Origin of the sequence: Sphingobacterium sp. UBA7855 (genome assembly GCA_002500745.1) — a bacterium.
Lineage (GTDB): Bacteria > Bacteroidota > Bacteroidia > Sphingobacteriales > Sphingobacteriaceae > Sphingobacterium.
Window position 1 is genome coordinate 57,672 of the sequence record DLST01000011.1, and the last position, 57,671, is coordinate 115,342.

Sequence of the window (57,671 nt, forward strand, 5' to 3'; positions counted from 1 at the left end):
TGTTTCCACTAAGCGAATTGAATAGGGCTGGGTTGAAGAAAGCTGGACTAAAGATCAGTGAGAAAGATATTTACAATCCTGGCCGGGTCGGTCTGGTAGATGCCCTTGTTCAAGTCAGCGGATGTACAGGATCATTTGTTTCCAATCGTGGACTGATCATGACCAATCACCACTGTGCCTTTTCGGCTGTTCAGCTTGCCAGTACAGCAATAAACAATTACCTGAAAAATGGTTTCGTCGCGCAAAACCAAGAACAAGAGATTGAAGCTAAAGGATTAAAAATCAGAATCACCGATTCTTACGAAGACGTTTCAGCCAAAGTATTAAATGCTGTGGCCAATATCAGCGATCCTGTAGAGCGCATCAATACCATCAAACGTAAGCAGCAGGAACTAGTTAAACAAGCTGAAAAAGAGGATCCAACCATTAAAGCCGAAGTGTCAGAAATGTTTATCGGAAAAAGTTATGTGTTGTTTCGCTATAAAACGATCGAGGATGTTCGTCTAGTTTATATTCCCCGTCAAAATATCGGTGAATTTGGTGGAGAAACAGACAACTGGGTATGGCCTCGCCACACGGGAGATTATTCTTTTCTAAGGGCATACGTAGACAAAAACGGAAAATCTGCTCCTTATTCAAAAGATAACGTTCCTTACCAGCCAAAAAAACACCTTAAGGTCAATCCAAATGGCGTACGGGAAAATGATTTTACCTTTATACTCGGCTATCCCGGAAAAACATTCCGCCACCGCCCAGCACAATATATCCGATATCAACAAGAATATCTTTTACCTTACGTATCCAATTTATACGACTTCCAAAATAGACAAATGGAAGAAGCTGGAAAAGACAATACTGATATTGCATTATCCTTGGCCACTCGTATAAAACGCAATGCCAATGTATTAAAGAACTATCGTGGCAAACTCAAGGGTCTAAAAGGTATCGACCTGCTTTCGACAAAAAAACAGGAAGACGAAGCATTGGGCGCATTTATTTTAAGTAAGCCCGAACTTAAAGATAAATATGGAAATCTTCTTGCTGAAATTGACGCGTATTACCAATTGAGTGATCAAGATGCGCTAAAGGAGCTTTGGATCAACAACATTTACAACAGCACGAGCCTATTGAAAGTCGCTCGCGATATCAATATGTTGAAAGCCTTCTTAGCCAACGAGAGATCACCTCAATCGGCCAAACAATTGTTCGATCTAAATAGCGAAAAATTAAAAACGGCTCTCAAAGAAACTTACGAAAGTTATAATAAACAAGCCGATAAGCAGATTTTCGCTAAAATGTTGGAAGATGCCGTTGCCTTCAAAGGCAAAAACCAACTTGCCTCGATTCAGAAATTGCAATTTAACAAGGAAAAAGCGCAACAGTATGCTAATGAAATCATTCAGAATAGCAAACTTGGCGATCAACAATATATACTCAATACCGTCTTGGCCAATGCCGACGCGCTGCAAAAATTTAACGACGAATTATTGGATTTCCAGAATAAGCTAAACAACGATATCGTCGAGTATGCGGCTGAGCAAAAAAGACGCGAAGGGGTGCTCAACAAATTAATGGGCGATTATGTCGCTGTTAAGGAAATTTTTCAGGCCAAAAACTTTATTCCGGATGCAAACTCTACCTTACGCTTGACTTATGGTCACATCAAAGGTTATTCTCCTGCTGACGCAACCTATATGAAGCCGTTCACAACAATCGAAGGAATCATTCAAAAAGGAAACCTCGGCTTGCCTGAGTTTGACTATCCACAAGAAATCAAAACAGCTTATCGCAACAAAAATTTTGGACCTTACCTGCAAAAAGATCTCGGATCTGTCCCTGTGAATATTTTATATGATATGGATACGACCGGAGGAAATTCAGGATCTCCAATTATGAATGCCAAAGGCGAATTGATCGGCGTAAATTTTGATCGTGCCTATGACGCAACAATCAATGATTTCGCCTGGAACGAAAGCTATAGTAGATCTATCGGCGTAGACATACGGTATGTCCTTTGGGTTGCCGATAAAATTGATAATGCCCAGTTCATTCTGAAAGAAATGGGTATTTAATATGCACTGAAACAAGTATCAAAAAATCCGCTTCATCGTATAATGTAGCGGATTTTTTGTTGGTCCCGACACCATGACATCAACATCTGCGGAAATAATTAACTTTCACATCGGGATGACTATCAGCTACTCCGCTGCTTGCAGTAATGGTAAAAAAACTTTTTTTAAACGCAGTAAACCGTTATTTAAAACATCCCTTGAGCAGGCAATATTTAGCCGAATAAAGTTGTCGCTTCCCTTTCCGTACATTGTTCCAACATTGACCTGAACGTGCACTTCTTCCAATAACAACTGCCCCAATTTTCCACTTGAAACACCTAAAGCACTACAATCTACCCATACAAGATAGGTTCCTTCCAAAGGAAGTATATGCAAAGCCGAAAGATGCTCAGTCATAAAATCTTTTAAATGCAAATAATTGGCGTGAATATAATCTAACGCCTGATCCAACCATTCCCCACCCGCTTCGTATGCGGCTATCAAACCTGTTATGGCGAAAGGGCTTACACTACTAATCTCATTTGCAAGAAAAGCCAGCTGTACCTTCTTCTTGAGCTCAGGATCTGCTGCAACGACCGTGGCAACCTGTAAGCCTGCCAAGTTAAAGCTTTTGCTCGGCGCAATGCAGGTAATTGAATTTGCCAAGAAGGAAGCGCTGATGCTTCCAAATGGAATATGCGTATAGCCATCAAATACCAAATCACAATGAATTTCGTCTGAAATAACTAAAACATGATGCCGCAAGCAGATAGCTCCTAAACGTTCTAATTCCGCTCGAGTCCAAACCCGTCCTGCCGGATTATGGGGGCTGCATAAGATAAATACCTTAACGCTCGGGTCGCTTGCCTTCAATTCAAAATCCTCAAAGTCGATGCTATACTGCCCATCATGATACTTTAAGTCATTGGATACAACCTCCGCCCCATTACGTTCAATAGAAGAAAAAAAACAATGATAGACAGGTTCCTGAACCAGAATCTTGTCACCAGGAGTGGTAAATGCTTTAACCAAAGCCGAAAGTGCCGGTACAACACCAATAACAGGGAGCAGCCATTCCCGCTGAAGCGCGAATTTATGTCGTTGAAAAGACCACTTTATAATCGCGCTGTAAAAGGCAAAAGGAACGGAAGCATAACCATATATTGCATGCCGGACCCGTTCTGAAAGTGCATCTACGATAGGCTGTGCTGCAGGAAAATCCATATCAGCCACCCAAAGCGGAATCAAATCTTCATAGTTCTGCTGATTCCATTTGACTGAATCTGTACCCCTGCGAACAATTGTTTTGTCAAAATTATAGATCATACAGCAATTTAATGAAAATTAGAAGGCATTCGAAAGAAAAGGTGTATAAAGTAGACTTAGATTTAAAACACGAAATAAAATGAATAGTATAACAGGATTAGATTGGCATAAAAAAACACTAAAAATCTTGCATACTCGACCCTTATAAACCATTATCTTTATATCAAAATAGAAATAACTACAATGGCAAAAGACAGCTTTTCATTTAGTGCAAGATTAAAGAGTTTTCGCTATGCCTTCAACGGACTAAAAACAGCTTGGCAGGAGGAACACAATTTTAGGGTGCATAGCGTAGCGGCTGTTATCGTCATAATTTTCTCCATTATACTTAACATCACTGTAAACGAATGGATTGCCGTGCTATTTTCCATTGGCTTCGTGTTTGTCTGTGAGCTATTCAATACCGCTATGGAAAATATAGCCGACTTTACCTGTAACGAGGAAAACCCAACCATAAAAAAGATTAAAGATGTAGCCGCAGCCGCTGTGATGATAAGCAGCATCACAGCATTACTAGTCGGCCTGCTAATATTTATCCCAAAGTTAATCTCATTTATCCCCAGATACGTTTCTTAGTGGGAATTTTTCATCAAATGCTAACTTGTTTATATCAACAAAAGACATTTTTCCAGCTTTTTCCTCCATTGCACCATAACCCTCTAGGGCATACTCCTTGGAGAGTTTAAACGCTACTTGTCGGACAGATTCCTGTCCCTCAGACAAAAAGGTATAATCAGCCAGTATCAGATCGCCTTTTAACTCCCCCTCAATATGTCCCGTGTTTCGGTCTTTTTCCTTCCAGGCATAACTTAAATCACCATGTACTTTTTCTCCATCGATAACGATTAACAATGAAATTGTATCGCCATTTTTAAGGTATTGATAAGTACTGTTTCCGGTAGAAGGTATTGAACCTTCCATTGGTCGAGCATTATACACAGTCGTATCCCGCTTCGTTGAAGACTCCTGGTTTTTCTTTTCTTGGCGACAAGCAGTACTACACAGCAATAGTATAAATCCAAAATTTATTATTCTCATATTGTATTTTTTATTACACTATAAAAAGCAATTCAAAATAAATTTTGTTTTAAATAACTAACATTTAGAATTTTAAAATTCACAAAACAAAAAAATGTAAACATTGTTTATATATTAAATAAATTGCTATCAATATTACCGATAAGGCATTAAAAATAAACAATTTAGTAACAATAAAATTATCGAAGGCTTATTGTAAAGCTAATTTTTATTAGTAAATTGTACGTGATAAAATTCAGGAATTCTTAACCAATATTAGTATGAAAGATGTAAGCTTTAAGAAATTTGATAGTGGATGTAATTCACTCACAAAATTGTCGATTGAAACAGACTTAGCTATTATTGTTAATGAGCAAGTTGGAATTTCTCCAGAATCGAAAATTGAAAAACTCAGACGCTGTAAGGAAGAGTTACTCAAAAGCCTATGGTTTGTTCAACGTCAATATTAAGATATTATTTCTTCCAAATCTACTTTAACACACAATGCCCTCAAAGTTAATTTTCAAGGGCATTGTGTGTTTCTTGACCAGTTTGTCAGCAATAACTAAAGCGATTTTAAATGCTTATAATTCGACTTAATGGTATCCCATACTTCTTCAAAATTACCCGATAACATCAACTTAGCCATACTTTCTGTCATGCCTTTCATTTGGCTAAATGATATCTTCGGCGGCATGGCAAGCGCATTTGGATTGGTATAAATATCCAGCAGAACGGGTTCATCGGTGATGTTGAGTGCTTCATTGAGTACCCTATCCACATCTTCCGGCTGGGTTACCGTAAATGCGCGAATCCCCATTGCCTGCGCAATCAGCGCAAAGTCAGGGTTCACCATATTGGTTTCCTGATCTTTCAAACCCGCCACCTGCATTTCCAACTTGACCATGCCCAGTGAGCGATTGTTGAAAACAACGATTTTAATGGGTAAGTTATATTGCTTTATTGTTGCGAGATCCCCCAGTAACATAGACAATCCTCCATCACCACAAAATGCAATTATTTGGCGTTCGGGATGTGTTAATGCTGCTCCAATAGCCATCGGCATAGCATTTGCCATAGAACCATGATTGAAGGAGCCCAACATAATACGGTCCCTGCGCTGGTTAATATAACGCGCTCCCCAAACACAGCACATTCCTGTATCCAGCAAAAATACAGCATCATCACTGGCCTTCTGATCAATTGCATGGGCAACAAATTCAGGTTGAATAGCGCATTCACTACCCCGATCGTCTACGTAAGTCATTAAATCTTCTTTCACCTTCGCGTAAGACTCCAACTGCTTATCTAAAAATTCCGTGTCGGCCCGGGCCTCTATAAAGGGCAATACAGCTCTTAACGTATGCTCGATATCTCCCACCAACCCATAATCTACTATAGATCGCCGTCCTAGCTTTTCACCTTCAATGTCAATCTGAATAATGGTTTTATTCGTAGGTATAAAATCCTTATAAGGAAAGTCGGTTCCAAGAAGTAGAATAAGATCGGATTGATGCATACTTTGAAAAGCCGAAGCCATACCTAGCAGTCCGGTCATACCAATTTCATTGGGGTTATCGCGCTGAATATCCAACTTTGATTTAAAAGAATAGCCCACTGGCGCGTGGATTTTTTGGGATAATTCAACAATCTGCTTTTGCGCTTTTTTTGCACCGACACCACAAAATAAAGTCACTTTTTCGGCCTGATTGATATACTGTGCCAAACGACCGATTTCCATGTCCGAAGGTCTCACCTGAGGCTCAGTAAAAAATACTTTCGACGATGTATTCATATCGACCGCCTCCATTTCAGAGACGTCCCCAGGGAGTCCGATAACAGCAACATCACGTTTTGATATAGCTTGTTGAAGTGCATTCTGAACCATGCGTTGCACCTGCTCAGGTCGGGTGATCATTTGATTGTAGCAAGAACAATCATCAAACAATTTGATCGGATTGGTTTCTTGAAAATAATCTGTTCCAAACTCGTATGTAGCACACGTTGACGCAATCACAAGCATCGGTACACGCGTTTTGTGGGCTTCATACACACCATTGATCAGATGCACATGCCCAGGTCCACTACTACCCGCGCAACAGGCAATCCCATGTAAATCTGCTTCTGCTGTTGCGGCAAATGCTCCAGCTTCCTCATGTCTTACATGTATCCATTGCATCGTTCCATCGGCGTGGACCGCTTCGTTAAAAAAATTTAAACTATCGCCTGTTACGGCATAAATACGCTTTATTCCCGCATTTTTTAAAAGGTCAACAATCTGATGTGCTACATTTTTCATACGCATAATATAATTTTAGAATGTAATCAAGCGATTTGTGCTGTTTAGCCAGTCGCTACATGTTAACAACAATATTATAGGGGTAATGGTTTTTCAATTTCCATGGGCAAAACCATATTGGCTATTTGCTGCTTAGTCTGATTTATTGGGACAGTTCATTCGCAAAATTCTTTGCGTCATTGAGATCGTTATTCCAGTCTGCATAGCGTTTCGCTATATTGAGTTTTGCAATTTTTGCATTCAGTTTTGTTAGATTAAGTTGATCATTTGATTCCTCTAAAATCTTGATTAGCCTATTTACTTTTGTGTAGTCGTGTATGCCCAGCAGCGTATGCTCATAGCGGATCGAACTTCTCCCCTCTGGATAAACAATGGAGGTATCTCCTGCTGGGCCATCCCCTGATTATTACGACAGTAGAAGATGCAAACCAGGATAATTGTAGAATAGAAAAAATTTCAATTATTAATAATTAGCTTTGTTCAAAAATTTCAGAAAGCCCCTTATAAAGTTCCGGATGATGTTGTTTAAATTTGTCTGGATTCTCAAAGAAATATTCCGATGCAACAGCAAAAAACTCTGCCGGATTCGTCATTCCATACACATCAATATCGGATTTATTGGCTTTTATATTGTCAATTTCTTTTCGTATTAAGTTCATAAAAGGTATTACCGAAGCTTTATCCATTAATTGCGCCGGAATGCCATCTACTGTGCCATCGGTTTTATCGAGGAGATGAACAAATTCATGAATGGCGGTATTCTCTCCGTCATTTGGATTTCTAAATCCATATTCCAAAGCCGACTTGGACAAAATCATCTGTCCGTTCATGGCGCCTTCTCCGACCATACCCATAATATGGCGATCCGCATGTCCTTCAAATTCATAAGCTGTATTGAACTGCGAAGGATAAACCATAATATTCGTTAGGTTTGGATAGGTCCATTTTTTAAAGGAAAATATAGGTATAATCGCACTTGCAGCAATCATCATATAATCTTTCAGTTCAATCTCTACCCCCACACCTTCCACTTTGACCGTATCCAAAAAATCTAGACAGCGCGATTCAAATTCCGCTCGGTCAGCAGTGGACAATTTGCGGTAGTAAGCAACTTCCCTTTCGAGAATTTCCTTACCTTCGTCACTTAATACACGTGTGATGGCTTTGCTATTTTTGGCTGTACGATTTAGCAGATAATATACGACATAAATCGTCACCGGTATAAGCAATACGATAAACAGTTTTTCTAACATATTATTTGATCTGTATCCATTTGGGATCCCGAGCTTGCAAATTACGCAAAAAGCCTTTAAAATGCGATGTTCCAAATAAGATTAAAATCTTCTGTTGTGGAGCATCAGCCACTAAAGACGCTAGATTCTCTTCCCTTTTTTTCATGATAAATTCTTTATCAAATTTGTTTTTTAATGCTGCCTTCATGGACTTACAGGAATAAGGCTCATTCAGTGGCGTTTTAAAATCACATGCATCCAGATTGATGGTACCATACAAGTATTCAAACTCGTCAAGTAATTTATTTTTTGGAATATCGGCATTCACGGCTGTCTTATAATCTACGCGGAAAAACGAATAATCGGGCTGACTAATAATTCGCTGCCCGAGTTTACGGTACATGGACGCCCGGAGTACTCTTGACGTATCTTCAGGTGTTTCAATGCATTGCTGCAATCCAAGCCGATTGCCTGTCAACTTTCTGAACTTACGGTCATAAAGATCGCGTTGCGCAGCGCTATCTACCTGATAGGCTATACTTTCGTAAAAAACGACATATCCTGATTTTTGAAGAGAATCGACGGTATTTTGGATATGATCATAGTATACCCGTGTGCCCAAATGCCGCATTGGAATATAAATCACCGTCCTGTTGCTATTCCGAAGCTCAAATTTACGCGCTGCATCGCGCAATACGCCAGTCCCCTGCACCATCAAAGACGTATCGCAGTTGACCAGGGTAAACAACACAAAAAAAAGGGAGATAATCTGTCTAAATCGCATACTATTTTATGATAATATATGATCCATAGCAAAGACAGTACCACGCCACAAATTTTCTTCACGAGGCAAATTGTGTCCGGGCGATTGCTTTTAAGAGACAGCTATAATTATAACATAAATTGATACGACTAAATTACCTCCCTTGTACACTAAAATTTAGCTGGACGTCAATCCTATCGTCGTACCGTTTGGAATAACCGCATTCTTTTTAACGACCACGATCCCATCACAAATGGTATAAGTTGCGTGGTTAGCATTTAAAAGATGCGGGCCGCCATTAATACGCACATCATTGCCAATACGGCAGTTTTTATCCAGAATCGCATTTTCGATATAACACCGCTCACCGACACCTACTACGGGAACATTTTTCCGCTTGGCCTCCTCCATATCAACAAGATCCTCATAATAATCGGATCCCATCATATAGGTGCCTCGCACCACAGATCCTGTGCCGATACGCGAACGAACTCCAACAACCGAGCGGTCAATCTTATCAGCCTGAATAATACATCCGTCGGAAATAACCGAATTGATTAATGTTGTTCCCGATATTTTTGACGGCGGCAACATTCTCGGACGTGTGAAAACCGTATTTTTGTCAAATAAATTAAAGGCTGGGATATTATCGGTCAGACCAATATTCGCTTCATAGAAAGACCCTATTGTTCCAATATCAGTCCAATAGCCCTCAAATTGGTAACTGAGCACCCTGTGTGTCTCGATCGCATCCGGAATAATTTCTTTACCAAAATCCATCCCTTCATTTTCCTCGAGCATACGCTTGAGCACGCTCTTAGAAAAAACATAGATCCCCATGGACGCCAGGTACTCTCTACCTTCACGCTTTAAATGATCACTAACTTCGGAATTCCAATCCACCAATTGCTCCGTCTTCGGCTTTTCGATAAAAGACGTAATGTGATTTTTTTCATCTGATTTCAGGATGCCAAATCCCGTCGCGTCTTTTCCATTTACAGGAATAGTTGCAATCGTCAGATCACCCTCATTTTCAACGTGGAAGTCTACCAGGGCATCAAAATCCATTTGGTACAACTGATCGCCGGATAAGATCAATATATAATCATAATCAATGCTCGCCAACTTGCGGAATGAGCGACGTACCGCATCGGCTGTCCCTTCAAACCATTTGTCACCATCATTGGTCTGCTCTGCAGCCAAAATATCGACAAACCCCTTACTAAAAATACTAAAGTTATAGGTGTTCTTAATATGCGAGTTGAGCGATGAAGAATTGAACTGGGTCAATACAAAAATCTTATTGAAACCCGAATTAAGACAATTCGAGATGGGAATGTCCACCAAACGATATTTCCCTGCAATGGGAACTGCTGGTTTAGACCGCTGATCGGTCAATGGATACAGACGTGAGCCCCTTCCCCCGCCCAAGACGATAGCTACTACATTGTGACGTGACATATCAAATTACATTATTTGGTTATATAGACTTATATATTTTGCAGCAGATTTATCCCAAGAAAAATCCAAGCGCATCATTTTACGTTGATTCAATTCAAACTGCTTTTTGTTCGCGTAAAAAGTGGTAGCACGAATAATAGCTTCCGTAATTAAAGGTATTGTCAGACCTTCAAAACCAACACCATAACCATCATTATCAAGATCAATTACAGTATCTCTTAGTCCGCCCACGCGATGTACCACAGGCAATGTGCCATATTTCATAGCATAGAGCTGGTTAAGCCCGCAAGGTTCCACCCGGGAAGGCATTAAAAGAAAGTCCGCACTCGCGTACAGCCAATGTGCAAGGTTTTCATCATAACCAAAGAACACGTCCAGATTTTCCACGCCAGCATCAACGAGCGATTTCACACGCGACTGGATCGCAGGATCTCCGGCACCTAGTATAAATATACCTAATCTACCTGGATATTCCGCTGTTAATTGCAAAATTATATCCGGTAGTAAATCAGCACCCTTTTCAGTGGCAAAGCGACCGATAAAAACCAGCAATGGTAACTTAGGATCGATCTTATATTGCGTTGCCAAGGCCTCTTTATTTTTCAATTTACCCGCAAAAGCTTGTTTAGGATCGTAATTCGCGATTAGCGTATAGTCTGTCACAGGATCCCATATCTCCCAGTCGATGCCATTGACAATTCCGACCGATTTATCCCGCTCATCATAAAATAACTGTTGCAAACCATTAGCTTCTAGATAAAGCTCTTCCAGATACCCTTCAGACACTGTCGTATACGCATCGCAACATTTGATCAGGGCAGCAAGTGGATTAATTAAACCATCCCAATCTAACAGGCCCCATTTCCAGCTATCATAAGTAGGTAATAGCACTGCCTTGCTCCACGGAGTCCAACCTTGGTACTGCCCATTATGTACAGTAGCCACTGTTTTTACATCGGCGAGATCAAGGTAGTCATGGCTATATTTCATCAAAAAAGGTATTAAGCCGACATGATGATCGTGACAATGCACAATATCAGGCCGTATAGCTTTTGCCTTAAACCAGCTTAATACAGCATGCTGAAAAGCCATAAATTGCTCACCCTCATCCGCATAGCAATACACTTCCTGACGATCGAGTTTGCCTGGAATCTTGATTAAATAGAGCTCAAAACCAAGTACATCTTCTGCCTCCTTGTAAACAGTAAAATTCAACATTTCGGATCCTTGGTCGAAAAAACCCTCGTGAACAACCGTAAAAGCGTGGTCCCGAACAAACGGGCGGTCATACCAAGGCATAACAACTGCTGCTTCCCAACCAAGTTTGGCCTGATACTTGGGCAATGCTCCTACGACATCCGCAAGCCCGCCAACTTTGGCCACGGGATAACATTCTACACTTAAGTGAAAAACTTTCATTAAAATAAGTCTATATTTTATTTTTGCTAAAGGCAAAAAGCTGCCTTCCTATTAGCTGTAACAACGCATTATAATGAACCTGAAAATCGATCCCAAGTTCTCATCTAAATCTACACTTATTCCTTTACACAATTATCTTTGCGCGCTGTACTCAACAGCGCTAGCATCCCTTTACTACGCTGAGTTTACCCGCTTTAGTTCTTTCTTCCTTCGAAAAACATAACCACCTAATGGAGGCAAATGAACTTGAGCAGATTGTATGTGATTCATCCAGTGCAGGTGTTCGGTATGAATATTTTGCTGATGAATTCCTGAACCGAAATAGGTCAAGTCGTCAGAGTTGAAAACCACTTCCCATTCCCCAGCATAAGGTAGACCGATGCGAAAATGTTCGCGAACAACGGGCGTAAGGTTCAAAACAACGACGGTATCATCCCATGCATCAAATCCCTTGCGCCAATAGACCACAGCTGAATTTTCACGGTCGCCTGCATCTATCCAATCGAAGCCTGATGCTTCAAAAGCTTTTTGATAAAGACTTGGTTGAGTTTGATAGAAAGAGTTCAGCGCCGAAACAAATTGTTTCATGCCCTGATGCGGAGCGTACTCCAAAAGATGCCAATCGAGCGATTTATTAACGTTCCACTCTGCCGTCTGTCCAAATTCGCCACCCATAAACAATAACTTTGTTCCTGAAAAAGTATACATGAAGAGATATAATGTGCGGAGATTGGCAAATTTCTGCCATTCATCGCCGGGCATTTTATAAATCAGCGAATGCTTACCATACACCACCTCATCATGCGATAACGGAAGCATAAAATTTTCGTGAAAAGCATAGTTAGTTGCGAAAGTCAGGCGGTCATGATGGTATTGACGATTAATCGGATCTTCTTTAAAATAATCCAACGTATCGTGCATCCAACCCATCATCCATTTCATACCAAAACCTAGGCCATCCGCGTAAGTAGGCTTGCTCACCCCTGGCCAAGAAGTAGATTCTTCGGCGATTGTCTGCACATGTGGAAAATGACTATAAACCGCCTCATTTAGCTCTTTTAAAAACTGTACAGCTTCTAAATTTTCATTGCCACCATATTCATTGGGAATCCATTCTCCCGCATTTCGGCTATAATCCAGATACAACATAGACGCAACGGCATCTACCCGAAGACCATCAATATGAAAACGATCCAGCCAGTAAAATGCGTTACTGATCAAAAAAGACCTTACCTCATTGCGGCCATAATTGAAAATATAGGATTTCCAGTCAGGATGAAAGCCTTTCCGTGGATCTTCGTGTTCATATAAACTACTGCCATCAAACCGATAAAGACCGTGAGCATCGCCCGGAAAATGAGAAGGTACCCAATCCAACAACACCCCTATACCTGCTGCATGAAGCTCTTCAATCAAATACATCAAGTCTTGCGCCGAGCCATAACGCGAGCTTGCAGCGAAATATCCTGTGATCTGATATCCCCAGGAAGGATAATAGGGATGTTCCATCAATGGCATAAATTCCACGTGTGTAAAATTCATCTCCTTGACATAAGAAACAAGCTGCACAGCTATTTCCCTGTAATTTAGCAAAGTCTCAGGACTTTCCGGATCGCGAACCCATGAACCTAAATGCACTTCGTACACCGACCATGGTTGATCCAATCTATTTTTTATCACGCGCTCCTGCATCCATTGCTTGTCTTGCCACTCGTACCAAGTCGAATGTACCAGCGAGGCAGTTCTGGGTGCAACTTCCCATCTAAATGCAAATGGATCGCCTTTTTCGAGCTGTTCGCCCGAATAGGTCTGAATAACGTACTTATATGCCGCACCATTTGCTAGGCCAGGAATAAATCCCTCCCAGATTCCGCTGCCATCCCAGCGCACATAAAGCGCATCACGCTCTTTATTCCAAGAATTAAAGTCGCCAGAGACAGCAACAGACTTTGCATTTGGAGCCCAAACTGCAAAATAAACGCCCTTTTCACCGTTCACTTCCAGTTCATGTGAACCGAACTTTTCGTATAATTTAAAGTGCTTACCCGACTGGAATAAGGCGATATCAAATTCAGAAAATAGACTATGCGGAATTACTTCATTGGCCATGTTTAACCTTCTATCAATATATTATCAAATTCACGTGCGACATTAATCCAATATCGCCCCTTTTCATCTTGTTGTACTTTTGTTTCTATTCCATCCATCTTAACTTTCTTAATACGGAATGGCAAGCCAATTAATTGTAATTTATATTCTTCGTACCGCTCGGTAAACAAACCATCTCTACTTTGCTTGATCGATAAAGAATCGTTGAGCCCAGATACTGTGAAGCATTTTTCGAGATAAATATCCTGCTCATAGGCAAACGTGTCACCGTGATCCGAATACACATACGAACGCGTTACACCTTCGGCGTAGTAAACATTCAGCTGTAGTTCTTCAATTTTCTTTTCACCAGTATATTGCATCACTGGATATTCCGGAATCACAGATCCCCCACGAATGAAGATCGGCATTTCGTCGATCGGCGTAGCGACTGTATGTTCTTTACCCCCTGCATAAATTTCGTTGTTGAAATAATAATACCAGCAACCTTCCGGCAGATAAACAATTTTGCTCTTTTGTCCCGGTTGCAAGACCGGGGAGACCAATATCTTATCTCCAAAACAGAATTCTTCTTCACGCTCCCAGTTCGTTGGTATATGTTGTTCAACCATAGAAATTGGACGCAGTATCGGATAACCATATTTGGTTTGCTCCCAAAAACAGGTATAGATATACGGCAACAGCTGGTAACGAAGCTCGATAAACTTCCGGTTAATCTGCTCCCATTCCTCCCCAAAACTCCACGGTTCGCGATTCCGCGTATCGCCGGCGGAATGTACACGCATAAACGGTGAGAAAACACCAAATTGCATCCATCGCGTAAACAATTCTCCGTCTGGTTCGCCTGTAAATCCACCAATATCCGTCCCACAAAAGGACATTCCAGAAGTTGACAATCGCTGCAACTGTAGCGTCCCTAATTTGAGGTGTTCCCAACTAGCCAGGTTATCACCTGTCCAAACCGAGGAATAGCGTTGCGTTCCGGCATAAGCTGCCCGGGTAATGGTAAATGGGCGCTTATTTTTATACAACTTCTTTAAACCATCATACGTTGCGCGCACCATCTGCATACCATAAATATTATGTGCTTTACGATGCGACCCCCGATGTCCGTCGTATTGATGGCGTACATCATCTGGGAATGTCCCCCGACCAAAAACAGCCGGCTCATTCATATCGTTCCAGAAGCCCGCGACACCATCTTCCACGAGCCCCTGATACAAAGTACCCCACCATTGCCGAACTTCCGGATTGGTAAAATCAGGAAATTGACAGCGTCCCGGCCAAACAAATCCTTCCATAAAATAATCATCTCCTCGGCGACAGAAATACCGGTTCTCCTTTCCTTCTCTGAAAACCCAATAGTTCTCATCCACCTTAATTCCTGGATCGATCATCACTACGGTTTTAAAGCCATCATTTGCCAAATCACTAATCATACTTTTTGGATTTGGAAAATACTGCTTATTCCATGTAAAACAGCGATACCCTTCCATATAGTCGATATCAAGATAAATGGCATCACACGGAATCTGCCGCTTTCTAAATTCCTTAGCAACCTTACGTACATTGGCTTCCGGGTAATAACTCCAGCGACACTGATGATAACCGATTGCCCATAATGGTGGCAGATAATGTGTGCCAGTCAATGTATGATAACGACGGATAACATCGATAATATGCGGACCATGGATATAATAGTACTGAAGCTCCCCACCTTCCGACCAAAAGCTCGTTTTCCCCGGGTCTTCGGCAGCGAAATCAAAATATGTTTTAAACGTATTGTCAAAAAATATTCCGTAAGCTTCCCCATCTTTTAAACCAATATAAAACGGAATAGTTTTATAAAGTGGGTCCTGATTGTAAGCAAAAGCATAAGTATCTGAATTCCAGTTTTTAAGTCTTTTGCCCCGCAGATTCAATTTGGTGGCCTTATCACCCAGACCATAAAAAGCTTCATTTGCAAAGGCTACTTTAGTACTATACACATAATACCCGCCAAAATCTGGATTTTCCTCCCAATGCATTGGTGCCAAATCGGCATTAAACAGTTTCTCGGAACGATCTGAAAAAGAAATTAAAAAGTCATTTTTATTGATCTTACAGGAAATGGTATTCGTGTGTACTAGATAATGATCTATCTCTTCCTTACATTGATGTACGCTTACACGGTGGTCTTTCTTGGCTAATGCATAAGAAAAATCTTCCAAAAATGTTCCCTCGGGTGCGAGCCTTACCCGCACGATCTCGTCGGTTACAATCTTAATTTCTACCTTCGCTTTGCTGTCAGAGAAATAATAAGATTTATCATTCTGACTATGGTCAACTATAGCCTCTAGGTATTTTTTCTCAATTTTAGGTAGATCCAATACTGGATTATTTACATGATGCATACTCTCCAAAGTACCATCATTTTCCTCCTCATTTAGTGTGGTTTGATTTAGGTTGTCGTCTTCAAGCATAGTTGTAATATGTTAAAAATTTTCTGAAGGCTTAATTCCTCTTTAAGATAGAAAATTAATCCTATGTCGACAACAAAACACAAGAAAAATCCCGCTAATTTCTTGTAAGCAGGATTTTTTATACGAATTGTAGTTAAGTGACTACAACCTATTTTACAACATGTGCACGCAGCATCCAAGCCATTTTTTCATGCTTTTCCAGTAAACCAACCAAAAAATCCTCCGTACCATTGTCTGCGGTCTGTTCAACTGCCGCAAGATCGGCACGAATCGACATCGCAATCGCTTCATGATCAGCTAACAATTCCTTGTAATAAGAAAGGCTATCTGTCTTTTCGGAAGTAGACTCCGTTAAACGGGTCAACTTTAAATATTTGTCAAAGGTTCCAACGGCATAATGCCCCAGTGTACGCACACGCTCTGCAACCTCATCGATTACTTCCGCAAGCTCATCGTATTGCGATTCCAAAAATAGGTGAGCAGCATGAAAATCCGCACCCTCCACATTCCAATGCGCATTACGTGTCTTCATATAGACAACATGTTCATCTGCTAAAAGTACATTTAGCAACTTGGCGACTTTTTTCAAGTCGGCATCTTTAATTCCAATTGAAGTTTTCATTCTGTATATTCTTTTGTTAACTATATGTTTTAATTGCTTGATTAAATTTACCGAAAAATGCGATAAAAACAAAAAATACAGAAGCCAGATTCGAACAAATCATCGCGCCTCCTATCGACATAAAAAAACGATCAAGCGTTTATTTAAGACATAATGTTGTATTTTTGCCGAAATATTTATTTTGAGGAAAAGCCCCAGACCAAATGGAAAAAAATACTTATTTTCACACATTCAAACAGGATATTTCAACAATAGAACTTCCGGCACGATTTACCTTTCCGTTTTGTTATGAGCCACACCCTCTTGCCGAGATGGCGGCACAGGAACTTCAACATTACATTGAAAAGCAGAACGAATGGACGCACAATTTTGGATTGGATAGCACTGGAGAAGGACTACCCATTGGAAAAATGTTTGGCGTTTTGGTTGTTAAAGCCCAAGATGAACAACTTGGATATCTCGCCGCTGTTTCCGGCAAGTTGGCTGGAAGCAATAAAAACCAGCATTTTGTACCACCAATTTTCGATATGCTAGAAGATAACAGCTTTTTTCTAAACGAAGAAGTACATCTCAATGCACTGAACCGAAAAATTGAAAACCTCGAAACAAGTGCCGAGCTGGAAGATGCCAAGCGTAACCTTGACCTGTTAAAAAGTGAATGGGGGAAGTCACTTAATGCGCTTAAATCGAAATTAAGAGTGCAAAAGAAGAACCGAAAAGAAACACGCACCCTATTAAAACCTAGTTTATCGGATGCAGATTATGCATTACTCATGGAAGATATGCAGCGCCAGAGTTTAAAAGACAAACAACAGCTTCAACGCTTTCAGTATGAAATGCATATCGCCATGAAACAAGAGAGCGATCACCTGCAAGAACTGCTATCGACAATTGCCTCCCTTAAAGAAGAGCGAAAAATACGCTCGGGCAACCTCCAAAAACAACTTTTTGAACAATACAATTTTCTTAATGCAAAAGGGCAACGCAAAAATGTCGTGGATGTGTTCCAAGAATTTGACAACACAACGCCCCCAGCTGGGTCAGGGGAATGTGCCGCACCTAAGCTTTTGCAATATGCCTATGAAAACAAGATGACACCGGTCGCATTAGCCGAATTTTGGTGGGGCTGTTCCCCTGCCTCCGAAATACGCAGACACAAAAACTACTACCCTGCCTGCCGCAAAAAATGTGAACCAATTTTAGGATATATGCTCGAAGGCATGGTCGTAGACCCTAATCCCATGCAGCAGGAAACTACCTTGGCGATAGAACTTCCTCAAATTTACGAAGATGAAGATATCATCATTATCAATAAACCAGCTGAATTTCTGTCTGTACCTGGCATATATGTAAAGGATTCAGTCTACAATCGCGTTCTCCAACGCTATCCTGAAGCAGGTCCGATTATTATCCACCGCTTGGATATGTCCACATCCGGCTTGCTGATAGTTGCCAAAAACAAAGCTTCCCATAAATTCATTCAAGATCAATTTATACAGCACACCATCAAGAAAACATATATCGCTCTGCTCGATGGCACTATTGAAGCGAATTCGGGCTTAATCGATCTACCACTGCGCGTTGACTTAGCAGATAGGCCCCGACAAATGGTCTGCTATACCTACGGCAAACCGGCACAGACAAAATGGGAAAAAATGGCCGTCGAAAATAATAAGACAAGAGTTAGATTCTATCCGCTGACAGGCCGAACCCACCAACTTCGCATGCATGCTGTGCACCCAAAGGGATTAAACACGCCTATCGTCGGAGACGATCTGTATGGCAGAAAAGCCAATAGACTACATTTGCACGCCGCTTCTATTACTTTTATTCACCCCAGTTCAAAGCAAGAAATGACCTTCGAAATTGACCCAGATTTTTAACAGTACTGACTATATCGTTACAAAAGTCAATAAATAAGACGGCAGAAAATCATCGCCAAGTCAAAATCCAGTATTAAAATTAGTGCCTTAAATCAATAATTCGATATAAACGATTAGTAAACAATATTTTACACCAAAAAAGCACGCAACTAGTTACTGCTATTATATTACAATAAAATTTTAATTATTCTTAATTTTTTATTTCCTTTGTTCACTGATTTTTTGATTTTAATACCTATAAAGTCAAAAATAAAGTTGGAACAAGAAAACAATTTTGAATTTTCAAGATTATAGCAATATAATGAGAGCTAACATAGACGCAAAGACCTTCATAACTAAACTCTTTTTTTCGATAACACTCGTGCTAACGGTATCTTTGGCCCTTGCCCAAAATAAAACTGTTACCGGTATCGTTAAAGATGCAAAGACCAAGAGTCCTATACCTTACGCGACCGTCGCTGTAGTAGGTGCTCCAGCTTCTGCCGGAACCACGACATCGACCAACGCCAATGGTGAATTTAAACTTGTCTTTCCAATATCTTATGTAAAAATTAGAGCAAGCTATATTGGGTACGATAGCAAAGACGCTTTTGTAACGAATGATGCAACGCAAACAAAAGAGATTTTAATGGATCAGCAGGACAATATGCTGGAAGAAGTTGTTGTCAAGGCCAAAAAGAAAAAATATAGCAACAAAGATAATCCTGCCGTTGCACTGATCCGAAAAGTCATTGAGAATAAGGAAAAAAATAGACTTGCAGGGCAGCAATATGCGCAATATGACCAGTATGAAAAAATGTCCTTAGGATTAAGTAATCTTTCGGAAAAATTTGTCAATAAAAAGATCTTCAAAAACTATCAATTTCTCTTTGAAACAGACGATTCGGCTAAAACGGCCAACAAATATGTCTTGCCAGCTTTCATCGAGGAAAAGATCTCAAAGGTCTATTATCGTAAAGATCCAAGCAAAACTAAACAGTATATTCTAGGGGATCAGCGCGCACAATTTGATCCTAAATTTATTGATAACGATGGTTTGTCAGCTTACTTCAATAAACTTTATGAACAAGTCGATATTTATGATAACAACATCTCCCTGGTTACTAATCAGTTTTTGAGTCCAATTGCCAATTCAGCCCCCACTTTTTATAAGTTTTTCATTACGGATACCATAAAGACTGTACAACCCTGGGTAGTCGAATTAAGCTTTTTTCCACGCAACAAAGCAGATATGTTGTTCAAAGGCCAACTCTATGTGACATTGGATGGCAATTATGCTGTTCAGGGCGCCAACATGACGGTTGCTGATGATATCAACTTAAATTTCGTGCGTGATCTTCAGATACAACTTAAATTTGAGAAAGATAGCAAAAGCCGCTTCTACTTAAAAACGAGTACACTGGGTATCGATTTTTCGTTAACGGAGAAGGGTATGGGAATCCGCGGCAGCCGGACAGTGGATTACAACAATTATAAAGTAGGCATACAACAACCTGACAGTATCTATGATGGTCCGTCAACGGTAATCGCCTATAATGTTGAAAACAAGAAAGCAACAAAGACTTTATTTGAAACACAGCGCCCACTTGCCCTGGCGCAAAACGAATTGAATATCTATCATAACATTGATACCTTACAAAAGATTCCTTCATTCCGTACATTCATGGACATCGCCGCGCTGGTACTTTCCGGTTACAAACAGGCGGGCCCGGTTGAAATCGGCCCTGTGAATACGTTCTATAGTTTCAATCCCGTAGAAGGTTTCCGTTTGCGTATCGGTGGCCGTACCACAGAATCGCTAAGCAAGCGTTTCTATGCGGAAACTTATGCTGCTTATGGGTTTAAAGACCAGAAATGGAAATATTTTTTCAGTGGAACCTATGCGTTCAATAACAAATCTGTCTACTCTTTTCCTATGCACTACATCAGGGCATCTTATAAAAAAGACACCAAAATCCCTGGGCAAAAGCTCGAGTTTATTCAAGAAGACAACTTTTTGCTCTCTTTCAAACGCGGGGATAATGATCGATATATCTATGAGACAAATTATGGTTTAGAGTACAAAAAAGAATTTTTAAATCACGTGGCAGTTGGAGCGGCTTTCAATATTAACAGACAAACGCCAGCCGGAAGCTTAACCTACCAAATGATTGATGCCAATAACGAGAGCAGATTATTTAACGAATTGAATTCAACAGAATTGTCCGTTAATTTCAGATATGCCCCTCACGAAGAGTTTTATCAAGGAAAGATTTATAGAACACCTATTTTCAATCAATACCCGATCTTTACATTCAACTATACCGCGGGAATTAAAGGCCTGGCTAAAGGTGAGTATAATTACCACAACTTCAATGTAAGCGCATTCAAGCGCTTCTATTTTAGTCAATTTGGATTTGCAGACGTCACAGCTGAGGGGAATTATATCGCAGGAAAAGAAATTCCATTCCCTTTCTTAACAATTCACCGCGCCAACCAGACTTATGCCTATCAATTGAATTCTTATAACCTGATGAACTTCCTTGAGTTTGTCAGTGACCATAACGCATCATTAAATGTACAGTACTACATGAATGGTTTTCTTTTGAATAAGATTCCGTTGATCAAAAGACTTAAATTACGCGAGGTATTCAGTTTCAAGGGGGTATATGGCGGATTGCGCAAAGAAAACAATCCTGACGACCCTAATTATGGTTCAAAAGTATTTACCTGGCAGCACAATTCGGATGGTGTACAAAGCTCTTACACCTTCGGATCACAACCTTATATGGAAGCCAGTATCGGTCTTTCCAACATTTTCAAAATATTGCGCGTAGACTACGTAAAACGGCTTAATTATCTTGATCATGTCGATGCACCTGCTTGGGGAATCCGTGCTCGTGTCAGATTTGACTTCTAATAGTTTACATAATCTATCGTACACAAAGAAGCCTTATCCATTTGCATGGACAAGGCTTCTTTTTTTGACCAAAGATTACATCACCTAAACCTAGCAGAACCGCCCCATTTCTCTATAAACGACGGGGTGAAGATTGGTACCCGCTCGGTAACGTATTCCAATACCGCATACCTATTCTACTGTTCACATTCCGAAATAGCCCCTAACCAGCCACTTTTTAATCAACACTAACAATAAAAAATCCCCCTTGCCTGTGACAACAAGGAGGACAAAATTAGAATATGACGAGGGTTAGTTTTTTTGTTTAAAGGCATCTAAGCCACCTTGAAGGAAAGCTTTATACTCCTCTACATCATAGTTGGCTCCACTTTGAGGCACCAGCTTTTTGCCCGTTGGATCAACAATTACATACAGCGGTTGCGAATTGCTATCGAATGTAGCTGCTTGAAAATCGCTGTTCTTCTTACCGATGGTATTAATTTTTTTACCACTGTATTTCGAAACAAATTGTTCGTTTGTAGCCAATGCTGTTTTATCGTCAACGAAAAGTTCGGCCATAACAAACTCTTCCTTCAACAATTTGCCCACCGCTTTGTCCGTCCAAACATTCGCTTCCATTTTACGACAATTGACACAGTTCCAACCCGTAAAATCAATTAATACCGGCTTATTTAATTCTTTAGCCGTCGCTAATGCCTGTTCATAATCATAATACGGATCAAAGCCCTTCGGGGTCCCCCTCTCATGAAAGATTTCAGCGTATTTTTTAATTTTCCCGTCCGAATGCGCAGCCGTCGTGCTTACACCAGAAGACAAATCAAAGTCTTGTGTCGCCGATGGTGGTAAAAAAGCAGAAATCGATTTTAAAGGCGCACCCCACAAACCTGGCACCATATACACCACAAAAGAAAATACAACAATAGCCAAAATAGTCCGCGGAACCGATAGGAATTTCAGATCACTGTCGTGGGAGAATTTGATCTTACCAATTAAATATAAGCCCATCAGCGCAAAGATAGCAATCCAGAGCGACAGAAACACCTCTCTATCCAACCAATTCCAGTGGTAAGCTAAATCGACATTGGATAAAAATTTTAACGCTAAAGCGAGTTCCAAAAACCCCAGCACCACTTTTACACTGTTCAACCAACCACCCGATTTCGGTAAGGATTTAAGCATAGAAGGAAACATGGCGAACAAACCAAACGGAATCGCCAAGGCAATAGAGAATCCCAGCATACCAATCGCTGGTCCTAGCCTTTCGCCCTTCGAGGCGGCCTCCACCAGCAGGGTGCCTATAATCGGTCCTGTACAGGAAAATGAGACCAGAGACAAGCTGAAAGCCATAAAGAATAAGCCCACTAAACCACCTTTGTCTGATTTTGCATCCATTTTATTGACAAACGAACTTGGTAATGTAATTTCAAATGCGCCAAAAAAAGAAGCCGCAAACCCTACCAATAGTACAAAGAAGATGAAATTGAAGATACCGTCGGTCGAAAGCGCATTGAGGGCATCTGAGCCAAATGAGATCGTGATGAGCATCCCCAAAGCCACATAGATCACTATAATAAACAAACCGTATAATAGGGCTTTACTGATCCCATTTGCACGACTTCCCGACTGTTTGGTAAAATAACTCACTGTCAAAGGCAGCATAGGAAAAATACACGGCATCAATAACGCCGCAAAACCGCCTACTAGTCCCGCTATGAAAATACTCCACAACGACTTTTTGCCTTCGGCAGCGGGCTTGGCCGCTGCTGCACCCTCCATTGTGGTCGGCTTATTTGCATCTGCCTGGACTGAAGCAGTATCCGGGGATTCTTCAAAAGATAATGAGTCGGGACTTATGCTGCCGTCCGTAAATTCGATTCCTTCCATCGAATTTGTTGTGTCAGACTGTGCAAACATACCAAGCGGCACAATCAGGAACAACAAGAGGATAAATAGTTTGAAATTGACTTTCATGTTGTATTATTCTTAGGTATTAAATTGGTTTTTCAGCAATGAAACCCGAGGAGCTAGAGACTCCCCGAGTTAACTATAAACATATGAAACTAAATCTTTTTTTAAGCACCAAATACTGGATTTGGCAATCTGCAGATTGGTTGAAAACCTGAAAAATCTATATCCGTAGAAAGGTATCCATCTTTTACAGGTTCCTCTTTCACTAAATCAGTACTGAGGTATTTTTTATTGTCATCACATAGCAGGGTCACGACAACTGCTTCATCGCCCAGCTCACGCTGTAATTTAATCGCTCCGATCACATTTGCACCTGAGGAGATTCCAACAGCCAGTCCCAATTGGCGCGATAACTTCTGCGCCATGATAATGGCATCGCCATCGTTGGCACAAACAACAGCATCAAGTTCATTTAGATCCACAATCGCTGGGATAAACTCATCCGAAATTCCCTGGATACGGTGCGATCCAACCTTATGCCCTGTGGTTAATGTCGGACTTTCTGCGGGCTCCAATGGATGAACGCGGACATTTGGATTGACCTTTCTTAAGCTACGGCCTACCCCCATAACCGTACCACCCGTTCCTACACCAGCAACGAAAGCATCCGCCACCAAGCCTTGCTCTTCCAGCTGCTTCACAATCTCGTAACCTGTGGTTTTCTCATGTGCCTCAGCATTATATTGATTTTCGAATTGTCTTGGCAGAAAAACTCCACCTTTTGAAGCAAGCTCCTCACTTAAACGGATACTACCTAAAAAGCCTCCTTCTTCTTTGCTTATCAGCTGAATATCGGCACCCATACTGCGGATAATATCAGTACGCTCCTTACTCAGCCAGTTTGGCATAATAATCTTTACTTGATGACCAAGCGCCTTACCGATTGCTGAAAACGCAATCCCGGTGTTCCCACTTGTCGCTTCAATCACCACATCACTGGGGCGGATTTGACAATTCATATACGCTTTATACAAAATATACAGCGCCATCCTATCCTTTATGCTGCCCGTTAGATTGTAGTTTTCACATTTTACGAAAATTCGCCCTGGTTTACCGCCATAAGTATACTGCAATTCCAACATAGGCGTATTACCTACCAATCTCCACAGATGTTTGAATCTCCTGTCCAACGTAGGCGACAAACACGCGCTTAATAATTCTTGTTCAGCCATTTTTAATAAATGATTATTGTGTTGCAAAATTGACTATTGACAAGATAATATTCAATATATAACTTTAATTTCGATAAAAATTAAGTAAAACTACATTGAGAACAGTAAATAATACAGAACAATAGTGTATTTTTACAGCAGTACCGAAAATATTCAGATTATGGAATTAGATGAAATCGATGTAAAATTATTACGTCTTCTACAACAGGATGCATCACTGAGCAACAAAGCGCTATCTTTTGAACTCAATAAATCTATCGCAGCCGTTCACGAACGCGTTCGAAAACTCAAGCGTTTAGGCTATATTAAGAAAACGGTCGCTATTTTAGACCGTCATAAGATTGGTATTGGGCTGATTTCATTTTCTCAGGTCTTTCTTAAAGCACATACATTTGAAGTGTTGAATGAATTCGAAAAAGAAGTAGCTAAATTTCCCGAGGTGATGGAATGCTACCAAATGGCGGGTTCTTACGACTTTATGTTGCGTATCGCCACCAAAGATATGGATGCCTACCATATTTTTTTGCGACATCGTCTGGCGGTATTACCTCAAGTGAACACCGTACAGACCTACTTTGTATTATCGGAAACTAAAAGCGAGACCGCTTATCCTCTTTAATCCTTGTAATAAAAATGAGGGAATATCGCTGTCATGTATCCCCATACGATGGCACATGACAGCGATGAAAAAATCATTAATCGAATAACAAAGTACCCGTTACATTCCAGCTACTAAAACTCGTTCCTTCAGGAGCTCCTTGTGGAATCTGTACCTGCATCGTGTGGTCGCCCGCTTTTAAATCGCCCAAGTCGATGTAAATGGGTGGCGTTAAGGTACCCGGACACCAATTGGAACGGCTCAGATCAGAGGAAGACAAGCCGGAAGCAAAATTGCCTGAAGCTGGATTAAACAATCGATAAGACCCGCAATCGTTGCGCCAAGGTGTATATTTAAAAAGCAGCGAATCGTTGAGGAAAATACGGTTTTCCTTAGGCACAAATTCATCACCGTTACCCCAGCCCCCATGACCAGTGGTAATATAGCGTAATTGCACATTTTTAGCATCTTGGTCCAAATGAAAGGATACTCTCAAGCCCTTCTCCTCATCGAACATAGATCCATACTCCTGACCTCCCATTTCCATGACATTGGTCGTCGTAAATAAAGACATCGTCTTTTTCAGATTGCCCTGTGACGCAGCATCGAAGCCAGGATGTATCGTCAACTCAACGCTCACTTCATGTCCCTCTTTATCATAGTTACCAATAAAGGCCCCCACATAAACCTCCTGTCCGCTCAGCATACCTGCTAATTCAGATACATCTTGACGGTACAGGACCGAGTCCTGCCAAACCTTATCCTTTAACTGAAGATAGTTAAATTGCTTAACACCAAAGGGTGTAAAGAAACGCATCAATTCCACAATGGGTTCAAACGAAGCTGTTTTCACAACACCTTGATAAGCTTTACCATTTCCATTCTCATACTTCGGCAGGGTGCCCACGCCATTTTTCATCCCATCCAAAAAGCTCTGCGCTTTATTGGTCGGGATGATAAAAACTGAACCGGTGCGATCATAGGCATCACCTTTTGATTGTTCCACCAACTGCACAAATACATTGTCACTGGTCTTTATTTTTGGGATTCTCACCTTTTTCACCAACACAGTTCCATTGGCAAAACGCAAAATAGAATCCGACTTTACATCATCTGAAAAACGTATGCGTTCCTTCCGAAAAACAGGTATTTGGACAAAACGATTCTTCCAGATCAGATCTTTATAAGCGAGTTCATCGTACAATTTTTCATTTCCTTTTAGCCGCAGTTGATCCGGTATCGTCTTTACTTTTTCCACTTTGGTGGCAAAAGTCCGTGTATTCCCATTACGGATTACCTCAAGTACCAAACCAAGGTTCTGACCAAGTTCCGTCGGCGCACCCTTTACCCCTAATTTATCCGTGTACCAAACTTCTATTTTATTGGAATTGATGCTGGTCTCAACTTTTTTGCACGGATAGCCCAAGATCGTTTTAGTCACGTCTGTCGTGTTAAATTTTTGCTTCGAAAGCGCGAGTGAATCTTTGGTTAAAATGATTGACCCGTCTTTGAGTTTAGCAATTTTAAGTAAGGCATTACCTCCGGAACGCTCAACGACAACCCGTTCGTAGGGTGCTTGCAACAGTCCCTGCATTTCTTTCTCTGAACTGACGAACGTCTCTTTCTCGTTTGCATAAACCAGAATGGCATTCTGATGGGCAGCTGCATTTCCATTGAAACTTTGGTTATATTGAATCACATAAGTCGGCCGCTTTTGTGCCCGTGATGTTAATGAAATACCTAAAATCGCGGCAAAAAGAATACTTTTCTTCATATCATGTGTGTTGGTTTAGACGCAAAAATAATAAAGGCTTTAGGAATTCCTAAAGCCTTTATTATTTTTGCTAAAACGTTTATTTGATCAGCCAGATATCCAAGAGATAGAAAACCGCAAAAATCACGGAGGCATAACCGTTGGTTGTCATAAAGTCCCGATTAACCCGACTTAAATTAGTCGATGAAAACAGGGTATGCTGGTAAATCAGCAAGGCACCGTAAAAGACCACCCCTAAATAATAAATCCAGCCCACGGGCATCAGAAATGCGGGTATTAAAATAAAAATAAAAGAAAACACATGTAGGCATTCCGAAACGCGCATGGCACCTTTCGTCCCTAACCAAACCGGTATAGAATTGAGCTGGTTTTCCCGATCAAACATTTCATCCTGCAGTGCATATATAATATCAAATCCACTTACCCAGGTCAGCACGGCAAAGCCATAAAGCACTGGCACTGTTGCAAACTGCCCGGTAATCACCATATAGGCGCCTATTGGCGCCAATCCCAGCCCAGCCCCCAACACAAGGTGACATAACGGTGTTATACGCTTCGTGTAAGAATAGAAAAGTACCACAAAAAGCGCTACTGGCGACAGCATAAAACAGAGAGAATTAATAAAATACGTCGCCCCTATAAAAATGAGGCAATTTACAAGTGTAAAGACCAGCGCATTATTCGCTGAAATCTTTCCTGAAGGAATATCACGCATGGCCGTCCTTGGATTTATCGCATCAATATCTCTATCCAGATAGCGATTGAACGCCATAGCGGCATTACGAGCCGTTACCATGCATACAAGCATCAGTACTAATAATTTCCACGAAAAGGCATATTCCGTTGTATGCAATGCCAAAAAAAAGCCGATAAAGGCAAATGGCAATGCAAATACACTGTGGGCGAATAAAACTAAAGACAAATATTTTTTCATCCGAACTTAAAATCTAGGCTGGAACTGTCCGTTTCCATCCAGCTCAGGAGGAACAAATCGGCTATTAACTTCAGCAATAGCGTCCAAAATAGGCTCATGTCCTATTTTCTTTTCCGCTGAGGTCAGGAAAATCTGTGGGACCTCCTCAAACCATTGTAGCAATGATTTTTTAAACTTCGCAACATTAGCATCGGATTTCACTGCCGATTGCTTGTCGGCCTTGGTGAAAACCAACATAAAAGGCAACCCGCATTCTCCAAGCCAATAGCAGAAATCCAGGTCGATCTTTTGTGGTTCATGCCGGCTATCCACCAACACGAAAACGCATTGCAAATTATCCCGATGAGTTAAGTATCTGCGGATGAACTTTTCCCATTCATTACGACTCGTCTTTGAGGCTTTGGCAAAACCATATCCTGGCAAATCCACCAGATACCACGTGTCGTCGATGATAAAATGATTGATCAACTGGGTCTTACCTGGCTTTTGAGAGGTTTTGGCAAGTCCTTTTTTGTTGGTCATCGCATTAATCAATGATGATTTACCGACATTCGAACGTCCGATAAAAGCATACTCCGGCAAAGTTGGTGCTGGTAACTTGTCAACTCTCGTGTTACTACACACGAATTCGGCTTTTTTCACTTCCATGGAGCAAAGGTACGTTAAATCAATCCCTTTGACAAGATTTGTACAGCTTCTATCCCATAAAAAAGCTTTATTTCCCATTTTGTAAGATGAGGAACAAAATGTGCGCAATTATTTCTAACTTTCCACTCAAGCAACTGTCTAAATGACTACGCCACTGCCAAAGCAGTCACATCGCAAGCGCAATATTTACCATCGTGCCAATACAAGAAGCCGGTATACGTGTAAGATTAAAAAAACGCTCAAAACAAATTTTTCTAAAGTGCTGTAACAATTCAGCGGAAAATGATACTAACCTATCAATAGCAATCAGTCATTAAGCGATAGCAAGCTTTATCAAACTTAACGTAAGAATTAAAATTAAACCTTCAATACATGTTACTCGAAATCAATCATGTCACCAAAGATTACGCCAATCACCGCGCATTGGACGATGTTTCCATTCAAATTCCCAAGGGAAAAATTTTTGGACTACTGGGGCCGAACGGTGCCGGAAAAACGTCACTAATCCGTATTATAAACCAAATTACAGCCCCCGATTCGGGTGAAATATTGTTTAATGGCGAGATTTTGGGCCCTAAGCATATTGCACAAATCGGTTATTTACCAGAAGAGCGCGGGTTATACAAAAAAATGAAAATTGGCGATCAAATGCTGTATTTGGCACAACTGAAAGGACTTTCAAAAAAAGAAGCACTGCTGCGCATTCAAAATTGGTGCGAACGTTTGGACATCACCTCCTGGTGGGACAAAAAAATAGAAGACCTCAGCAAGGGAATGCAGCAGAAAGTACAATTTGTTGCTACAGTCATCCATCAACCACAATTGATCATCCTGGATGAACCCTTTTCGGGATTCGACCCGGTCAATGCCAATATCATAAAAGAACAGATACTCCGTTTGAATCAAGAAGGTGCAACCATCATCTTCTCCACGCACCGAATGGAAACCGTAGAAGAACTCTGTGATAATATAGCCCTGATCAACCGATCAAAAAAAATATTGGATGGTGCTGTGCAAACCATTAAAAAAGAATACCGTAATCACACCTATAAACTAGAATATACAACAGCCGAAGATAATTTTCTTCTGTCCCATAACCCCCAGTTTGAAGTCATTGACACAAAAATTATCGACAAAACATATACAACTACAATTCAGTTAAATAACAATATTCATATCAATGAAGTGTTAATGCATTTAATACCCCGTATACAGCTCAATCAACTCATCGAAATCGTCCCCTCCATGGCCGATATTTTTATTCAAAAAGTTACCCAAGCCTCACCAATAGTCAACAATCATGCATAAAATACTATTAATTATCCAAAGAGAGTACCTGTCTAGAGTCAAGAAAAAATCCTTTATTGTCATGACCTTTGCCGTGCCACTATTTTTCTTCGCCCTATATGCAGGCATGTTTTATCTCACCAAAAAGAGCTTTAAAGATTCGCACAGCGAAGTCTTTGTCTTAGATGAACAAGGCGACTTTGCAAGCAAACTCCAAAATAATAAAAATGTAAGTTATACAGTTAGCACACTCAGTCTCCAAGCACAAAAAGCGCAGCTTGCCAAAAGTGAAGCAAAACAGTCGATTCTTTATATTCCCAAAGACATTTTATCCAGCCAAAAAGCGGAGCTTATTACGAGCGGAAAGACCAGTTTTGTCACACAGGAGATCATTACTGAGCAACTGGAAGAAATCATCCGTGAAAAGGAATATAAAGCCAGGGGTATCGACCTAAACATCATCCAATCGATTAAACCTAAAGTGGCCATTGATGCCAAAGAAATAACAGCCGACGGTGAAGAAAAGAACAGCAATACCGCCATCGCGATGGGTCTGGGCGTTGCTTTGGCTATCTTAGTCTATCTATCATTATTTCTATATGGAGCCCAGGTCATGCGAGGCATCATCGAAGAGAAAAGCAATCGCATCATCGAAGTTATTATTTCCTCTGTCAAACCCTTTCAGCTTATGATGGGCAAAATTGTCGGAATCGGTATGGTCGGCCTGACACAATTTGTCATGTGGCTGTTGCTTACGAGTGGCCTATTTATTACCGCAACGATCTTATTTGTCAATCCTCAGGACATGCAGGAGGTAGCGGCGAGCCAGCCTGGAGGAGGTAACATGAGCACTGTTTCAAAAGCAATGGCGCAAAATGGATCAGCGGCCATCCTTAGTTCGATACAAAGCTTTAACTTTACCGAAGTCATCATTTTTTTCTTTCTATTTTTTATCGCCGGTTATCTATTGTACAGTGCGATTTTCGCAGCTGCTGGTTCTGCTGTCGATAATGAAACCGAGGCCAATCAATTCTCTATGCCCATTACCATGCCGTTGTTATTAACGTACATCCTTTCTTTCGGCGTTATTATCAATGATCCCAATGGTCCAATTGCAACCTGGTTGAGCTTTATTCCGTTCACCTCACCTATCGCCATGCTGGTACGCATACCTTTCGGCGTCCCTTTATGGCAGATCCTCACTTCATTGGCACTGCTCATAGCAACATTCCTGTTGGTGACTTGGGTTGCTGCACGGATCTATCGCGTAGGCATCCTGATTTATGGTAAGAAGGCTAATCTAAAGGAAATTATCAAATGGTTTAATTACAAAAGTTAGCTGCGGACAGCAGCAGCTACATCGCGATAAATGCGACACAGGTATTGCCAAAGCTCAAAAAAGCCAAATTGCAAGCAATTTGGCTTTTTTGATAGTTTCACGCATTAGCTTCGATCCTATTGCGCACGATCAGCACCTCAGGATCGTTCAACTAGTATCTTAATTTCAATTTTTTAAATACAAAATGCCACAGCCATATCGGTCCAACCAATAAAAATTGGAGAAACTGCTGCCCGGTAATATTCCCTTTCTCCTTCCCCTTTCCGAGAAATAGAGCAATAATAGAAATTAGTGCAATGCCAAGACACACCCAAATGACCGCTGGTCCACCATCTCGCTGTACATGCTCCAATTGTACGATAAAATAGCTCATACCCCCAATTGTGAATAATATCGCATAAGATAAGGTTGCCGACAGCTTTAAATAATAATAAATGACAATAGCAATAAAGAAAGAGCCCCAGTTTAAAAAAGTATGCCAATTGAGTTTTACCAGGAATTCAAATTGCGGAAATGGAATCATCCAGATCGCACCCATGATTCCAAAAAATAATAACGGTAAAAAGATGGCCTGAATCAGACGGTTAGTCGGATCCTGAAAATTAGCATCCAGCTCCGCAAAATACTTATCTACGGGGCGTAAAGGTTCGGCTTCTTGCACTTTCTTCTTTTGTTTCATTTGGCAAATTTAACAAATATTGTGCTTGCCTTACCCCTGTACACTAATAATATTCGCTATTTTTAGGTCTGCCATAAGTCATGAAACACCTTCGTGCGCTACAGCCGCATAACGTAGCAGATTTAATTCAATTTTTCGGATAATAAAAAAGCTCCAATCAGCAGATTGGAGCTTTTTTATTCGCAGTGTTGCGCTTGACAGGTCTATTTTGCGTAAGACACCGATCTCGTCTCGCGGATAACAGTAACTTTAATTTGTCCCGGATAAGTCATTTCCGTTTGGATACGGTTGGAAATATCCGCGGCCAATATTTCCGATTGCGCATCAGATACTCTCTCACTTTCCACGATCACACGAAGCTCACGTCCAGCTTGTATCGCAAAAGTTTTTTCAACACCAGGGTAAGATAGCGCCAAATCTTCCAGCTCTTTTAGACGCTTAATATAGCTTTCTACCACTTCGCGGCGTGCACCTGGGCGTGCCCCAGAAATTGCATCACAAGCCTGAACGATCGGAGATATTAAGGCTGTCATTTCGATCTCATCGTGGTGAGCGCCGATGGCGTTACATACATCAGGATGTTCTTTGTATTTCTCAGCAAGTTGCATTCCCAAAATAGCGTGTGGCAACTCAGGATTATCATCAGGCACTTTACCGATATCATGTAGTAACCCTGCGCGCTTTGCGTGCTTAACATTCAGGCCAAGCTCTGCAGCCATTGTTGCCGCAAAATTAGCCACTTCACGAGAGTGTTGTAAAAGATTCTGTCCGTAAGACGAACGGTAACGCATACGTCCTACCATACGGATCAATTCGGGGTGCAAACCATGTATTCCTAAATCAATCGCTGTACGCTCGCCAATTTCTACAATCTCATCTTCAATTTGAGTCCGTGTTTTTGCGACCACTTCTTCAATGCGGGCTGGGTGAATACGACCATCGGTTACCAAACGGTGTAAGGCCAGACGCGCAATTTCGCGTCGTACCGGATCAAAACCAGAGAGAATAATTGCTTCCGGGGTATCATCTACGATAATTTCAACTCCTGTTGCAGCTTCTAGCGCACGAATATTACGTCCCTCACGACCAATAATACGGCCTTTGATTTCGTCATTTTCGATATTGAAAATTGAAACGGTATTTTCGATGGCCGATTCAGTAGCTGTACGTTGGATCGTTTGGATTACTACCTTCTTAGCCTCTTTAGTCGCCGTCAGTTTTGCCTCATCCACTATATCCTTGATTTGAATCATAGCTTGTGAACGCGCTTCTTCACGTAAAGAATCTACCAATTGGTTTCTCGCTTCGTCTGCAGTTACACCAGCGATGCTCTCCAGTTGCTTAATCTGCTGTAATTTTAAGGACTCTACTTCTTCGGATTTCTTTTCGTTCAACTCAACCAACTTATCCAATTGCTTTTTCTTTGTATCCACCTCTTGCTTATCGCGGTTGATGTTTTCCAGTTTTTGGTTAATTGACTGCTCTTTTTGTCTCAACGTATTTTCCTTTTGATTGATGGCATTGTTACGTTGGTTCACTTCTTTTTCGTGTTCAGATTTTAATTGAAGGAACTTTTCTTTAGCCTCCAACAGGCGTTTCTTCTTGATGAGTTCCCCTTCCTGCTCTGCATCTTTCAGTATGCTATTTACCTTATCTTTGGCTTCCTGTTCTTGTTTTTTAAACAACAGAACCAATAGATAACGACCTATAACAACACCAACAATCAGAGAAATTATGCTATAAATTGCGATGTCCATGTATGTATAATTGTATTATTTATGTTTGTTTTTATTAATTAAATCCTAATCTGTGTTCCAATTTCCATAAAATCATCATTCGTCCTTTTCAATCCTGAGAGTTGATCTAGCCAAAAGCTTACGAGCGCGATGCGCCCCTGAGGACTTCATGACAAAAAAAAACCGCAATTAAATTTAAACAGGTATCATGTATTATTAAACTTCGAGATTACATAATTAGGCTTAGATTGTGACCCAGATGGCTTTCGCAAAATGGCCTATATCTTTTTGCGCCTGTAATATTGAAGCGTTAAGTTTAAAATAGTGACAACCCGAATTTAATTGCGGCAAATTCGTCGTTTAAGCTCTAAATATAAAGAACGTAAATTTATTTTTTAAAGAAATCCGTCAACAACTGATCAAGTTCCTGCACTGAATTTTCCAAACCCACTTCGTGATTTTGGGACTGTCGCTCGGCATTGAGCATACGCGTCGCAAATTGCAATACACACATGGACAACAAATCCTGCTTATCTCGCACAGTATAGTTTTCCTGCAATTCCTTTATTTTTTCATTTATCAATTTCGCAGCATGTCGTATTACTTCCTCTTCCGCGCTCTCCACACGAAGCGGGTAAACACGATCTGCGATATTTATTTTTATGGAAATTTCTCCCATTTCTTTGAGCTTTTTAACGTTGTATTCGTTTGAATGAATCCGACTTCACGTATCCTTACTACTTCAGCAAACTAATACACTTGTCTATTTCCCGCACAAAATCGTTAATTTTTTGTTTTGTGTCAAGTATTTTTTCATTAATTGCATCTTTATCCGTTTCTGAATCTAAAGTACGGGCCACCGCCAGTGCTTTAACCTTCTCTTCCAACTGCTTGCTTTTATCGTTGCTCGCATCGAAAGCTACCTTTAAAGATTGTACCTCTAATTTAAGCAAATCATTTTCTTCTTGCAAGACTTCGCACAATTGAATTAAATTTTTCGTTTTCTCAACGATCAGATTCATTTGTGAAGACAATGTTGCCATATTATAAATTGAATATTACCAATTAATGTTGTATCTCGCATTAACCACGCACTTCCGCGCCTAGTTCCTTCTCAAAATTAACAATTAATTTTTGAACTATTGCATCAATTTGCTTATCATTCAGTGTTTTTTCTTCATCCTGTAAGATAAAGCTCAGAGCATAAGACTTTTTCCCTTCCGGAATTTTGTTACCTTTATACACATCAAACACATTTATAGCCTTCAAAAGCTTGCGCTCGGTTTTTTGAGCCACCAAATGTAACTTATCAAAACTTACATTTTCATCGATCAATAGCGACAAATCTCGGCGTACAGCCGGGAATTTCGAAACTTCTTTATACTGAATACTGTTTTTACGAATAATTTTCATTAAAACATCCCAGTCAAAGTCAGCAAAGAAAACTTGCCCCTCCACATCCGCTTTTTTCAAATCGTTCTGGGCTACCGCACCAAAAGAAACCAAGCATTTTTGGCCTTTCATATAGTCCAAGCCATAAGCAAAATGTGCGCTCGACGTATCTTGTATTTGAACACCTTCAATTTTCAGCCGTCTGATAAAGGTATCTACGGCTGCTTTGAGGTGATAGAAATTGACCGCATCTTTCTTGCTATTCCATTGCTCTGGCTCATTTTTGCCTGCCATCGCAAAAACAAGGTGCTGTGTTTCTTTATAACCTTCACCATCCAATGCATAGGTCTTACCGAACTCAAAGAACTTTAGATCAAAATTTCTGTGCTTCTGATTATATTCAATAGCATTCAGCATCGAAAAAACCATATTTTGACGCATCGTATCCAAATCCGAACTCAATGGGTTATACAGCTTAACCGCTGTATCACTATCATCGACAAAATCTAGCTTCGTCAATGAATTGGATAGGATCTCACGAAATCCATTAGCGATGAGCAGATCGGCCAATTGATTTAAGACAACTTCCTTATCAGGCTTTTCGACCGTATTCAAAGATGCCTTAATTTGCGACTTCAACTCAATGTTATTGTAGCCATAAATCCGTAATACCTCTTCGACAACATCCACTTCACGTGTTACGTCAACGCGATAAGCCGGTACCAGCACATCAAGGCCCTCTTCCGTTTCAGCAGCTACCTCAATGCCAAGTGCAACAATAATAGATTTAATTTCTTGCGTTGGAATCTCCTGCCCGATCAAACGAATCACGTTTGCATAGCTAACGTGGAACGAAAACGGTTTGACCTCGACGGGGTACTCATCTTTAAGCGTCGATGAAATTGTTCCACCCGCAATTTCCTGAATCAATAATGCCGCACGTTTCAACGCCTCAACCGTAATATTCGGATCAGTACCGCGTTCGAAACGGAACGAAGAATCTGTCTTTAAGCCATGCCTTTTGGAGGTCTTCCGTACAGAAACAGCATTGAAATAGGCCGATTCTAAAAATACATTGGTCGTTTCGGCTGATACACCTGAATGTGCGCCGCCAAAGACACCCGCAATACACATCGGTTTTTCCACATCCGCAATCACTACATCCTCTGCAGATAAGGTACGCTCAACACCGTCAAGCGTAACAAATTTTTCACCTTCTGTCGCCAGGCGAACAACAACTTTATTCCCTGCAATTTTATCGGCATCAAAAGCATGCATTGGCTGCCCTAAGTCGTGCAGGATATAATTCGTTACGTCGACAATAGTATTGATCGGACGTACACCGATCACATTTAATTTCTCTTTCAACCAATCTGGAGATTCGCCAACGCGAACACCAGTAATATTAATACCGCTGTAACGAGGGCAGGCCTGCGCATCTGCCACGACAACTGTCGTTCCCTCAGCCTTTCCGGCCGCAAATGCAGAAACATCTGCCTTTAAAACTTGCGTACGGAAATGCGCAGCAATATCTCTGGCAACCCCCAAATGCGAAGCTGCATCTGCACGATTTGGTGTTAAACCAATTTCGTAACGGTAATCATCCTGGACATTGAAGTGTTCTTTCACCAAAGTCCCTACAGCCACTTCAGCCGGCAACTCCACAATTCCTGCATGGGATGTTCCTAAACCAATTTCATCTTCCCCGCACAACATACCCTCGGAAACTTCGCCACGAATTTTGGATTTAGTAATTTTAAAAGGCTCCCCTGTCAATGGATGACACGTAGTACCTACCGTAGCAACAATAACTTTCAAGCCTGTGCGGCAGTTTGGAGCGCCGCACACAATGTGCAACAAGTCCGGTCCGCCGACATCAACCGTAGTTACGCGCAATTTATCTGCGTTAGGATGCTGTTCACAAGTTTTCACTTCACCAACCACCAAGCCATCTAATCCACCGGGGATACTCTGTACAACGTCCAAAGCCTCTACTTCCAATCCTGTATTGGTCAGAATTAAAGAGAGTTCTTCTGGAGTTGAATCTATATTAACATGTTGTTTTAACCAATTATATGAAATATTCATCTCGAATTTGATTTGATCCACAAACTTAGATAAATTTGCGTTTATATCCAACGTCAATTTACCGTTAAACGAATTTATAACCCAACGCAACAGGGGAAATACACACCTTTTTTTTAATCAAAATTCGATCATTTCCACCAAAATAATATGTAACTTTGTGCTTTAATTTGAAGAACGTTCAAAACAAACATTTATAATGATTCATTTCTTTGAGAACCCATCGAACACTGTATATGGTGTTCAAAGTGTAAACTCTTTATCACAAGAAGACATTACTAAACTCAACTGGCTATTCGGCAACGCCAAAAAACTAGACGACCAAAACCTTAACCATTACTTTGTAGGACCCCGCGCTGCGATGGTTACTCCTTGGAGTACCAATGCGGTAGAAATCACACAAAACATGGGTATTGACGGCATTGTTCGCATTGAAGAATTTCAGCCGGTGTCAGAAGATTTCATTGACTTCGATCCAATGATTTCCCAAAAGTTCAGCATGCTGACGCAGGATATGTATACTGTCAACATCACGCCAGAACCGATAGTGGAAATCAAAGACATCGATGCCTACAATAAAGCAGAAGGACTAGCCCTCAATGCCGAAGAGGTTGATTACCTTAATCAACTTTCGACCAAGTTAGGCCGCTTGCTCACAGATTCTGAAGTATTCGCCTTTTCACAAGCCAATTCTGAACACTGTAGACATAAGATTTTCAATGGTACCTTTATCATTGATGGCGAAGAACAACCGACTTCCCTGTTTAAATTGATCAAAAAGACGTCTGAGACTAATCCCAACGAGATTGTTTCGGCTTATAAAGATAACGTTGCTTTTGTTAAAGGTCCACGTGTGACACAGTTCGCTCCTAAATCTGCCGACAAACCTGATTTTTACGAAGAAAAACCTTTTGATTCGGTTTTATCTGTTAAAGCTGAAACGCACAATTTCCCCACTACTGTAGAGCCATTTTCCGGCGCAGCGACAGGATCGGGTGGCGAAATCCGGGATCGTATGGCGGGCGGCCAAGGTGCAATTCCATTGGCCGGTACAGCCGTATACATGACTGCTTATTCGCGATTGGAACAAAATAAATTGGACCTTCAGGCCGGAACTTTAACTGGCTCAGCAGAAGAACTCAACAAGACGCGTCCCTGGGAAAATGCGATGCAAGAGCGTCAATGGTTGTACCAAACCCCAGTTGACATCCTGATCAAAGCTTCCAACGGTGCTTCTGACTTCGGTAATAAGTTTGGTCAGCCCTTAATTACGGGTTCTGTATTGACCTTCGAGCATGAAGAGGATGGCCGTAAACTTGGTTACGACAAAGTCATTATGCAGGCCGGCGGTGTTGGCTATGGAAAAATGGATCAAGCGAAAAAACATACACCGAAAACCGGTGACAAAGTCGTTATCTTGGGCGGTGAAAATTACCGCATAGGAATGGGTGGAGCTGCTGTATCTTCTGCAGACACAGGGGCATTTGGTTCTGGAATTGAGCTTAATGCAATTCAGCGTTCCAATCCCGAAATGCAAAAACGTGCAGCGAATGCTGTTCGTGGATTAGTAGAGTCCGATCATAACCCCATTGTCTCTATCCACGATCATGGTGCAGGTGGTCACTTAAACTGTCTTTCCGAACTTGTTGAAGAGACCGGGGGGTTAATCGATCTGGATGCACTTCCTGTAGGCGACCCTACACTATCAGCAAAAGAAATTATTGGTAATGAATCGCAAGAACGTATGGGACTTGTGATCGCTAAAGATGATATTGACATCTTAAAACGTGTTGCCGATCGCGAACGCGCACCAATGTACACCGTGGGTGATGTTACTGGCGACCATCGTTTTACGTTCGAATCAAAAAGTACGGGTGAAAAACCAATGGATTATGCCCTTGAAGATTTCTTTGGCTCATCGCCAAAAACTTTCATGCACGATAAAACCGTAGTTCGTAACTACGCTGACCTTGCTTATGATGCAACCAACATTCCAAGTTACTTAAACCAAGTATTGCAATTAGAAGCTGTTGCTTCCAAAGATTGGTTAACCAACAAAGTCGACCGTTGTGTTGGTGGCCGTGTTGCCAAACAACAATGTGCTGGTCCATTGCAATTGCCGTTGAATAACGTTGGTGTAATGGCACTTGACTATAAAGGTAAAGAAGGTATTGCGACAACAATAGGTCACTCCCCTGTTGCTGCCTTAGTGGATCCGGCCGCAGCAAGCCGAACGGCTATTGCCGAATCGCTTTCCAATATTGTATTTGCTCCGATCAAAAATGGCCTTGCAGGAATCTCCCTATCGGCCAACTGGATGTGGGCAGCCAATAATGAAGGTGAAGACGCCCGCTTATACCAAGCTGTTAAAGCCTGCTCGGAATTTGCCATTGCGTTAGGGATTAATATCCCAACAGGAAAAGATTCCTTGTCGATGAAACAAAAATATCCAAACGGCGAAAACGTCATTGCCCCAGGCACTTTGATCATTTCTGCCGCAGGAAACTGTACTGATATCACCAAAGTGGTTGAACCTGTGCTGAACAAAACGGGTGGATCGATCTATTACATCAATTTATCAAAAGATCAGTTCAAATTGGGCGGGTCGTCATTTGGACAAATCATCAATAAATTGGGTACTGAGGTACCGACCATTCAGGATGCTGCTTATTTTAAAACAGCATTCAATACTGTACAGCAATTAATTCACGAAGGACAGATCGAAGCTGGTCACGATATCGGATCGGGTGGCTTAATTACCACCTTATTGGAAATGACCTTTGCCGATGTTAATCTTGGCGCCAACTATGACCTTTCAGCATTAAATGAATCTGATAGCGTAAAAGCCTTCTTTAATGAGAATATTGCACTTGTCCTGCAGGCGAAAGACGACGCTGCTTTTGAAGCGATTGTCAAGGAAGCTGCTGTGGACGCGGTTAAAATTGGTCAGGTGATCGAAGGTAATACGGTAACGATTAAAAATCAAGAAGCGGTATTTAGCTTTGATGTCGCAGCAACACGTGATGTATGGTCTACAACATCATTCCTTTTGGATTCAAAGCAATCTAAAAATGGAACAGCACAAGAACGCTTTGATAACTATAAAAAACAACCTTTAACTTTTTCTTTCCCAAGCCAATTCAAGGGTAAGAAACCAGTGATCGACAGCATTAAGGAACGTCCAAAAGCGGCCATTCTTCGTGAGAAAGGTTCCAACTCCGAACGCGAAATGGCTAACGCCATGTTCTTGGCAGGTTTTGATGTAAAAGATGTTCACATGACCGATTTGATCGCGGGTCGTGAGACATTGGAAGACATCCAATTTATTGGTGCTGTAGGTGGTTTCTCTAACTCCGACGTACTCGGATCAGCAAAAGGCTGGGCCGGAGCATTCCTTTACAATGAGAAAGCGAAAAAAGCGCTAACGGATTTCTTTGCTCGCCCAGACACGCTCTCTGTTGGTATATGTAACGGTTGCCAATTATTTATGGAACTCGAAATGATCAATCCTGAGCATGAAATACACGGAAAAATGGTGCACAACACTTCAGGCAAACATGAGTCAAACTTCGTTTCCGTAAAAGTACAAGAGAACAATTCTGTGATGTTATCGACGTTAGCCGGAAGTACTTTGGGTGTTTGGATCTCACATGGTGAGGGCAAATTCAACCTTCCATATGCTGAAGATCAATATAATATTGTCGCAAAATATGGATACGAACACTATCCGCACAACCCAAATGGTTCAGATTATAATACCGCAATGATCTGTGATAAGACTGGTCGCCACTTGGCTACTATGCCACATATTGAACGCTCGATTTTCCAATGGCATTGGGCAAATTACCCGAAAGGACGCCAAGATGAAGTTTCGCCTTGGATTGAAGCATTTGTCAATGCGCGCCAATGGATTGACACACATAGCAAATAGTCAAAAGAAAAAACTCCTTCACGTATCGAAGGAGTTTTTTCTTTTCATGCACCTGCTATTAGGGAAACAATATGCGAATGGCAAAGTCCCAGACTAAGGTGGTCAGCAATCCGGCGACGATACTAAAGCCGATGACTAGATTGACCAGTTTCGTATTTAAATGATATTGTTCGGCAATAATACCTGAAGTTACCAAAGTTGGCATGGCTGCTTCAAAAATGCTGATCCTTGCAATGGAACCTTTTACGCCCAACAATAAAGCAAATAAACAGACAAGCAGCGGTGCTAAAATCAGTTTATAGGTCATTGCTGTGCTAATCTGCGATACCTGCTGCTTCCAGCCATCAAACTTAAGCTGTAGACCAATAGAGAATAGTGCCAAGGGGCCCACTGTGGCAACGAGCTTATCGAAAAAAGGCTCGGCAATGGATAGATCAAAAAATTGAGATAGCAGCAAGGCGGCAGTACAACCTATTAAAGGCGGAAAGCTAACCAGCTTTCGGAGCATAAATTTAACATCAATAGTTTCCCCCTCATGTAGATTTGCCTTCAGCGCATTAATAATTCCTGCTGTAGAAAGCAGGATAAAGGTCGTTTGATCGCAAATAATCGCTATGGGTAACTGTGCCTCACCAAAATAAGCTATAATCAGGGGAAAACCGATAAAAGAGGTGTTACTATATCCTGCGGCCAGTTCCAAACTGCTGCGCGAACGTTGCTTATAGTTTTTACGTTTACAGTATAGCTCCATAAACAACCAGCTACCTGCCCAAACGAGTATGGCCGAAAATACAGGAAACAGCAATTGTGAAGACCATGCGATCTTTGGAATATATTTAAAAGATACTGCTGGCAATGCAAAATAAAGAATCCAGGTATTGATGCCCTTATGTGCTTCGGAATGAATTAAATTTGTTCTCCGCAACAACATGCCTGCCGCGATACAAAATGCAATCATTATAAAATTAACCATGTTTAATACCAATTTATCCGACACAAAGGTGCAATAGTACAACAGGCAAAAACATGTACAAATACATTATTTTTATGTATATTTAGCGATGCACAGACCCAAAAAGTAATGCGTAAAAAACAGTTTGAACCGCTACGGATCAGTGAATTTATCGAGGATAGCTTTCACCTGCCACCGCACGAACAGAATTACTATGAACTCGTTTATATTCGTTCGGGTAAAGGAACACATGTGATTAATAAATTTGAACTGAATTATGAGCGTGGCGATATCTTCCTGATTAGTCCATCAGACATGCATTATTTTAAAATTGAGAAAAAGACACATTTCTTATTTATTTTGTTTACAGACGGCTACTTCCTGCAGAACAAACGGAACCAAAAGCTTTATTCATGGGTCATGGAGCTGATGAACGATAAAGGCCTCAAGGAGCGCAAATTGAATATTGACGAACATTATCGCCTGATTTTTTCGCATGTACTGGAAGCTGTCCGGCTATATACTTATACGGCAATTAGCCAGCATTCTGATTGGCTATTTGACCAACTCATTGCCATATTCGGGCTTTATAAAGAGATATCAGAGGCACAACGTTTGCCCCAGCAGCATGAATTATATAGTGATCGATCAATTTCCGCCTACATCCATCGCTATATCTTTTCACCTGAAAAACTCAAAGTCAGTATCCTGGCTCAGAAATTCAATATCGCTCCATCCTATTTTGGTATCTATTTTAAGAAAAACTTTGGCACAAGCTTAAGGTCATATATCAATACCTATCGAATTGAGCTCATCGAAAATCGACTGAAATCAAAGGATTACACGCTGAAGCAAATTGCGGCAGAACTCGGATTTACAGACGAAAGCCATCTTTCACATTTCTACAAACGTGCCAAAGGATTCAGTCCGTTATATTACCGAACCCAGCTGATTAAATCGAGTCCTTAAAGCAAAAGATTGAATACATCCGTCAACAGAAAGTCAATGGATTCAATTAACTTTTGGGCGGCACCACACTGTAGAACTTCAAACCCTCCGCTTCAAATTTTTTGTATAATATGAGTAATACATCATTTTTAAAGGCTGAAGTATTGCCCGTAGAGTTTACCCAGCCGGACACGCTCAGATAAATCATCTCTTCACTGATATCCTGTATACTGATGCCGCTGTCTCTATCTTTGATAAAATGAGCGCTACTTTCCATCGCGTCCTTAATCCATTGTTTGGCTTGATCCAAATCTGCTTTCCGATCGATGTGGAGCACAAAACTTGTCTTGCTGTATTCTTGGGATAAGGTCCAGTTGACAAGCCTTCCTGAAAGTAAATCACCATTTGGAATAATAACATCAGCACCATCACCCGTTTTTAAAACGCTGGCACGTATACCGATTTCCTTAACACGCCCTTTTTTATCGGCAAGCTCAATTTGATCCCCCACCCGAAAGGGCTTGTCGAAAACCAAAATAATACCTGACACAAAATTATTGATGATATTCTGCATCCCCAGACCGACACCAACACTCAGCGCTCCAATGACAACGGTCAATTTATCCAAACTCATACCCAGCGCAGAAACCGCCATAAAAAAACCAATTAGAATAATTGCCAACCGAAATAGCGGAAATAGCGTCATCTTCTGATTATAGGCCTGGCTAATTTGGCCGTCTTCGCCTCCAAGTACGATTAAACTAATATTTTTTTGAAACCACTGCGCAACTAAAAGCAGTAAGATAGCCACAACAAGATTACCCAATGTGAACGATATACTACCAATACTGCGAACTTTACCAAAAAAGACTTCACTAACGGCCAATAATGTTTCAATAAACTGCAGATTATTGGCTAGCACGATGATTGCTAAAAGTATACAAACGACCCGAAGAAACTGAGTGATGATCACCAACGTGCGCTGCTCATTGAATCGCATCCAGAACCCCAACGTGAGGCGATCCTTTTTAAACTGATTACGGACATCAGCCTTAATCATGTCTGCGAAATATTGTAATGTAAACGACTGCACCAAACCGACGGCACAGGCTATACTGAAACTCCGAGAGTACTCGACATGACCAATAACATTCAATGTTATTGCCGTAATATTTAAAATAGCGAAAATGACATAGATAAAATTGCTGATGTATCCCGGACTTTGCGCATTTTTTATGCGCCGTTTTGTATAACTGACGAGCCCAAGAGCAATCAGATTAAAAACAATGCAAATGATCCTCGGGAAGAGATCATCACTTACAATTATATTGACAAAAATATCAAGTACATAGAATACAATGAGAATAATGGCTATTTTACGCTGTAGCCCTGTCATACGCTGTCTTAATAAAAACATAAAGATCAACAGGATGATCAACTGGGAAGCCTGCAAAATAAAACTCGGCGTAAAAAAGTTTACAAAAGGCAACAAAGTCAGTAGAAAAATGATTGTCTTCCCGACAATAGCATCAATAGCAAGTTGATGTTCAGGATCATATTGTCTAAGAATATAGGACACCCGTGCTATCCAATAGCAATAGCCCAAACCCAGTATAATGAGCAGGATACGGCTTGCCCAGTCTGTCCTATTGACATATTTATCGATCGAACTATTATTGCTGTAATTTGTACGGATATTATTAATTAGCACATCCTTTGAAATTGCAGTCGTATTCGCTTTCCAGATTGAACGCTTGCCTGCTACCGTATCTACCCGCTTAATATCCCCTTTTAGCGCATCAACATCATCTAATCGAACCAAATGCCGTTGATTCTTTACAATCAGTTCATCGATGGTCCGATTGATCTGCTCTAGGGAGTCCATCTTAACCGCAAGTTTAGCCTGTGCGTTATCGAGGTACTGGTATGCACGGCTATGGTTGTTGGCATTGATATTGTATTGGCTGATCAGGTTTCTGATTTGATCTTGCGCACCGTTGAGACTAGTTGAATAATTACTGATACTGCCTTTAATGGACTTCAGCTGGCGGATCTCTTCTTGAATACTATTTTTTATTGCAGCAATACTATCTTTCGCTGATCCCGCAACTGTACTCATGTAAGCGTTAGACTTTTCATTCAACTGCGCGACAAATTCGGCTAACGACGATGTGCGGATGTTAGCTAGAAAAGTCAGGTTAACCTTCTTCAAGTCATTGCGCAACGAATCGCTTCCGACACGGGTTGAATCCGAACTGGGCCGTCTATTTTGGTTGGCGTGCGACGTCCGGTCGATACTCAAAGTTCGCCTTAATTGAACCGAATCTTGCGCAGAGACGTACAACTGAAAAGCCAACAGGCTGACAACAAAAACTAAATGCTTAAAAATCCCCAATTTCATACTGCTTACTTTATTATCGCTTTTTTCGCTCCGATCCATAAGCCAAGTGCCCCACACGCAGCTGGAAAATCCAAAAAATGACCTGACCCGCTTTTTCGACAAAAATAGCGTATATAACACTAAAATCGAATAGCCTCTGATAATTTAAGTTCTTCCAAACGATTCAATTTATCATCACGATAAAATAAATTCATTGTTTCAAATGGAATTATCTTCAAATCTTTATTGACAATATGCACACAGGATTTTTTGACAGCGCGAACGTCAAAATCGTAAGCATCCATAAAATTCATGATGATGATGCGAAAAAGGTTATCGTAGTAGAGATCGGGAGCACAAACCTCTGGCAGACAGCAAAGCAGCTGATTAACTTTTGGTTTGACGCTGTCTACGGAAATTCCTGTACTAAAAATATCGAGCAACTGCATCTGTACCCCCTTGTCCTGCTCATAGACAATGGTGTTGCGCGACTGATTATTCAACAGCAGAGCAGGATCAATATGTCGGGTTAACGGTATCCGTTCATCCCCTATCTTCAATATATAGCCCATAGCCAACGCATCTGGATTGCAAGGTACAGGGATAATATCGTGAGGATCCAACAATGGACACTGATTCAATATTTCTTGACGTACTTCAGTAAGCGTCATTTTATGATGATGCGCATCGGTCGCATTTCTACCCGCAATTTCTACCGGCTGGAAAGTTACCCCCCTAACGCATTGCTGTTTTAAGGCATAATCCAATATTTCTCCTATTTCATCATCGTTGGTTCCTTTTTCCAAGACGACGACCAAGGTTGTACTTAAATTGAGTGCATTTAATTTTTCAATAGCCTTTTTTCGAATATCCGAAAGATCTTTGCCCCGGAATTTCTCAAGCACTGATGGGCGAAAGGAATCGAACTGAAGATAGATTTCAAATTCAGGCGCATAGGTGGCAAGTTGCTCCGCAAAACCGGGATCATTGGCAATCCGGATACCATTCGTATTGAGCATCAGATGCTTGATGGGTTTCGTTTTAGCGATATCTAAAATCTTAAAAAAATCAGGGTGAATGGTTGGTTCCCCGCCGCTGATCTGAACCACATCTGGTTCGCCTTCACTTGCTACAATTTTATCCAACATACGCTCAATCTCCTCCAGTGATCGATGCCGTCCATAATGGGGAGAAGACATGGCGTAACAGGTGGGACAGGTCAAATTGCAGCGATCGGTCACCTCAATGATCGACAGGCAACTGTGCTGCTCATGATCGACACATAGGCCACAATCGTAAGGGCACCCATAATGTACTTCATTGTCAAATTTCAAAGGTGTCTCCGAAGCCTTATTATAATTTCGAATATTTTTATAATAGTCCACATCGGTAGCAATCAGCGTTTTGAAAAATCCGTGTTCAGGACAGGTTTTTGTCATAAAAACCTGTTCATCCTCAATAATAATCTTTGCACCAACACGCGAAAGGCATGTTGGACATAAGCTGATGGTGTAATCGTAGTATGTATAGTTTCTAACGGGCATAAAGCTAATCTCTAGTTCATAAAGGTAAGTCCACAGGCAAGTCCCCCTGCCAACATTGCTCCGATTCCGCCCAACAATACTTTAAGCCAGGGATTAACATTGAATTTTGATTCTTTATTTCCAGCTTTAATAATCGAGCCGATAATAATAACCAAAAGTGCAATACCGATCACAATAGCCCCTACAGTAAGTAGAAAAAGTCCCAACATTGCCGTACTTTCCGATCCAAATGATCCTTCAAGCAAATACATAATTCCTATTTTTTGATGAAACGTTCACTTTTTAATAAATAAATATAATAAATTATCACCACGATGCACGTAATTTGTATGGTACTAAGGCCGAAAAGAATAATCGCCCGCGGTTTTATAAAATCCAACACAAAACGAAAGCTAAAATAACTGAGCATAAAAAGCTGAAATAATACCCCTTTATGATAATTGTAGCGTGTTTTAAAGTATTGGAGCGCTGTAAATAAAAGAAGTAGATATGCAATTTCATACAGGGCCACAGGATGCCGTTTATAAGCATCACCGAGATGCATCCCAAGCGGGCATTCGGTAGGTAGGCCATAGGTTTGTTCAAAGACTCCTGTATAAAAGCAACCAACTCTACCAATTGCGATGGCGACAATCAGAGGGAATACCATCAGATCGCCCGTGCTCTCTTTTTTTCCCATGAGCTTTTTCATCCCTTCCACCGCAACCAAACCTCCCGCCAAACCACCGATTATCGTATTGTTCACCCAGATGTAAGCCCATTTATGTGTCGCACTGAGCAATTCAGCCGGGCGCTCGAGGGAACCGATAAGATGTGACCCGATGAGCGCGCCCACTCCTGCTGCGATGACAATAAGCAGTGAATTGCTATGCCCCAGGCTTTCCTGATCCTTCCATTTGAGCAACTGATAATAGCGCATACCAATAAACATGCCCAGCCCTTCCATAAAAGGATGTAGGAGAAATGTTTTTCCAAACAGATCGATCGTTACTGGAAATTCGATTGTTATTAGCATAAACAAGTATACAAAAGACAATCAATAAAATGATGAACAAAAGTTTCTCCACATAGGACAAAACTCTTAAAACCAAAAAGCCAGTCTGAAGAACAGACTGGCTTTTAAATAAATATTTTAAAAATGGGAGCTTATAGCTGATTGCTATACACAAATCGGATTTCCTCACGTAGGTTATAACGCGAGGCCATCACTTCGCCATAAGCACCTGCAGAACGAATGGCAATTAAGTCGCCACGTTTTGAAACGGGAAGTGGCACTTCCTTACCAAAGCAATCGGACGATTCACAGATCGGTCCAACAACATCGTAGTTAATGTATTCGGCAGTGTCTGTCGCACTGATATTTTCAATTTTATGATAGGCCTGATACAAGGCCGGGCGCATCAATTCCGTCATTCCCGCATCCAATACCAGAAAGTTTTTCTTCACACCGTTTTTGACATATAGCACGCGGCTAACGAGGCTTCCACACTGCGCGACCAAAGCTCTTCCCAACTCAAAATGCACTTCCTGCTGTGGCGTACGCTCCAGGAAGCGGTCGAAAATATCAAAATAGGCTTCAAAATCAGGAATTGCATTTCCATCAGGATTTTTATAATCAATCCCCAGTCCACCGCCAACATTCAATACACGGATTTGTGTACCACGCTCCTCAAACCAGTTTTTCCACTCATTGACCTTCACACATAGACTTTTGAATACCGTCATATCCGTAATCTGCGAACCTACATGAAAATGCAAGCCTACCAATTCGATGCATTCGCATCTTTTAAGCACAGCGGCACATTTCTCCAAATCTGCATTGGGTACGCCGAATTTGTTTTCATCAAGCCCCGTGGTGATATAATGGTGGGTGTGTGCATCCACATTTGGGTTGATCCGTAAAGCCACATTTGCTTTTACACCTTTCTTTGAGGCAAGCTCATTGATGACCTCAAGCTCCTGAATGGATTCCACATTAAAAGCAAAAATATTTTGATCGAGCGCATAATTGATTTCCTTATCAGATTTACCAACTCCTGCAAAAGTGACTTTCTTGGAATCAAAGCCGCATTCAATGGCTTTCTTTACCTCATTGCCACTCACACAATCCGCACCAAAGCCGACCGCTTGAATCGCCTTCAATAACTCGTCATTAAAATTGGCCTTTAATGCATAGTGAACATGAAATCCCCGTTTGTGGGACGCAGCATGCGCAGCCTCCAAGGTCTTGCTTAACACATTCAGATCATAATAATAAAACGGCGTTTCATTCTCTGCAAACTTCGCCGCGATACCTGTATTTATCATATAAAAACCTACTTCTTAAAATAAACGATTGTGCAATGAACGTAATGCTTCTGTTTTATGATCTGAATTCAATAGAATCGACACGTTAAAGTCTGAACCACCGTAAGAAATCATACGAACTGGAAGGTGTTTTACAGCGTCAAGTACACGAGCAGCATAACCGTGGCTATTCAAACCAAAATCGCCTACAACGCATACAATGGTCTGATCACCATCCACTGTGACCGAGCCAAAATCTTCCACTTCTTTAATAATATCAGCCAGGTTTGTGGTATCATCAATCGTCAACGATACCGCCACTTCCGACGTTGTGATCATATCGATTGGAGTTTTGTAACGCTCGAATATTTCAAAAACGCGACGTAAGAAGCCATAAGCAAGGAGCATACGCGAGGAATGGATATGGATTGCCGTGATACCATCCTTCGCGGCGATGGCACGGATACAGCCTTTCTGAGCACCATCTTTACTGATCAATGTACCCTTAGCATTCGGTTCCATGGTATTCAACAACCGTACAGGGACATTATATTTTTGCGCTGGGAATACCGATTGCGGATGTAAAATTTTAGCCCCGAAATAAGCCAGCTCGGCAGCCTCATCAAAACTCAGGTGTGCAATCGGTGTTGTACCTTTCACGACACGTGGATCATTGTTGTGCATGCCATCGATATCTGTCCAGATCTGAACCTCATCAGCGCGGATCGCAGCCCCGATCAAAGATGCTGTATAATCCGACCCACCACGGCGCAAATTATCGATTTCGCCGAAAGAGTTTCTACAAATAAATCCCTGAGTGATAAATAATGTATTTGCTGGGCTCTGTGTCAGAATATGGCTCAGCTTTTCGCCGATATACTCGACCATAGGCTCGTTGTCCTCATCGATTTTCATAAAATCTAAAGCCGGTAACAACACGGATTTGATACCAATTTCATTCAAGTAAAAATGCCATAAAGCGGTCGACATTAATTCGCCCTGTGCTAGAATAACTTTTTCTTCGATAGGAGTAAATAATTCATTGGCTAAGGTAGAAATCAGATTAAAATGGTAATCGATCAATTCTTTACCATTTTTGTACCCCTGCTCAGTACTGAAAAGTTCTTTAATAAGGTCTTCGTACTTATCCTTATGCTTCTTGACCAAATCTTTAGCTTCGTCCTTCTTACCTGCTGTGTAAGCTTGACCTATTTCAACCAAAGCATTTGTCGTTCCAGCAACTGCGGACAATACGACGATCTGACGTTCAGCAGGGTTTACAATATCCAACAACCCTTTGATACGTGCTGCACTTCCCACGGAAGTACCACCAAATTTTAAAACTTTCATACTGAAGTTACAATTATTAAATTTCTGTGTGCCAATATAGGCAATTCATGAATTTATATTAAAAAAAATGCGGCACAAAATCATGAAAGTTTTGTGCCGCATATCTTATATGTTATGCGGAAGAATTACTTCTTCAAGTTTTCGATCAGTAGACCGGCCAATTCTTCGCCGATTCTTTCTTGAGCTTCATTGGTTGCCGCCCCAATGTGTGGCGTCAACGAAATTTTTGGATGTTTTAAGATCTCTTCGCGTGGAGTAGGTTCATTATCGAATACATCTAAACCAGCGAATGCAACTTTACCCGAATCCAATGCTTTCACTAATTCCAACTCATCAATAACGCCGCCTCTCGAAGCATTAACCAAGCCAACACCATCTTTCAATAATGGGAACTCTGCAGCTCCGATAGCTGGTTTATCCAAAAATGGAACGTGTAAAGAGATAAAATCTGAAACTTTAAATAAGTTGTCCATCTCCACTTGTTGAATAGGTACCTCAACTTGAATACCACCTGAAAGTGTTATGGTCAATGTTTTTGGTCCTTCGAACAAATCCGTGTAAACCACATCCATCCCCAGACCAATGGCGATTTTGGCAACTTCTCGACCGATACGACCAAATCCAACGATACCGATCGTTTTACCACGAAGCTCAGTACCAGCTCCATAAGCTTTTTTAAGGGCGCCAAATTTTGTATTACCCTCAACAGGCATTTTTCTATTAGAATCGTATAAGAAACGTACACCATTCAATAGGTGAGCAAAAACCAGCTCAGCAACTGATAAAGAAGATGCTGCAGGGGTATTGACAACAGCAATCCCTTTTGAACGGGCATAGTCTACATCAATATTATCCATGCCTACTCCACCACGGCCGATAACTTTCAAGTTAGGGCAGCCATCAATCAGGGCCTGACGTACTTTAGTTGCACTACGTACCGTGATTGCATCATAAGCAAGGAGCTTTTCTGGAAGCTCTTCTTGCGGAATATGAGTTGTATCTACACTATGACCTGCATCTTCCAACATTTTCTTTCCTAGTGGATCGATACCGTCATTCGCTAATATTTTCATCTTTATAATTCGTTTTTAAAAGTATCAGTAACATTCAACTTATCCGAAGACCTATCACGTGAAAAGATCTGACCTCGTTAATTCTTCATCTAAAAATCATGGTTTGTTTGCCACGATTTCAATTTCGGCGACATCCATGAGGCCTTAGGCCGTATGCGTGTCTTCAAATTCTTTCATCGCATCAATCAGTGCGTTTACACTACTTAATGGCAGCGCATTGTAGATAGAAGCTCTAAATCCACCTACGGAACGGTGACCTTTGATTCCGATCAAATTACGCTCTTTTGCCAAAGCCAAAAATTCAGCTTCCAACTCTGGTGTATCCATTACAAAAGTAACATTCATGCGTGAACGATCTTCAACAGCTGCAGTACCTTTGAACAATGGGTTACGGTCGATTTCATCGTATAAAGCACGTGCTTTGATGATATTCTCTTGTTCCAATACAGGCACACCACCTTTTGCTTTTAACCAGCGTAGGTTCAACATCGAAACAAAGATGGAGTATACAGGCGGTGTATTATACATTGAACCACCAGCTATCTGCAATTGATAATCCAACATCGATGGAAGAACACGTCCTGACTTACCTAGAATATCATCTTTGACAATGACAAGTGTAACGCCAGCAGGCCCCATATTTTTTTGCGCTCCTGCATAGATCAAATCGTAATCTGCAACGTTGATTTCCCGTGAGAAAATATCTGAAGACATATCCACCACTACTGGCAACGTCGTAGCAGGCTTTTCAAAGACTTCAGTACCATAAATAGTATTGTTAGCTGTATAATGAAAATATGCAGCATCTGTTGGGATGGTATATCCCTTAGGGATGTAGGAATAATTTTTATCAATCGACGAAGCGACAACATCTACTGTACCGAATTTTTTAGCTTCTTTTAATGCTTTTGTCGCCCACACACCAGTATCCAAATAAGCAGCCTTACCTCCTTCAGGTAAAAGATTCAAAGGTGCCATCGCAAACTGCAAGCTGGCGCCACCCTGAAGGAAAAGAATCGAATATCCTTGCGGTACTGCCAATAACTCTCTTACTAATTGTGTTGCTTCATCGATCACTGCTTCAAACTCTTTGGAACGGTGAGAGATCTCTAAAATTGATAAACCTGTGTTGTTAAAATCAATTACAGCTTCTGAGGCTTGTTGAAATACTTCCTTTGGCAGAATACATGGACCTGCTCCAAAATTATGTTTCATTGATGTTATAGTTTGTTTGATTGCTTTTTTTTAACCCTAGTAAAGCAACCTGTTGTTTTAAAAACCAAAGTTAAAATAAAATTATATATTTTTCAACTAATCTGTTTTTTTATTGAAATTTTAAAAAATTACAAATGATTTCAATAAAAAGATCGCACAAAAAACACCAGATCTAGTACGAAAAACATCAGATAAGCAGTACGCGCCAGGCCATATCTAACTGATTATCTTGCAAATAATACTTTGCTTTTAACTGTAGATGGGTATTGCGGGCGGATTGATCGCCAATAAAGGCATTTAACAATTCGTAAATTTCGGGAAGGCTCGTGATCTCATCGACTTCCTGAGGCGTCGGTAAACGTTCGATCTGAGCTAACTTAATCTTATCATTTTCAGTAAAAATATTCGATTCCCTTACAAAAACCGGCAGTTGATTGTAATCCATAAAAAAGCAGAAATTTTATACTAATTTCTGCTTAATATCTCAAAAAAGAAAATGCTTAAATTTTTTCAATCATCCGATCTGCAAATTCACTTGTTTTGACTAATGTGGCATCATCCATCAAATTATAAAAATCTATCGTCACCATCTTGGCCATTATCGTCTCGCCCAAGGCCCTAACAATGGCGTCCGCAGCCTCATTCCAACCCAGGTATTGCAACAGCATGACACCGCTCAAAATCACCGATGAGGGGTTCATGGTATCGGTATTGGCAAATCTTGGCGCAGTACCATGGGTCGCTTCAAAAACGGCATGCCCAGTCTTAAAATTAATATTTGCCCCGGGGGCTATACCTATCCCCCCTACCATTGCTGCCAAAGCATCTGAAATATAATCACCATTCAGATTTAAGGTAGCGACCACCGAAAAATCACGTGGATTGAGCAGAATTTGCTGTAAAAAATTATCCGCGATGATATCTTTAATTAAAATTTTTCCCGATTCAAGGGCATCTTTCTGTTCTTGATTGGCAACCTCCTCACCCTTATCAGCCTTTGTGCGCTCCCATTGCCCCCAGGTATAGGTATGATCGGAAAATTCCTTCTCAGCAACATCATAGCCCCATAACTTAAATGCCCCCTCGGTAAACTTCATGATATTCCCTTTGTGAACGATCGTCACGGAAGGTAAACTTTGATGAATAGCGTGTGCTATAGCTGCGCGAACCAATCGCTTAGACCCTTCCTCAGAAACTAATTTAACGCCGACTCCTGTTGTCGCCGAAAATCCATAGTCGATCTCAAGCTCATCGTGCAAAAAATCCTGAAGTTTATTCGCTTCAGCTGTACCCGCCTGAAATTCTATTCCTGCATAAATATCCTCCGTATTTTCCCGAAAGATAACCATATCCACATATTCCGGATGTTTAACAGGTGAAGGAACTCCTCTAAACCATTTGGTAGGACGCTGACAAACATACAGATCCAGATCCTTGCGCAATGCAACATTTAACGAACGAATACCGCCCCCAACCGGTGTTGTTAACGGTCCTTTGATGCCAACCAGATATTCTTTCAATATATTCAACGTTTCTTTTGGTAGCCATTCACCCGTTTCTTTGAAGGCCTTTTCTCCTGCCAACACCTCTTTCCATGTTATTTTACGCTGTCCACCATACTCTTTTTCTACCGCCTTATCGAACACACGAACGGCCGCATGCCAAAGGTCAGGACCTATACCGTCACCAATAATAAAAGGAATTGTTGGGAAATCTGGCACCTGCAAGACGCCTTCGCTTGACATTGTAATCTTATTTGACATAACCTTCAATTTTAACGGACAAATTACTATCCCTTGTTAAACATATTTCCAATTTCTTTGCTAATCTTTCTAAAGATTGGAGCAGCTTCTACATCTTCATACTCATCGATGTGTGCATTTTCAATTCTACTAGGGAACACCAAAACAAGATTTTCGTTTGCATATATCCGATCTAATTTCTTTGCTACGCCATCCAATGAATCGCGATAAGAAACTTCACCATTTCTGGCAGAAACGAAAATGATCATCGCCCCTTCTTCCTTAAACGCTTTAAGCCCCTGCAAATTGTCCCAGGCATTGTAATGTTTAAAAGTAACGGGAACAGAATTTTTCAACTCGACAAGATATTCTTCAATCGCGGCAGCAGAGCGCTCATCGACAACAAAAGTGATGGGAATGGACAATTCCTGAGCAAGCTTGACAACCTTTTCCAGCCAGTACTCAAAACCAAATTCGGCCTCACACATCGGCGGGGCAAAAACGATAATAGACTTGTTGGAGATAAAGGGTTTTTTAAAATGACATAACATTACATTCGCTGAAGTTCGATTTAAAATACTTTCCGTTTTCTCCCCGACAAACTTATCCATAAAATTGGCTGCACTCGGCCAGCCCAAAACAATACAATTGGCAGAAACTTCCTTTGCAGACCTCGCCACGCCGCTGGCAATATTCAAGTCTATTGTTGCACTGATAGTAACACTTGTCTCACTGCCAGAGGCATAACGCACCATGTTATCCAGATTTTTCCGTGCCTTTGACATGTTCAATTGTGCCTGTTCGTTATCTTTCACAACCGAAACAATACTAACTGGATACGAACACTTCTTACTCTTAATGTAGGTTGAAAAATCAAGAATAGGCTCCATATTATCCATATTAGCGATCGATATGAGAATGTTTTCGTCTTTTTCCTTCACTATATCGGTATGTTCTTCATCCTGTTCTCCGTCCATCACCACTTTACGTGAAGCATTCCCCGTAACCACAGTTGCGACAATGCAGGTAACCAAAATCAACAAGATCGTTCCATTAAGTACGTTTTCATCGATAATTCCATTCTTATGGCCAACCATGATAACAGCCAATGTTGCCGCAGCATGTGCACTACTCAACCCAAATATTAGATTGCGCTGACCACGGCTATATTTGAAAACAATCTGTGTCAACCAGGCCGCCACATATTTTCCGACGATCGCCACAACCGTGAGCGTCCCCGCGATTATAAGCGCTTGTGGACCTTTCAGAATCACACTCACATCGACAATCATCCCTACCGATATCAAGAAAAAGGGAATGAAAATTGCATTTCCAATAAACTCAATCCGATTCATCAAAGCGGAAGAATGAGGAATCAGTTTGTTCAGTGCCAAACCTGCCACGAATGCTCCAATAATAGGTTCGAGGCCCGCAATTTCAGCTAAAAAAGCAGCAAAAAATACCACGGAAAGAACAAAAATATAATTGGAGGTCTTTTCACTCCCCAGACGTTCAAAAAACCATTTTGCAATGCGTGGAATAACACCAAACATGATAAACAGGAAGATAGCGAAGGAAATTGCCAGCGTTATCCAAAACTCATTTCCAATATTCCCCTGAGACACTCCCGTAATAACAGCGAGTATAATTAACACAGCCGTATCCGTCAAGATTGTTCCACCGATCGTAATGGCAACAGCTTCCATTTTCGAAATACCATAACTGTTTACAATGGGATAGGAAACCAATGTGTGGGTAGCGAACATACTCGAAATCAACAAGCTTGGCAATACACCGTATCCGAGTAATAAGTGACAGACCGGATAACCAATGCTGATCGGAACAATGAATGTGAGGAAGCCAAAAAGCAGACTTTTGTTCTTGGTCTTTTTAAATTCATTCATATCTAACTCGAGGCCGGCGATAAACATGATATAGAGAAGACCTATTGTTGAAAATAATGTAATAGCCGAATTTTTTTCCAGCCAATTTAGTCCATGCGGGCCAATAATCACACCCGATATAATCAATCCTATAATACCCGGAACCTTAATCGGGCGTAGTACAATAGGTGATAACAGTATAATAAAAAGTACCAGAGAAAATATAAGTACAGGATTTTGTAAAGGCGCTTCGAAAGCGTGGGAAATATGCTCAAAAGTTTTATTCATAAGTGCTTGTATACTAACCGTAAAACATAACTACTTATTTTTCTATACAGCTCGAAAAATAGTTAACAGCACTAAAAATACGATTTTTTTTAGAATGCGGTGTCTAAAAATAGTGCTACTTAAAAGAAATTGCCTTAATTGGATTAATCTTGGTAATTAACATAGAGGGAATGAACAATGAAATCATCCCAATAAATACAACGGCCAAATTGACTAAAATCACATCAGACCACTGCAGCTTAACAGCGACATAGGAGATGTAATAGGTTTTCTCGTCCAGCTTAAAAAAGTGGGTAAAGTCTTGTAAAAAGTAGAAGCCCAAACCGATCAGGTTACCAATTAACAATCCAAGACCGATCAGGTACAGCGCGCTATACATGAAGACCCGACGAATTCCAGCATTGTGATACCCCAGTGCCTTTAAAATACCAATCATCGATGTGCGCTCTAGAATGGTGATCAACAGCGCTGAAATCATATTAATGATAGCGACGACAGTCATCAATATAAAAATGATCTTGGTATTCATATCCAACAATTCCAGCCACTGAAAAATATCCGGCACCTGATCCTTAATATTGATGGCCTGCATATCAATGGGCAACAGTTCTTCCACCTTATTGGTTGTCTGTGCAAGCTGACTAAAATCTTTAATTCTAATCTCATAACCGCCCACTTCATGATCGTCGAGGTTACTTAGTTTGCGAATCACATGCAGCGATCCGATTACATAAACCTTATCTAACTCTTCAGAACCCGTATTAAAAATTCCTTTTATGACAAATTTACGTTTACGGATTGGATCCTGAACAAAATACATGATAAAGTCATCACCAACTTTCAGCAATAATCGATCTGCAAGATATTTGGATACCAAAATCTGATTATCGGCATCGTCTGATTTAAAGTCTATCATATTCCCTT

At 41.0% G+C, this 57,671-nt stretch carries 43 protein-coding genes and 1 pseudogene (2 of these 44 cut by a window edge); 10 read left to right on the forward strand and 34 right to left on the reverse strand.

The window, feature by feature from the left end; translation table 11 throughout:
• Positions 1-2,072 carry the 3' portion of a S46 family peptidase gene (locus B2107_RS09045; RefSeq protein WP_293955185.1) on the forward strand. 91 nt of this gene lie to the left of the window's left edge, so only the last 2,072 of its 2,163 coding nucleotides appear in the window; its start codon lies off the left edge, out of view; its stop codon occupies positions 2,070-2,072.
• Positions 2,073-2,198: 126 nt separating this feature from the next.
• On the opposite strand, the gene B2107_RS09050 is transcribed toward B2107_RS09045, so the two are convergent.
• Entirely contained in the window at positions 2,199-3,377 is a 1,179-nt protein-coding gene (locus tag B2107_RS09050) for a MalY/PatB family protein (RefSeq protein WP_293955187.1), read from the reverse strand.
• A gap of 183 nt (positions 3,378-3,560) precedes the next feature.
• On the opposite strand from B2107_RS09050, the gene B2107_RS09055 reads away from it, so the two are divergent.
• Positions 3,561-3,953, forward strand: a complete 393-nt coding sequence (locus B2107_RS09055; RefSeq protein ID WP_293955189.1) for a diacylglycerol kinase family protein — start codon at positions 3,561-3,563, stop codon at positions 3,951-3,953.
• Here the strand turns inward: B2107_RS09055 and B2107_RS09060 are convergent.
• Positions 3,927-4,415, reverse strand: a complete 489-nt coding sequence (locus B2107_RS09060; protein WP_293955191.1) for a hypothetical protein — start codon at positions 4,413-4,415, stop codon at positions 3,927-3,929. The two genes, B2107_RS09055 and B2107_RS09060, sit on opposite strands and share 27 nt — an antisense overlap.
• Positions 4,416-4,675: 260 nt before the next feature.
• Here B2107_RS09060 and B2107_RS09065 point away from each other — a divergent pair, with 260 nt between their 5' ends.
• Complete coding sequence (locus tag B2107_RS09065; RefSeq protein ID WP_209575606.1) at positions 4,676-4,864, forward strand: hypothetical protein; 189 nt, start codon at positions 4,676-4,678, stop codon at positions 4,862-4,864.
• A gap of 95 nt (positions 4,865-4,959) precedes the next feature.
• On the opposite strand, the gene B2107_RS09070 is transcribed toward B2107_RS09065, so the two are convergent.
• The 9 genes and pseudogenes from B2107_RS09070 to B2107_RS09105 all read right to left on the reverse strand — a co-directional run bounded on the left by B2107_RS09070 (position 4,960) and on the right by B2107_RS09105 (position 16,761).
• Positions 4,960-6,693, reverse strand: coding sequence for a thiamine pyrophosphate-dependent enzyme (locus tag B2107_RS09070; protein WP_293955193.1), 1,734 nt, complete (start codon positions 6,691-6,693; stop codon positions 4,960-4,962).
• Between the two features lie 142 nt (positions 6,694-6,835).
• Positions 6,836-7,072 (reverse strand): annotated as a pseudogene (locus B2107_RS21905) (hypothetical protein); the annotation flags it as partial.
• Positions 7,073-7,163: 91 nt separating this feature from the next.
• A complete protein-coding gene (locus tag B2107_RS09075) occupies positions 7,164-7,946 on the reverse strand; it encodes a zinc-dependent peptidase (protein ID WP_293955195.1) in 783 nt (260 codons plus the stop codon).
• 1 nt (position 7,947) lies between these two features.
• Positions 7,948-8,709: a hypothetical protein gene (locus B2107_RS09080; protein ID WP_293955197.1), complete on the reverse strand. Its 762-nt coding sequence runs from the start codon at positions 8,707-8,709 to the stop codon at positions 7,948-7,950.
• Between the two features lie 156 nt (positions 8,710-8,865).
• On the reverse strand, positions 8,866-10,149 hold the full coding sequence (locus B2107_RS09085; RefSeq protein WP_293955199.1) for a glucose-1-phosphate adenylyltransferase: 1,284 nt from the start codon (positions 10,147-10,149) through the stop codon (positions 8,866-8,868).
• 6 nt (positions 10,150-10,155) lie between these two features.
• A complete protein-coding gene (locus B2107_RS09090) occupies positions 10,156-11,568 on the reverse strand; it encodes a glycogen synthase (protein WP_293955201.1) in 1,413 nt (470 codons plus the stop codon).
• A 174-nt stretch (positions 11,569-11,742) separates the two neighbouring features.
• Complete coding sequence (glgB, locus tag B2107_RS09095) at positions 11,743-13,677, reverse strand: 1,4-alpha-glucan branching protein GlgB (RefSeq protein ID WP_293955203.1); 1,935 nt, start codon at positions 13,675-13,677, stop codon at positions 11,743-11,745.
• A 2-nt stretch (positions 13,678-13,679) separates the two neighbouring features.
• Entirely contained in the window at positions 13,680-16,139 is a 2,460-nt protein-coding gene (locus B2107_RS09100) for a glycoside hydrolase family 31 protein (RefSeq protein ID WP_293955205.1), read from the reverse strand.
• A 148-nt stretch (positions 16,140-16,287) separates the two neighbouring features.
• Positions 16,288-16,761 (reverse strand): Dps family protein, encoded by a 474-nt coding sequence (locus tag B2107_RS09105; RefSeq protein ID WP_293955207.1) that lies wholly within the window; start codon positions 16,759-16,761, stop codon positions 16,288-16,290.
• 203 nt (positions 16,762-16,964) lie between these two features.
• Here B2107_RS09105 and B2107_RS09110 point away from each other — a divergent pair, with 203 nt between their 5' ends.
• Together B2107_RS09110 and B2107_RS09115 are read left to right on the forward strand one after the other, a co-directional pair.
• Positions 16,965-18,644 carry a pseudouridine synthase gene (locus tag B2107_RS09110; RefSeq protein WP_293955209.1) on the forward strand — a complete coding sequence of 560 codons (1,680 nt, stop codon included), beginning with the start codon at positions 16,965-16,967 and terminating at the stop codon, positions 18,642-18,644.
• Between the two features lie 301 nt (positions 18,645-18,945).
• Positions 18,946-21,543 carry a DUF5686 family protein gene (locus B2107_RS09115; RefSeq protein WP_293955211.1) on the forward strand — a complete coding sequence of 866 codons (2,598 nt, stop codon included), beginning with the start codon at positions 18,946-18,948 and terminating at the stop codon, positions 21,541-21,543.
• A gap of 291 nt (positions 21,544-21,834) precedes the next feature.
• On the opposite strand, the gene B2107_RS09120 is transcribed toward B2107_RS09115, so the two are convergent.
• Together B2107_RS09120 and B2107_RS09125 are read right to left on the reverse strand one after the other, a co-directional pair.
• Positions 21,835-23,514, reverse strand: a complete 1,680-nt coding sequence (locus B2107_RS09120) for a protein-disulfide reductase DsbD family protein (RefSeq protein ID WP_293955213.1) — start codon at positions 23,512-23,514, stop codon at positions 21,835-21,837.
• A gap of 101 nt (positions 23,515-23,615) precedes the next feature.
• Positions 23,616-24,683 carry a PLP-dependent cysteine synthase family protein gene (locus B2107_RS09125; RefSeq protein WP_293955215.1) on the reverse strand — a complete coding sequence of 356 codons (1,068 nt, stop codon included), beginning with the start codon at positions 24,681-24,683 and terminating at the stop codon, positions 23,616-23,618.
• A 160-nt stretch (positions 24,684-24,843) separates the two neighbouring features.
• Here B2107_RS09125 and B2107_RS09130 point away from each other — a divergent pair, with 160 nt between their 5' ends.
• Entirely contained in the window at positions 24,844-25,302 is a 459-nt protein-coding gene (locus B2107_RS09130) for an Lrp/AsnC family transcriptional regulator (RefSeq protein ID WP_370877880.1), read from the forward strand.
• Between the two features lie 76 nt (positions 25,303-25,378).
• On the opposite strand, the gene B2107_RS09135 is transcribed toward B2107_RS09130, so the two are convergent.
• From B2107_RS09135 to yihA, 3 genes are all read right to left on the reverse strand, one after another.
• Entirely contained in the window at positions 25,379-27,055 is a 1,677-nt protein-coding gene (locus tag B2107_RS09135; RefSeq protein WP_293955217.1) for a PNGase F N-terminal domain-containing protein, read from the reverse strand.
• A gap of 79 nt (positions 27,056-27,134) precedes the next feature.
• Positions 27,135-27,989: a UbiA-like polyprenyltransferase gene (locus tag B2107_RS09140; RefSeq protein ID WP_293955219.1), complete on the reverse strand. Its 855-nt coding sequence runs from the start codon at positions 27,987-27,989 to the stop codon at positions 27,135-27,137.
• 6 nt (positions 27,990-27,995) lie between these two features.
• The gene (gene yihA, locus B2107_RS09145) at positions 27,996-28,637 is read right to left on the reverse strand and encodes a ribosome biogenesis GTP-binding protein YihA/YsxC (RefSeq protein ID WP_293955221.1); all 642 of its coding nucleotides are present in this window, start codon (positions 28,635-28,637) and stop codon (positions 27,996-27,998) included.
• Between the two features lie 372 nt (positions 28,638-29,009).
• Here yihA and B2107_RS09150 point away from each other — a divergent pair, with 372 nt between their 5' ends.
• Together B2107_RS09150 and B2107_RS09155 are read left to right on the forward strand one after the other, a co-directional pair.
• On the forward strand, positions 29,010-29,945 hold the full coding sequence (locus B2107_RS09150) for an ABC transporter ATP-binding protein (protein ID WP_293955222.1): 936 nt from the start codon (positions 29,010-29,012) through the stop codon (positions 29,943-29,945).
• Positions 29,938-31,263: an ABC transporter permease gene (locus B2107_RS09155; protein ID WP_293955224.1), complete on the forward strand. Its 1,326-nt coding sequence runs from the start codon at positions 29,938-29,940 to the stop codon at positions 31,261-31,263. The genes B2107_RS09150 and B2107_RS09155 overlap by 8 nt, the downstream gene beginning before the upstream one ends.
• A gap of 151 nt (positions 31,264-31,414) precedes the next feature.
• Here B2107_RS09155 and B2107_RS09160 read toward each other — a convergent pair whose 3' ends face one another.
• The 5 genes from B2107_RS09160 to pheT form a co-directional block, all read right to left on the reverse strand.
• Positions 31,415-31,942: a hypothetical protein gene (locus B2107_RS09160; protein ID WP_293955227.1), complete on the reverse strand. Its 528-nt coding sequence runs from the start codon at positions 31,940-31,942 to the stop codon at positions 31,415-31,417.
• A 203-nt stretch (positions 31,943-32,145) separates the two neighbouring features.
• Positions 32,146-33,699 carry a ribonuclease Y gene (rny, locus tag B2107_RS09165; protein ID WP_209575647.1) on the reverse strand — a complete coding sequence of 518 codons (1,554 nt, stop codon included), beginning with the start codon at positions 33,697-33,699 and terminating at the stop codon, positions 32,146-32,148.
• Positions 33,700-34,066: 367 nt separating this feature from the next.
• A complete protein-coding gene (locus B2107_RS09170) occupies positions 34,067-34,357 on the reverse strand; it encodes a cell division protein ZapA (protein ID WP_121123591.1) in 291 nt (96 codons plus the stop codon).
• 58 nt (positions 34,358-34,415) lie between these two features.
• Positions 34,416-34,721: a hypothetical protein gene (locus tag B2107_RS09175; RefSeq protein WP_209575649.1), complete on the reverse strand. Its 306-nt coding sequence runs from the start codon at positions 34,719-34,721 to the stop codon at positions 34,416-34,418.
• Positions 34,722-34,761: 40 nt separating this feature from the next.
• Complete coding sequence (pheT, locus tag B2107_RS09180; RefSeq protein ID WP_293955229.1) at positions 34,762-37,158, reverse strand: phenylalanine--tRNA ligase subunit beta; 2,397 nt, start codon at positions 37,156-37,158, stop codon at positions 34,762-34,764.
• Positions 37,159-37,354: 196 nt separating this feature from the next.
• Here pheT and purL point away from each other — a divergent pair, with 196 nt between their 5' ends.
• Positions 37,355-41,086 carry a phosphoribosylformylglycinamidine synthase gene (gene purL, locus B2107_RS09185; RefSeq protein ID WP_293955231.1) on the forward strand — a complete coding sequence of 1,244 codons (3,732 nt, stop codon included), beginning with the start codon at positions 37,355-37,357 and terminating at the stop codon, positions 41,084-41,086.
• Between the two features lie 58 nt (positions 41,087-41,144).
• Here purL and B2107_RS09190 read toward each other — a convergent pair whose 3' ends face one another.
• Positions 41,145-42,059 carry an AEC family transporter gene (locus B2107_RS09190; RefSeq protein WP_293955233.1) on the reverse strand — a complete coding sequence of 305 codons (915 nt, stop codon included), beginning with the start codon at positions 42,057-42,059 and terminating at the stop codon, positions 41,145-41,147.
• 108 nt (positions 42,060-42,167) lie between these two features.
• Here B2107_RS09190 and B2107_RS09195 point away from each other — a divergent pair, with 108 nt between their 5' ends.
• Complete coding sequence (locus tag B2107_RS09195; protein ID WP_293955235.1) at positions 42,168-43,007, forward strand: AraC family transcriptional regulator; 840 nt, start codon at positions 42,168-42,170, stop codon at positions 43,005-43,007.
• Positions 43,008-43,053: 46 nt separating this feature from the next.
• Here B2107_RS09195 and B2107_RS09200 read toward each other — a convergent pair whose 3' ends face one another.
• The 12 genes from B2107_RS09200 to B2107_RS09255 all read right to left on the reverse strand — a co-directional run.
• Positions 43,054-45,387, reverse strand: coding sequence for a mechanosensitive ion channel domain-containing protein (locus tag B2107_RS09200; RefSeq protein ID WP_293955237.1), 2,334 nt, complete (start codon positions 45,385-45,387; stop codon positions 43,054-43,056).
• A gap of 119 nt (positions 45,388-45,506) precedes the next feature.
• Entirely contained in the window at positions 45,507-46,910 is a 1,404-nt protein-coding gene (locus B2107_RS09205; protein ID WP_293955239.1) for a radical SAM protein, read from the reverse strand.
• 11 nt (positions 46,911-46,921) lie between these two features.
• On the reverse strand, positions 46,922-47,161 hold the full coding sequence (locus tag B2107_RS09210) for a hypothetical protein (RefSeq protein ID WP_293955241.1): 240 nt from the start codon (positions 47,159-47,161) through the stop codon (positions 46,922-46,924).
• Positions 47,162-47,166: 5 nt separating this feature from the next.
• Entirely contained in the window at positions 47,167-47,925 is a 759-nt protein-coding gene (locus B2107_RS09215) for a prolipoprotein diacylglyceryl transferase (RefSeq protein WP_293955243.1), read from the reverse strand.
• 131 nt (positions 47,926-48,056) lie between these two features.
• Positions 48,057-49,217 (reverse strand): diaminopimelate decarboxylase, encoded by a 1,161-nt coding sequence (gene lysA / locus B2107_RS09220; protein WP_293955245.1) that lies wholly within the window; start codon positions 49,215-49,217, stop codon positions 48,057-48,059.
• Between the two features lie 15 nt (positions 49,218-49,232).
• Positions 49,233-50,546 (reverse strand): aspartate kinase, encoded by a 1,314-nt coding sequence (locus tag B2107_RS09225; RefSeq protein ID WP_293955246.1) that lies wholly within the window; start codon positions 50,544-50,546, stop codon positions 49,233-49,235.
• Positions 50,547-50,671: 125 nt separating this feature from the next.
• Complete coding sequence (locus B2107_RS09230) at positions 50,672-51,619, reverse strand: D-2-hydroxyacid dehydrogenase (RefSeq protein WP_075991985.1); 948 nt, start codon at positions 51,617-51,619, stop codon at positions 50,672-50,674.
• A 144-nt stretch (positions 51,620-51,763) separates the two neighbouring features.
• Positions 51,764-52,834, reverse strand: a complete 1,071-nt coding sequence (serC, locus tag B2107_RS09235; RefSeq protein WP_293955249.1) for a 3-phosphoserine/phosphohydroxythreonine transaminase — start codon at positions 52,832-52,834, stop codon at positions 51,764-51,766.
• Positions 52,835-53,021: 187 nt separating this feature from the next.
• Positions 53,022-53,279 (reverse strand): hypothetical protein, encoded by a 258-nt coding sequence (locus B2107_RS09240; RefSeq protein ID WP_293955251.1) that lies wholly within the window; start codon positions 53,277-53,279, stop codon positions 53,022-53,024.
• Between the two features lie 55 nt (positions 53,280-53,334).
• Positions 53,335-54,597, reverse strand: coding sequence for an NADP-dependent isocitrate dehydrogenase (gene icd / locus B2107_RS09245; protein WP_293955253.1), 1,263 nt, complete (start codon positions 54,595-54,597; stop codon positions 53,335-53,337).
• Positions 54,598-54,623: 26 nt separating this feature from the next.
• A complete protein-coding gene (locus B2107_RS09250) occupies positions 54,624-56,747 on the reverse strand; it encodes a cation:proton antiporter (protein ID WP_293955255.1) in 2,124 nt (707 codons plus the stop codon).
• A 115-nt stretch (positions 56,748-56,862) separates the two neighbouring features.
• Positions 56,863-57,671: the 3' portion of an ABC transporter permease gene (locus tag B2107_RS09255; protein WP_293955257.1), read on the reverse strand. 409 nt of this gene lie beyond the right edge of the window; 809 of the gene's 1,218 nt are visible here — the last part of the coding sequence; its start codon lies off the right edge, out of view; its stop codon occupies positions 56,863-56,865.

Bases quoted from the DNA above. Each gene is read 5' to 3' on its own strand.
- B2107_RS09050 (WP_293955187.1), bottom strand. From the start codon at position 3,377: ATGATCTATAATTTTGACAAAACAATTGTTCGCAGGGGTACAGATTCA.
- B2107_RS09055 (WP_293955189.1), top strand. From the start codon at position 3,561: ATGGCAAAAGACAGCTTTTCATTTAGTGCAAGATTAAAGAGTTTTCGC.
- B2107_RS09060 (WP_293955191.1), bottom strand. From the start codon at position 4,415: ATGAGAATAATAAATTTTGGATTTATACTATTGCTGTGTAGTACTGCT.
- B2107_RS09065 (WP_209575606.1), top strand. From the start codon at position 4,676: ATGAAAGATGTAAGCTTTAAGAAATTTGATAGTGGATGTAATTCACTC.
- B2107_RS09070 (WP_293955193.1), bottom strand. From the start codon at position 6,693: ATGAAAAATGTAGCACATCAGATTGTTGACCTTTTAAAAAATGCGGGA.
- B2107_RS09075 (WP_293955195.1), bottom strand. From the start codon at position 7,946: ATGTTAGAAAAACTGTTTATCGTATTGCTTATACCGGTGACGATTTAT.
- B2107_RS09080 (WP_293955197.1), bottom strand. From the start codon at position 8,709: ATGCGATTTAGACAGATTATCTCCCTTTTTTTTGTGTTGTTTACCCTG.
- B2107_RS09085 (WP_293955199.1), bottom strand. From the start codon at position 10,149: ATGTCACGTCACAATGTAGTAGCTATCGTCTTGGGCGGGGGAAGGGGC.
- B2107_RS09090 (WP_293955201.1), bottom strand. From the start codon at position 11,568: ATGAAAGTTTTTCACTTAAGTGTAGAATGTTATCCCGTGGCCAAAGTT.
- glgB (WP_293955203.1), bottom strand. From the start codon at position 13,677: ATGGCCAATGAAGTAATTCCGCATAGTCTATTTTCTGAATTTGATATC.
- B2107_RS09100 (WP_293955205.1), bottom strand. From the start codon at position 16,139: ATGCTTGAAGACGACAACCTAAATCAAACCACACTAAATGAGGAGGAA.
- B2107_RS09105 (WP_293955207.1), bottom strand. From the start codon at position 16,761: ATGAAAACTTCAATTGGAATTAAAGATGCCGACTTGAAAAAAGTCGCC.
- B2107_RS09110 (WP_293955209.1), top strand. From the start codon at position 16,965: ATGGAAAAAAATACTTATTTTCACACATTCAAACAGGATATTTCAACA.
- B2107_RS09115 (WP_293955211.1), top strand. From the start codon at position 18,946: ATGAGAGCTAACATAGACGCAAAGACCTTCATAACTAAACTCTTTTTT.
- B2107_RS09120 (WP_293955213.1), bottom strand. From the start codon at position 23,514: ATGAAAGTCAATTTCAAACTATTTATCCTCTTGTTGTTCCTGATTGTG.
- B2107_RS09125 (WP_293955215.1), bottom strand. From the start codon at position 24,683: ATGGCTGAACAAGAATTATTAAGCGCGTGTTTGTCGCCTACGTTGGAC.
- B2107_RS09130 (WP_370877880.1), top strand. From the start codon at position 24,844: ATGGAATTAGATGAAATCGATGTAAAATTATTACGTCTTCTACAACAG.
- B2107_RS09135 (WP_293955217.1), bottom strand. From the start codon at position 27,055: ATGAAGAAAAGTATTCTTTTTGCCGCGATTTTAGGTATTTCATTAACA.
- B2107_RS09140 (WP_293955219.1), bottom strand. From the start codon at position 27,989: ATGAAAAAATATTTGTCTTTAGTTTTATTCGCCCACAGTGTATTTGCA.
- yihA (WP_293955221.1), bottom strand. From the start codon at position 28,637: ATGGAAGTGAAAAAAGCCGAATTCGTGTGTAGTAACACGAGAGTTGAC.
- B2107_RS09150 (WP_293955222.1), top strand. From the start codon at position 29,010: ATGTTACTCGAAATCAATCATGTCACCAAAGATTACGCCAATCACCGC.
- B2107_RS09155 (WP_293955224.1), top strand. From the start codon at position 29,938: ATGCATAAAATACTATTAATTATCCAAAGAGAGTACCTGTCTAGAGTC.
- B2107_RS09160 (WP_293955227.1), bottom strand. From the start codon at position 31,942: ATGAAACAAAAGAAGAAAGTGCAAGAAGCCGAACCTTTACGCCCCGTA.
- rny (WP_209575647.1), bottom strand. From the start codon at position 33,699: ATGGACATCGCAATTTATAGCATAATTTCTCTGATTGTTGGTGTTGTT.
- B2107_RS09170 (WP_121123591.1), bottom strand. From the start codon at position 34,357: ATGGGAGAAATTTCCATAAAAATAAATATCGCAGATCGTGTTTACCCG.
- B2107_RS09175 (WP_209575649.1), bottom strand. From the start codon at position 34,721: ATGGCAACATTGTCTTCACAAATGAATCTGATCGTTGAGAAAACGAAA.
- pheT (WP_293955229.1), bottom strand. From the start codon at position 37,158: ATGAATATTTCATATAATTGGTTAAAACAACATGTTAATATAGATTCA.
- purL (WP_293955231.1), top strand. From the start codon at position 37,355: ATGATTCATTTCTTTGAGAACCCATCGAACACTGTATATGGTGTTCAA.
- B2107_RS09190 (WP_293955233.1), bottom strand. From the start codon at position 42,059: ATGGTTAATTTTATAATGATTGCATTTTGTATCGCGGCAGGCATGTTG.
- B2107_RS09195 (WP_293955235.1), top strand. From the start codon at position 42,168: ATGCGTAAAAAACAGTTTGAACCGCTACGGATCAGTGAATTTATCGAG.
- B2107_RS09200 (WP_293955237.1), bottom strand. From the start codon at position 45,387: ATGAAATTGGGGATTTTTAAGCATTTAGTTTTTGTTGTCAGCCTGTTG.
- B2107_RS09205 (WP_293955239.1), bottom strand. From the start codon at position 46,910: ATGCCCGTTAGAAACTATACATACTACGATTACACCATCAGCTTATGT.
- B2107_RS09210 (WP_293955241.1), bottom strand. From the start codon at position 47,161: ATGTATTTGCTTGAAGGATCATTTGGATCGGAAAGTACGGCAATGTTG.
- B2107_RS09215 (WP_293955243.1), bottom strand. From the start codon at position 47,925: ATGCTAATAACAATCGAATTTCCAGTAACGATCGATCTGTTTGGAAAA.
- lysA (WP_293955245.1), bottom strand. From the start codon at position 49,217: ATGATAAATACAGGTATCGCGGCGAAGTTTGCAGAGAATGAAACGCCG.
- B2107_RS09225 (WP_293955246.1), bottom strand. From the start codon at position 50,546: ATGAAAGTTTTAAAATTTGGTGGTACTTCCGTGGGAAGTGCAGCACGT.
- B2107_RS09230 (WP_075991985.1), bottom strand. From the start codon at position 51,619: ATGAAAATATTAGCGAATGACGGTATCGATCCACTAGGAAAGAAAATG.
- serC (WP_293955249.1), bottom strand. From the start codon at position 52,834: ATGAAACATAATTTTGGAGCAGGTCCATGTATTCTGCCAAAGGAAGTA.
- B2107_RS09240 (WP_293955251.1), bottom strand. From the start codon at position 53,279: ATGGATTACAATCAACTGCCGGTTTTTGTAAGGGAATCGAATATTTTT.
- icd (WP_293955253.1), bottom strand. From the start codon at position 54,597: ATGTCAAATAAGATTACAATGTCAAGCGAAGGCGTCTTGCAGGTGCCA.
- B2107_RS09250 (WP_293955255.1), bottom strand. From the start codon at position 56,747: ATGAATAAAACTTTTGAGCATATTTCCCACGCTTTCGAAGCGCCTTTA.